Source organism: Ensifer sp. Root1252 (genome assembly GCF_001425885.1).
GTDB lineage: Bacteria > Pseudomonadota > Alphaproteobacteria > Rhizobiales > Rhizobiaceae > Ensifer > Ensifer canadensis.
The window spans coordinates 1-57,671 of the sequence record NZ_LMDT01000020.1 but is presented as its reverse complement, the minus strand read 5'-3'; the positions used below and the strand labels follow the sequence as shown (position 1 = coordinate 57,671).

The 57,671-nt window shown below is 59.0% G+C and carries 54 protein-coding genes and 4 pseudogenes (1 of these 58 running past the window's edge); 24 read left to right on the top strand and 34 right to left on the bottom strand.

The window, feature by feature from the left end; translation table 11 throughout:
• The 11 genes from ASD02_RS20040 to ASD02_RS19985 form a co-directional block, all read left to right on the top strand.
• Positions 1–595, top strand: the end of a protein-coding gene (locus ASD02_RS20040; RefSeq protein WP_057221028.1) for an aspartate aminotransferase family protein. It extends 791 nt beyond the left edge of the window; 595 of the gene's 1,386 nt are visible here — the last part of the coding sequence; the start codon falls outside the window, past its left edge; it ends in the stop codon at positions 593–595.
• Positions 595–2,070, top strand: a complete 1,476-nt coding sequence (locus ASD02_RS20035; protein WP_057221027.1) for an NAD-dependent succinate-semialdehyde dehydrogenase — start codon at positions 595–597, stop codon at positions 2,068–2,070. The genes ASD02_RS20040 and ASD02_RS20035 overlap by 1 nt, the downstream gene beginning before the upstream one ends.
• Positions 2,071–2,096: 26 nt before the next feature.
• Positions 2,097–2,483 carry a RidA family protein gene (locus ASD02_RS20030; RefSeq protein ID WP_057221026.1) on the top strand — a complete coding sequence of 129 codons (387 nt, stop codon included), beginning with the start codon at positions 2,097–2,099 and terminating at the stop codon, positions 2,481–2,483.
• Positions 2,484–2,494: 11 nt separating this feature from the next.
• A complete protein-coding gene (locus ASD02_RS20025; RefSeq protein WP_057221025.1) occupies positions 2,495–2,878 on the top strand; it encodes a RidA family protein in 384 nt (127 codons plus the stop codon).
• Between the two features lie 455 nt (positions 2,879–3,333).
• Complete coding sequence (locus tag ASD02_RS20020) at positions 3,334–4,359, top strand: helix-turn-helix domain-containing protein (protein ID WP_057221024.1); 1,026 nt, start codon at positions 3,334–3,336, stop codon at positions 4,357–4,359.
• A gap of 282 nt (positions 4,360–4,641) precedes the next feature.
• The gene (locus ASD02_RS20015; RefSeq protein WP_057221023.1) at positions 4,642–5,271 is read left to right on the top strand and encodes an outer membrane protein; all 630 of its coding nucleotides are present in this window, start codon (positions 4,642–4,644) and stop codon (positions 5,269–5,271) included.
• A gap of 215 nt (positions 5,272–5,486) precedes the next feature.
• Complete coding sequence (locus ASD02_RS20010) at positions 5,487–9,782, top strand: putative Ig domain-containing protein (RefSeq protein WP_082555576.1); 4,296 nt, start codon at positions 5,487–5,489, stop codon at positions 9,780–9,782.
• A 394-nt stretch (positions 9,783–10,176) separates the two neighbouring features.
• Complete coding sequence (locus ASD02_RS20005) at positions 10,177–10,476, top strand: hypothetical protein (RefSeq protein ID WP_156408423.1); 300 nt, start codon at positions 10,177–10,179, stop codon at positions 10,474–10,476.
• Between the two features lie 215 nt (positions 10,477–10,691).
• Complete coding sequence (locus ASD02_RS38340; protein ID WP_107028007.1) at positions 10,692–10,817, top strand: exopeptide; 126 nt, start codon at positions 10,692–10,694, stop codon at positions 10,815–10,817.
• 872 nt (positions 10,818–11,689) lie between these two features.
• Entirely contained in the window at positions 11,690–11,992 is a 303-nt protein-coding gene (locus ASD02_RS19995) for a DUF982 domain-containing protein (RefSeq protein WP_057208218.1), read from the top strand.
• A 1,277-nt stretch (positions 11,993–13,269) separates the two neighbouring features.
• Positions 13,270–14,199, top strand: a complete 930-nt coding sequence (locus tag ASD02_RS19985; protein ID WP_057208214.1) for an MBL fold metallo-hydrolase — start codon at positions 13,270–13,272, stop codon at positions 14,197–14,199.
• Positions 14,200–14,550: 351 nt separating this feature from the next.
• Here the strand turns inward: ASD02_RS19985 and ASD02_RS19980 are convergent, their stop codons facing one another.
• The 12 genes from ASD02_RS19980 to ASD02_RS19925 all read right to left on the bottom strand — a co-directional run bounded on the left by ASD02_RS19980 (position 14,551) and on the right by ASD02_RS19925 (position 26,940).
• Positions 14,551–15,198: a hypothetical protein gene (locus tag ASD02_RS19980; protein WP_057208212.1), complete on the bottom strand. Its 648-nt coding sequence runs from the start codon at positions 15,196–15,198 to the stop codon at positions 14,551–14,553.
• A gap of 144 nt (positions 15,199–15,342) precedes the next feature.
• Entirely contained in the window at positions 15,343–16,260 is a 918-nt protein-coding gene (locus tag ASD02_RS19975; RefSeq protein ID WP_225906472.1) for an MBL fold metallo-hydrolase, read from the bottom strand.
• A gap of 428 nt (positions 16,261–16,688) precedes the next feature.
• The gene (locus ASD02_RS19970; RefSeq protein WP_057208208.1) at positions 16,689–17,054 is read right to left on the bottom strand and encodes a response regulator; all 366 of its coding nucleotides are present in this window, start codon (positions 17,052–17,054) and stop codon (positions 16,689–16,691) included.
• A 29-nt stretch (positions 17,055–17,083) separates the two neighbouring features.
• The gene (locus ASD02_RS19965) at positions 17,084–19,687 is read right to left on the bottom strand and encodes a PAS domain-containing protein (protein ID WP_244494246.1); all 2,604 of its coding nucleotides are present in this window, start codon (positions 19,685–19,687) and stop codon (positions 17,084–17,086) included.
• A gap of 281 nt (positions 19,688–19,968) precedes the next feature.
• Positions 19,969–20,562 (bottom strand): glutathione S-transferase C-terminal domain-containing protein, encoded by a 594-nt coding sequence (locus ASD02_RS19960; RefSeq protein WP_244494245.1) that lies wholly within the window; start codon positions 20,560–20,562, stop codon positions 19,969–19,971.
• Positions 20,563–20,613: 51 nt separating this feature from the next.
• Positions 20,614–22,098, bottom strand: a complete 1,485-nt coding sequence (locus ASD02_RS19955) for a mechanosensitive ion channel family protein (RefSeq protein ID WP_057208204.1) — start codon at positions 22,096–22,098, stop codon at positions 20,614–20,616.
• Positions 22,099–22,122: 24 nt separating this feature from the next.
• Positions 22,123–22,341: a CBS domain-containing protein gene (locus tag ASD02_RS39830; RefSeq protein WP_244494249.1), complete on the bottom strand. Its 219-nt coding sequence runs from the start codon at positions 22,339–22,341 to the stop codon at positions 22,123–22,125.
• A 346-nt stretch (positions 22,342–22,687) separates the two neighbouring features.
• Positions 22,688–23,446 (bottom strand): SDR family oxidoreductase, encoded by a 759-nt coding sequence (locus ASD02_RS19945; protein WP_057213553.1) that lies wholly within the window; start codon positions 23,444–23,446, stop codon positions 22,688–22,690.
• A gap of 290 nt (positions 23,447–23,736) precedes the next feature.
• Positions 23,737–24,132, bottom strand: coding sequence for a hypothetical protein (locus tag ASD02_RS40605; protein WP_063963300.1), 396 nt, complete (start codon positions 24,130–24,132; stop codon positions 23,737–23,739).
• Positions 24,133–24,472: 340 nt separating this feature from the next.
• A complete protein-coding gene (locus ASD02_RS19935; RefSeq protein WP_057208200.1) occupies positions 24,473–25,123 on the bottom strand; it encodes a response regulator transcription factor in 651 nt (216 codons plus the stop codon).
• Between the two features lie 215 nt (positions 25,124–25,338).
• Positions 25,339–25,878, bottom strand: coding sequence for an Rrf2 family transcriptional regulator (locus tag ASD02_RS19930; protein WP_057208198.1), 540 nt, complete (start codon positions 25,876–25,878; stop codon positions 25,339–25,341).
• Between the two features lie 294 nt (positions 25,879–26,172).
• Positions 26,173–26,940, bottom strand: a complete 768-nt coding sequence (locus tag ASD02_RS19925) for an alpha/beta hydrolase (RefSeq protein ID WP_057213550.1) — start codon at positions 26,938–26,940, stop codon at positions 26,173–26,175.
• A gap of 151 nt (positions 26,941–27,091) precedes the next feature.
• On the opposite strand from ASD02_RS19925, the gene ASD02_RS19920 reads away from it, so the two are divergent.
• Both ASD02_RS19920 and ASD02_RS19915 read left to right on the top strand, forming a co-directional pair.
• Entirely contained in the window at positions 27,092–27,538 is a 447-nt protein-coding gene (locus ASD02_RS19920; protein ID WP_057221020.1) for a MarR family transcriptional regulator, read from the top strand.
• A 72-nt stretch (positions 27,539–27,610) separates the two neighbouring features.
• The gene (locus tag ASD02_RS19915) at positions 27,611–27,943 is read left to right on the top strand and encodes a DUF2442 domain-containing protein (protein WP_225968611.1); all 333 of its coding nucleotides are present in this window, start codon (positions 27,611–27,613) and stop codon (positions 27,941–27,943) included.
• Between the two features lie 303 nt (positions 27,944–28,246).
• Here ASD02_RS19915 and ASD02_RS19910 read toward each other — a convergent pair whose 3' ends face one another.
• The 10 genes from ASD02_RS19910 to ASD02_RS19865 all read right to left on the bottom strand — a co-directional run bounded on the left by ASD02_RS19910 (position 28,247) and on the right by ASD02_RS19865 (position 39,578).
• A complete protein-coding gene (locus tag ASD02_RS19910) occupies positions 28,247–28,990 on the bottom strand; it encodes an amino acid ABC transporter ATP-binding protein (protein WP_057208189.1) in 744 nt (247 codons plus the stop codon).
• Complete coding sequence (locus ASD02_RS19905) at positions 28,987–29,961, bottom strand: amino acid ABC transporter permease (RefSeq protein WP_057208187.1); 975 nt, start codon at positions 29,959–29,961, stop codon at positions 28,987–28,989. Before ASD02_RS19905 ends, ASD02_RS19910 begins: the two co-directional genes overlap by 4 nt.
• A gap of 61 nt (positions 29,962–30,022) precedes the next feature.
• Positions 30,023–30,856: a transporter substrate-binding domain-containing protein gene (locus ASD02_RS19900; RefSeq protein ID WP_057208185.1), complete on the bottom strand. Its 834-nt coding sequence runs from the start codon at positions 30,854–30,856 to the stop codon at positions 30,023–30,025.
• 139 nt (positions 30,857–30,995) lie between these two features.
• Positions 30,996–31,385, bottom strand: a complete 390-nt coding sequence (locus tag ASD02_RS19895; RefSeq protein WP_057208183.1) for a carboxymuconolactone decarboxylase family protein — start codon at positions 31,383–31,385, stop codon at positions 30,996–30,998.
• The gene (locus ASD02_RS19890; RefSeq protein WP_057208180.1) at positions 31,378–32,187 is read right to left on the bottom strand and encodes an alpha/beta fold hydrolase; all 810 of its coding nucleotides are present in this window, start codon (positions 32,185–32,187) and stop codon (positions 31,378–31,380) included. Before ASD02_RS19890 ends, ASD02_RS19895 begins: the two co-directional genes overlap by 8 nt.
• A gap of 2 nt (positions 32,188–32,189) precedes the next feature.
• Positions 32,190–33,266, bottom strand: a complete 1,077-nt coding sequence (locus ASD02_RS19885; protein ID WP_057213546.1) for an LLM class flavin-dependent oxidoreductase — start codon at positions 33,264–33,266, stop codon at positions 32,190–32,192.
• A 35-nt stretch (positions 33,267–33,301) separates the two neighbouring features.
• The gene (locus tag ASD02_RS19880) at positions 33,302–34,816 is read right to left on the bottom strand and encodes an aldehyde dehydrogenase (protein ID WP_057213543.1); all 1,515 of its coding nucleotides are present in this window, start codon (positions 34,814–34,816) and stop codon (positions 33,302–33,304) included.
• Position 34,817: 1 nt separating this feature from the next.
• Positions 34,818–35,804: a flavin reductase gene (locus tag ASD02_RS19875; protein ID WP_057213540.1), complete on the bottom strand. Its 987-nt coding sequence runs from the start codon at positions 35,802–35,804 to the stop codon at positions 34,818–34,820.
• 178 nt (positions 35,805–35,982) lie between these two features.
• Positions 35,983–37,788 carry a helix-turn-helix domain-containing protein gene (locus ASD02_RS19870; RefSeq protein ID WP_057213537.1) on the bottom strand — a complete coding sequence of 602 codons (1,806 nt, stop codon included), beginning with the start codon at positions 37,786–37,788 and terminating at the stop codon, positions 35,983–35,985.
• Positions 37,789–38,045: 257 nt separating this feature from the next.
• Entirely contained in the window at positions 38,046–39,578 is a 1,533-nt protein-coding gene (locus tag ASD02_RS19865) for an amidohydrolase (protein WP_162254173.1), read from the bottom strand.
• 172 nt (positions 39,579–39,750) lie between these two features.
• On the opposite strand from ASD02_RS19865, the gene ASD02_RS19860 reads away from it, so the two are divergent.
• From ASD02_RS19860 to ASD02_RS38335, 8 genes and pseudogenes are all read left to right on the top strand, one after another.
• Positions 39,751–40,353 (top strand): amino acid synthesis family protein, encoded by a 603-nt coding sequence (locus ASD02_RS19860; protein WP_057213534.1) that lies wholly within the window; start codon positions 39,751–39,753, stop codon positions 40,351–40,353.
• 38 nt (positions 40,354–40,391) lie between these two features.
• A complete protein-coding gene (locus ASD02_RS19855; RefSeq protein ID WP_057221017.1) occupies positions 40,392–40,874 on the top strand; it encodes an Lrp/AsnC family transcriptional regulator in 483 nt (160 codons plus the stop codon).
• 204 nt (positions 40,875–41,078) lie between these two features.
• Positions 41,079–41,519, top strand: coding sequence for a hypothetical protein (locus ASD02_RS19850; protein WP_057213530.1), 441 nt, complete (start codon positions 41,079–41,081; stop codon positions 41,517–41,519).
• Between the two features lie 616 nt (positions 41,520–42,135).
• Entirely contained in the window at positions 42,136–43,800 is a 1,665-nt protein-coding gene (locus ASD02_RS19845) for an N-6 DNA methylase (protein ID WP_057221016.1), read from the top strand.
• A complete protein-coding gene (locus ASD02_RS39825) occupies positions 43,790–44,149 on the top strand; it encodes a hypothetical protein (RefSeq protein ID WP_225906545.1) in 360 nt (119 codons plus the stop codon). The genes ASD02_RS19845 and ASD02_RS39825 overlap by 11 nt, the downstream gene beginning before the upstream one ends.
• 141 nt (positions 44,150–44,290) lie before the next feature.
• Positions 44,291–44,821, top strand: a complete 531-nt coding sequence (locus ASD02_RS39820; protein ID WP_234908014.1) for a hypothetical protein — start codon at positions 44,291–44,293, stop codon at positions 44,819–44,821.
• Between the two features lie 234 nt (positions 44,822–45,055).
• A pseudogene (locus ASD02_RS36550) lies at positions 45,056–45,387 on the top strand (helix-turn-helix domain-containing protein); the annotation flags it as partial.
• Between the two features lies 1 nt (position 45,388).
• Positions 45,389–45,589, top strand: a pseudogene (locus tag ASD02_RS38335) (IS30 family transposase); the annotation flags it as partial.
• Positions 45,590–45,839: 250 nt separating this feature from the next.
• On the opposite strand, the gene ASD02_RS19830 reads toward ASD02_RS38335, so the two are convergent.
• The 5 genes and pseudogenes from ASD02_RS19830 to ASD02_RS19810 all read right to left on the bottom strand — a co-directional run bounded on the left by ASD02_RS19830 (position 45,840) and on the right by ASD02_RS19810 (position 51,198).
• Complete coding sequence (locus ASD02_RS19830; RefSeq protein WP_057221041.1) at positions 45,840–46,232, bottom strand: type II toxin-antitoxin system VapC family toxin; 393 nt, start codon at positions 46,230–46,232, stop codon at positions 45,840–45,842.
• Positions 46,232–46,474 (bottom strand): type II toxin-antitoxin system prevent-host-death family antitoxin, encoded by a 243-nt coding sequence (locus tag ASD02_RS19825; RefSeq protein WP_057208155.1) that lies wholly within the window; start codon positions 46,472–46,474, stop codon positions 46,232–46,234. The genes ASD02_RS19830 and ASD02_RS19825 overlap by 1 nt, the downstream gene beginning before the upstream one ends.
• Positions 46,475–46,601: 127 nt before the next feature.
• Positions 46,602–46,850, bottom strand: a pseudogene (locus ASD02_RS19820) (transposase); the annotation flags it as partial.
• A gap of 122 nt (positions 46,851–46,972) precedes the next feature.
• Positions 46,973–50,083, bottom strand: a complete 3,111-nt coding sequence (locus ASD02_RS19815; RefSeq protein ID WP_057221015.1) for an efflux RND transporter permease subunit — start codon at positions 50,081–50,083, stop codon at positions 46,973–46,975.
• Complete coding sequence (locus tag ASD02_RS19810; protein WP_057208152.1) at positions 50,083–51,198, bottom strand: efflux RND transporter periplasmic adaptor subunit; 1,116 nt, start codon at positions 51,196–51,198, stop codon at positions 50,083–50,085. The genes ASD02_RS19815 and ASD02_RS19810 overlap by 1 nt, the downstream gene beginning before the upstream one ends.
• A gap of 99 nt (positions 51,199–51,297) precedes the next feature.
• Between ASD02_RS19810 and ASD02_RS19805 the strand changes: the two genes are divergently transcribed.
• Entirely contained in the window at positions 51,298–51,882 is a 585-nt protein-coding gene (locus ASD02_RS19805; RefSeq protein ID WP_057221014.1) for a TetR/AcrR family transcriptional regulator, read from the top strand.
• A gap of 179 nt (positions 51,883–52,061) precedes the next feature.
• Positions 52,062–53,360: a beta-ketoacyl-ACP synthase II gene (fabF, locus tag ASD02_RS19800; protein WP_057221013.1), complete on the top strand. Its 1,299-nt coding sequence runs from the start codon at positions 52,062–52,064 to the stop codon at positions 53,358–53,360.
• A 205-nt stretch (positions 53,361–53,565) separates the two neighbouring features.
• Here the strand turns inward: fabF and ASD02_RS19795 are convergent, their stop codons facing one another.
• Positions 53,566–53,973, bottom strand: coding sequence for a type II toxin-antitoxin system VapC family toxin (locus tag ASD02_RS19795; RefSeq protein WP_057221012.1), 408 nt, complete (start codon positions 53,971–53,973; stop codon positions 53,566–53,568).
• Positions 53,973–54,227 carry a type II toxin-antitoxin system Phd/YefM family antitoxin gene (locus ASD02_RS19790; protein ID WP_057221011.1) on the bottom strand — a complete coding sequence of 85 codons (255 nt, stop codon included), beginning with the start codon at positions 54,225–54,227 and terminating at the stop codon, positions 53,973–53,975. The genes ASD02_RS19795 and ASD02_RS19790 overlap by 1 nt, the downstream gene beginning before the upstream one ends.
• Before the next feature lie 543 nt (positions 54,228–54,770).
• Here ASD02_RS19790 and ASD02_RS19785 point away from each other — a divergent pair.
• Positions 54,771–55,166, top strand: a complete 396-nt coding sequence (locus tag ASD02_RS19785; protein WP_057221010.1) for a PRC-barrel domain-containing protein — start codon at positions 54,771–54,773, stop codon at positions 55,164–55,166.
• A gap of 233 nt (positions 55,167–55,399) precedes the next feature.
• Here the strand turns inward: ASD02_RS19785 and ASD02_RS37185 are convergent.
• The 5 genes and pseudogenes from ASD02_RS37185 to ASD02_RS39010 form a co-directional block, all read right to left on the bottom strand.
• Positions 55,400–55,565, bottom strand: a pseudogene (locus ASD02_RS37185) (gluconate 5-dehydrogenase); the annotation flags it as partial.
• A gap of 142 nt (positions 55,566–55,707) precedes the next feature.
• Entirely contained in the window at positions 55,708–56,028 is a 321-nt protein-coding gene (locus tag ASD02_RS19780; RefSeq protein WP_057221009.1) for a hypothetical protein, read from the bottom strand.
• A gap of 842 nt (positions 56,029–56,870) precedes the next feature.
• Entirely contained in the window at positions 56,871–56,984 is a 114-nt protein-coding gene (locus ASD02_RS40430; protein WP_277996362.1) for an ATP-binding protein, read from the bottom strand.
• 32 nt (positions 56,985–57,016) lie between these two features.
• Positions 57,017–57,262: an ATP-binding protein gene (locus ASD02_RS40425; protein ID WP_277996361.1), complete on the bottom strand. Its 246-nt coding sequence runs from the start codon at positions 57,260–57,262 to the stop codon at positions 57,017–57,019.
• A 222-nt stretch (positions 57,263–57,484) separates the two neighbouring features.
• Positions 57,485–57,671 (bottom strand): hypothetical protein (locus ASD02_RS39010; protein WP_082555574.1); only part of this gene is annotated, 187 nt, incomplete at its 5' end.

The window sequence follows — 57,671 nt, the reverse complement described above, 5'->3', positions numbered from 1 at the left end:
CGGGCGTACCGGCAACATGTTCGGGTCAGAAACCTACGGACTGAAGCCGGACATGATCAGTTGCGCAAAACAGCTTTCGGCCGCCTACATGCCGATCTCTGCGCTGATGATCAACGAGAAGATCGCGGACGTCCTCGTCGACCAGAGCCGCAAGATCGGCACCTTTTCGCACGGCTTCACCTATGGCGGTCATCCAGTCGCGGCCGCCGTCGCGCTGGAGGCACTGACGATCTACCAAGAAACCGACATCGTCTCCCACGTCCGCGCCGTCAGCTCGCGCTTCCAGGAGGGCATTCGCAAGCTTGGCGAACACCCACTGATCGGCGAGGCCCGCGGTGTTGGCCTTGTGGCCGGCCTCGAATTCGTCAAGGACAAGGGGACGAAGGAAAGCTTTCCGCCCACCTGGCAGGTCGCCAACCATGCAGGCAAGTTCGCGACCGAGCGCGGAGTCCTTACGCGCGGTCTTGGCGACATGGTGAGCCTATGCCCGGCCATGATCATTTCCGAGATGCAGATTGACGATCTCATGACCCGCATGCAGCTTGCCCTCGACGACACGCTTTCGTGGGCGCGCAGCCAAGGCTACATCGCGTGATGCCGCAGATCGCCATCTCCAACCGTCCGCCACATTGTTATGAACGGCTCGGCATGCTGATCGACGGCCGCTGGATCTATGAGACCGAGCGGCGGGACGCGGTCATCGATCCTGCCAGCGGTACGCTCATCGGCCATTTGCCCCATGCGACTGACGTCGATCTCGCGGCGGCCGTCGCCTCCGCGCAGCGTGCATTCGATAGCTGGAAAGACCGCTCGCCGCTTGACCGCGGACAGGTTCTGCGCCGCTTCGCCGAACTCGCCCGCAAGCATGCCGAAGACATCGGCCGAAGCATGGTGATGGACCAGGGAAAACCGCTTGCAGAAGCAATCGGAGAGATTCGATTCGCGGCTGACCATGCCGATTGGCACGCGGAGGAGGCGCGACGCATTTACGGTCGCCTTGTCCCTTCGCGCGATCCGCGTGTGCAACAGGTGGTCACCCGCGAGCCCGTCGGCGTCTGCATTGCCTTTACCCCCTGGAACTTCCCTTTCAGCCAGGCGCTACGCAAAGTCGTGGCGGCCCTGGCGAGCGGCTGTACGATCATTCTGAAAGGCCCGGCGGAATCGCCCTCCTCCTCGGTCGCGATCGGCCGGCTCATGCAGGAGGCGGGGCTGCCAGACGGTTGCCTCAACATTGTCTGGGGATCGTCCTCGCATATTTCCGAGACGCTGCTGGCGGCCCCTGAGGTGAAGAAGATTTCGTTTACGGGCTCTGTCGAGGTCGGCAAGCTGCTCGCTTCGCTCGCCGGCCGCCACATGAAGCGGTCGACGATGGAGCTTGGCGGCCACGCTCCCGTAATCGTCTTCGACGACGGCGATATTGAAGCTTCTGCCGACGCGCTTGCCGCCCAGAAGGTCCGCAATGCCGGGCAGGTCTGCGTCTCGCCGACCCGCTTCTACGTTCAGGCAACAGCGTATGACCGTTTCCTTGCACGCTTCGCCGACAAGGTAGCCGCAACGAAGGTTGGCAATGGCTTTGACGAAGGGGTGCAGATGGGACCGCTCTGCCACGCCCGCCGGGTGACGGCCATGGAAGGCTTCGTACAGGATGCTCGCGACCGGGGGGCCGAGATCGTGACCGGCGGCACCCGCATCGGCAATGCCGGCTTCTTCTATGCACCAACGGTCGTCGCCGGCGGCTGTGACGCTCTGCAACTGATGAAGGAGGAGCCCTTCGGTCCCGTTGCGACCGTTACACCGTTTTCTGGTTTTGAAGACGTGATCCGCCGCGCCAACAGCCTTCCTTTTGGCCTTGCTTCGTACGTGTTCACCGCTTCGAGCAGTCGAGCCCAGCACACAGCGCAAGCGCTTGCCGCCGGGATGGTCAGCATCAATCACTTCGGCCTGGCGTTACCCGAAACGCCATTCGGTGGCATCAACGACAGCGGCTATGGTAGCGAAGGCGGAGTTGAAACCTTCGACGGCTATCTCAACACGAAGTTTGTGACCCACTTCGAAGCGCGACCCGAATGAGTAGCCTTACTTCCTTGGAGAACAAAATGTTTGAAGCCATCGATACCGGATCAGACCCTTGCGACGTGCCAGTCAGCGAAGTCGTGCGTGCCGGCAACCTCGTCTGGTCGGTCCACATATCGGAGGACCCGGTGAACGGCGACCTCGTCACCGGCGACATTGAAACCCAGACGCGCCGAACACTGGGAAATCTCGACATCGCGATCCGTGCCGCAGGCGGCACACTGGCCGATGTGGTGCAGGTTCAGGTTTTCCTCACTGAAAGATCGGATGCATCCGGCATGAACAAGGTTTACGCCGAGTTCTTCAGGGAGCCCTATCCGGTACGTGCGACCGTGGTGGTGAAGGAGCTACTTACTGAAGGTCTTCGCATCGAAATCCTCGCCCACGCCGTTCTCGGCAACAATACATAAGGGAGCGGATTGTGTTTGAGAAAGTCGAAACCGGCATCGCTGCGTCAAAGGCGCCTTTGAGCGCCACGGTCAAGTCGGGCCCTATCGTGCGCTCCGCCCATATTGCGAAAAACCCGACGACGGGCGAGCTGATCACCGGCGACATCGAAACGCAGGCGCGCCAGGTGTTCCTCAATTTGCAACAGGCGCTCGAGGCGGCGGGCGGCACGCTTGCCGATGTCGTGCAGATCCAGGCCTATCTCACAGACAAGGCCGACGCAGCCGGCATGAATCGGGTCTATAGGCAGTTCTTTTCAGCGCCCTACCCGGTCCGTGCCACCGTCGTCGTCGATCTTCTTTCCGACGGAATACGTCTGGAGGTACTCGCCACCGCGGTCCTTTCGACCTCGGCCTGACGATCTTTTCCCTGTTTGCTCCAGGCCGTCCAAACGGGGCAGAAACCGCTCAGCTACGTCTGACGAGCTACTCCCAGCTGCTGCGCTGGGCGTCGACAGAGTGCTCTGCGCCCCTGCAATCGCCGCGAGATGCGTCAAGCGCCCCAGTCCACGCGCTCGGCCGGCGGCAAGACTCTTGCATGAATGACCTGAGACCCATCTTCCCTCCCGTTTCAGGAGAGGCTTGGACCCTTCATAACCAAAATGAAAACTGGCAACAGAGTCATATAACATCCGTGCCGAATGCTGACAGGGAAACTCGGCAATCAACAGGACTTGTAAGATGATCGATCTGCGACCTACAAATGGTTCTTTCCAAGACCCGTGAGACACTTGTAGGGCAATGCCGCGCAGAAACCCTAGGATGTTGATGAAGACGTGTTTTGATGCTGCTGTGGAGGGAAACTGGAAGAGCGATGACCAAAAAAGAGCACCCCACGCTTTTGTTCAAAACGGATACGCGCGCAATCCCTCTAAAGAAAGCTCTCGCATTCTGGGAAGAATCAGCCGGTTCGCTCTACGATTTCAACATTTTTCAGGCAAATGAATTTCACACCGCACATTGTACATTTCGCCTCGGAGACCTGTTGCTTACACACTGTGTAAGCGTGGCCCAAAAACTTAGTCGTTCCAACTATCGCATTGGCGCGGACGGTTACGACCATTTCGAAATACAGTTTTTCATCGATGGTCATTGGCGACGCCATGACGGTCGAGAAGAAGCTTACGCCGGGCCAGGAGACATGATCGTTCATGACGCGGCGCAGGCCCATGCGGGATCAGCAAGCGATTTCTGCAATCTTACTCTCTTCGTCCCCCGCTCACTGCTGGCCCGATTGTTGATCAACCCCGATGACCACAATATGAGAGTGCTCGCGGCTCGCGAGCCGATGGTCGGGTTGCTCCGCAACCACATCGACAGCCTTTTCCGTCTATTGCCGCAACTCGACGAGAAGCAGGCGGCGACGCTGGTAGCGCCGACGCTCGAACTTATCGCCGCCACCCTCAATGGTGTCCCGAGAGAAGATACGATGCACGGAATAGCCGGGGCGCAACTGGCAACTATCCGCCGTTATATCGACGCTCATGCACTGGATCCTGATCTGTCGCCCTTTCAGATTGCAGCACACTTCACGATTTCATTGCGCAAGCTCGCCTATCTCTTTTCAAAAGATGGCGGCGTTGCCTCCTATATTCAGGAGCGGCGCCTGGAAATGGCGCGCCGGGCACTTCGCGATCCCGCTCAGGCACACAGATCCATTGGAGAAATCGGTCTCGAACACGGTTTTACCTACGCTCACAATTTCACGCGCGCTTTTCAGCGCCTTTACGGCATCACGCCGCGCGAGGCGCGGGCGGCCGTAGCGCAAAGATACCGGATGGCAGGGATCAGCGAATCGCAAAACTGGTTCGACCGAGCGTCCCAATGGGGACGTTGGTAGTTGCCACATGCGCTCGCAGGCAACCAGCTGACTTTTGCGTAATGTGATTATTTTGAACGGTGCCATTTGCGCGCTGGGATAGATTTACGCGGCCGCTCTTTTTCATACTTACCATCAGCTCCGGAATATTGATTGTCTGGGCGCAATTGGCGCGCTGGAGGCCTTCACGCTGCCATCACCACGGGACGTCGCTGCTCGGGGACGTTAATTTACGATGGCTGCCTGCCAGTCCGGCGGACCGTCAATTCAACGATAGTTTCGCACGGAATCGGAGCCGACCACATGAGAACATTCCTTCTACCTGCCATTCTCGGGCTCACCGCATCTACGGCAATGGCTGCTGATGTCGCTCCCGAAAATAGCGCAACGTCTGTTGCTGTCGATGCGTCCACCTTTGTGTGGTCGGGAGCATATCTCGGTATTCAGGGCGGCGGTGGTTGGGCCAATGGTAAATTCTCCGGCTTCGGCATCGCCGGATCCGAAGATGCCAATGGTGGCCTCTTTGGTGGGTTCGCCGGCTATAATTATCAATTCGACAATAGGCTCATCATCGGCGTTGAAGGCGATCTCGAATACAACTGGAACGAACAGAAAATCTTCGGCGCAGATTTCGGCACCGATTGGGCAGGCTCGGTGCGGGGACGCGTTGGCTATGCCTTAGATCACGCGCTCATCTATGCCACAGCCGGTTGGGCGGCGACGCGTGGCTATGTCGATGTGCCGGGATTGGGCAAAGAGGAAGCAACGTTCAACGGCTACACGGTCGGCGCCGGTTTGGATTACGCCTTCACCAGCAACATCTTCGGCCGCGCCGAATACAGGTACAGCGACTACGGGGATAAAGACCTGCAGGGCATCAACGTCGATGTCGACCAGCAGACCGTCAAGATTGGTCTGGGCGTAAAATTCTAGTGGCGACGGAATGCTCGCTCGTTGGCTTCCAAGCATCATCAGGCTTTCAAGGCCGTCGGGTCTTGCCGGGTTGACGATCGCCGGCGTCTGAGCCGGCGGCAGGCGCCTGCCATGGTGGCGATCGTTGGTGGCGCCGGTTCGTTCCGCGGGGGGCCACTCAAGTGCATCAATGAAGGCTGCGCGTCTTCTTATTTCCCACTGAGCTTCTTGTTCGTATGATCCCCACTGAGACCTTTTTCTTTAAAAACCAAAGCCTCCATGGAGCGCGCTGGGATTCGTCACAGGCGTGGAAGACACTGAGACGCGGCTGGTCAGTATTTCTGCTTGTAACGCTCATGCTATTGTGCGGCTCGCCAGCGCAAGCCGCCCCTCCTGCTATCACGCAGCAACCCCAGGACCTGACGGTAGCGGCCGGGCAATTCGTCACGTTTTCCGTCGCGACCAGTGCTAGCGATGCGACTTATCAATGGCAGGTCAGTACCAACGGGCATGATTTCTCGACAATTCCAGGTGCCATCGAGAGTACATACACCTTCAAGCCCGTCCGCGTCAGCGAAACCGGCACACGATATCGCGTTGTAGTCAGCAAGGACGGTGAGAGCGCCTATTCAAGGCCCGCGACGTTGACGATCACAAAGGCAATTTCGATCGTCCTGGTGTACGAACTGCCGAAAGGCAGAGTTTACGGCCAGTCGGTGGAAATCAAGGCGCTCGTCATAGGGACGAGCAGCAAACCGAACGGCGAAATTGCCTTCATGGATGGAAATACAAGGATTGGCACAGTTTCGTTCGATACCAGCAATGGGGCCGCCCTCACCATCACAACCAATGAGCTTGGCTCTGGCCAGCATATCATCACCGCTGTCTATTCCGGCGACGAGAACCATGAGCCCGGCATCAGCAGTGGCGTTGTCATCGATATCGCCAAGGCCGACCAAAGCATCTATTTCGATACAGTTCCACCTAGGCAGGCGATTGTCGGTCAGACATATGATGTGACCGCTCACGCGATGCGCGTAAGCCAGAGCGTGCCTGTCGAGGTCAAGGTGGAAAGCGGCGACATATGCACTGTTTCCAACGGTGTTGTCACTTTTCTGAATGCTGGTGATTGCGTGGTGAGCGCCCAACATATGGGAGACGCCAACTTCAACGACTCGCAAAAGGCTACACAGACAGTTCCGGTGATTGCGGCGCCCGCCCAGGACCACTCGGTTTCCTGGTCATCCTACGGCCCCGGCCGTGTTATCAATGTCACCTTCAATGACGATCCCCAGACGACGATCAGTAGTCCTGTGGAAGTTTCCGAAGAGCGGATAATAGCATTCTGGAACGTCTCACCGGATGCGGGCGCGACATATCGTGAGCCCAGCGGATGCGGTATTCACGCTGTGGGCGCTGCATGGTACACCAATCCCATCACGTCGGATTGCTCGATTTCTTTCAGCTTTGAGGAAATTACCATCTCGCCTGCGGCGTTGGTCAACGCAACAATCGGCGTCGCCCTCAATCAGACGATCGCCGCGACGGGCGGCAATCTGGATTTTGTCTATACGCTGACCAGTGGCACGTTGCCCGCAGGTGTGACGCTGGCCGATACCGGCGAACTGTCGGGAACGCCGACGGAAACGGGTAGCTTCACCTTCACCGTTCAGGCGACTAACGCGCGTGCCCATTCGAAAGCGGTGACCTATACGCTTACAGTCGAAGCAGCAGCTCCGCGACCTGAGGTTATTTCGACCGGTGTGATCGGCAACCCTGCGTCCGACGCCGTCAGCGTGACGTTTGATGTCACCTTCTCCGAAGCCGTCACGGATTTTACCGGCTCCGACCTGGTGCTGACATCGACCGGCACCGCTATCGGGAGGCTGGCGTTAATCCAGACCTCGGACAACATTCATTATACCGTCCGGGTCGGCGATATATCCGGATCAGGCACCCTTCGCCTTGATGTTCTGGCAAATGCCGTCAGCAACATAGCAGGAAATAGAAATCTGGCTTTTACCCGTGGAACACCTTGGAACGTTGCTCCCTCGATGATCCTCACGCCGCCCGACGGCTCGAACCTGTCGAATGGCTTGGTCGGTGCCGCGTACAACGATGGTTCGATTTCCGCGACCGGTGGTGCCGGAACCATTACGTACAGTGCCGCCGGTCTGCCCTCCCGTCTGTCCATTGATCCTGCGACCGGTGCGATCACGGGAACGCCGACGGCCGATGGAACGTTCACCGTTGCTGTTACCGCAACCGGAGCAACCTCCGGCACGGCCAGCGTGAGTTATACCATCGTCGTCGCGGCGGCCCCACTGCCTGTATCCCTGACACCGGCCGACGGCTCTGCGTTGACCGCGGGCGTGGTCGGCACCGCGTACAACGATGGTTCGATCTCCGCGTCTGGTGGTGCCGGCACTATCACCTACGGGGCCACCGGTCTGCCATCAGGCCTGTCCATTGATCCTGAGACCGGTGAAATTACCGGAACGCCGACGGCCGCTGGGACGTTCACCCTTGCTGTTACTGCAACTGGAGCAACCTCGGGGGTCGCCGCCGCGAGCTATATCATTGTGATCGCGGCGGCCCCACTCCCTGTATCCCTGACACCGGCTGAAGGCTCTGCCTTGACCGCGGGTGTGGTCGGTGCCGCGTACAACGATGGTTCGATTTCCGCGGCCGGCGGTGCCGGCACCATCACGTTCAGCGCTACCGGGCTGCCAGCTGGCCTCATCATCGACGGGGCTTCCGGTAAGATCACTGGAACACCAACCGCAGATGGTGCCTTCCCCATTAACGTCACCGCGACCGCTGTAACCTCAGGCTCGGCTTCGGCCAGCTACACTATCGTTGTCGCTCCTGCTCCGCCACGCCTAACGGGGATTTCTCCTGCAACCGGTTCCACGAGGGGTGGAACAGCCCTCACGATCACCGGCAATCATCTCAATGGCACGACTAGCGTGATGCTCGGCCGTGTGGCAGCAACCAGCATCGCGGTTGTCAGCAATACCCAGATCACCGCCATCGCCCCGGCCAATGTCGCGGGTTCAACCGATGTTTCAGTGACGGCGCCAAGCGGTACGGCCACTTTGCCTGCCGCTTTTACCTATGTCTCACCCACCCTCACCTTCTCGCCGGCGTCAGGCTCAATTCCATCAGGGGTCGCCGGCGTCGAATACACCCGGGCTGTTTCCGTATCAGGCGGCACTGCACCCTACAGCTACTCGGCAACCGGGCTGCCGGAAGGGATGGACATCGAAGCGCGCACGGGCACGATCCACGGCTTGCCGACTACACCGGGGAACTACACCCTCGTCCTCACGGTGCGCGACCAGAACGGGCTGACCGGCACGGCGACCTACAGTCTGGCGCTTGGCGGCATTTATCGCCCCGATCCGTCGCAGGATGCGGAGGTGATCGGCCTCATCAACGCACAGGCACAGGCTGCTCAGCGTCTTGCCACCACCCAGATCAGCAATTTCAACGATCGCCTGGAGCGGCTGCATGGCGACGAGAGCCGACATGCGCAATCGCTCGATATTCGCATGGGCGTCACGCAAAACGCCGACCGGAGCGAGCGTATGAGAGCCGAGGTGGAAAGACCGGGCAACGATCCCGGCGGTCGCACCATGGGAGGGCCGCAGAAAGAACCAGGCACGGAAGCTGGGAACGCAGTGGAGCCGATAAACGCCATGTTTGGCGACACGGCCTTCTGGACTGGCGGGTTCGTCAATTTCGGGACCAGTGAAGGCGGCAACATCGATCTCGGGCACACCCTCGTCGGCGTCAGCGGCGGCGTCGATCATCGGTTTGCGCCGGACATGGTCGCCGGATTCGGTTTCGGTTACGGTCGCGACAGGACCGACATCGGTTCAAGCGCCACAACCAGCACCGGGCAGGCATTCAGCGCCGCGCTCTATGGCAGCTATCATCCCACACCGTTCTATCTCGACGGTCTGCTGGGGGTGAGCCGTCTCGACTTCGACAGCACGCGCTATGTGACCTCGACTGGCGACTTCGCCACCGGAAGCCGGGATGGTACACAATTCTTTGGATCACTGTCTGCCGGCTATGAACACAGAAACAACGGTCTGATGTTCTCACCCTACGGGAGTATCGAGGGCGCCCATACCCGCCTCGATGGCTTTACCGAGACGGGGGCAGGACCGCATAGCCTGTCCTTCGGTGATCAAACGTTCGATATGCTAGCGGGGGTTATCGGCATGCGCGCCGAACACGCAAATCCGATGGAGTGGGGTGTGCTCAACTCGCGCGGGCGGCTGGAGTACACCCACGACTTTTCTGGATCGAGCCAGGCTAGCATGGGATATTCTGATCTCGGTACCATGCCTTACGCGCTCGAGCTTGACCGTTACATACGCGATTACCTGACGGTCGGGCTTGGCATCGACGCCAAGTTCAACAACGACATGACGCTCAGTTTCGACTATCGCACTGCTTTCGGCTTCGACGGCAATGCGCAGAACCACACATTCGGCGTTCGTATCGGTGGCAACTTCTAGGGCAACGACCTGACGGGCGGCGACGGGCTACGGCGTTAATCAGTTCGGTTTACCCTTGATCCGACTGATCTTGCTGTAATCGCCGCCGCGATTGGTGAGAGCCGACGGTGCGAAAGCTCGCAAGGCATTTGAGAAGGCTCTTCCTTCGAGGCAATCCGCGACGGCGCTTCGGCATAGACGGCAGTCTCGGCGCGGACGACTCGACTACGAAGAGTGCCAAAATGTTCTTCGACTCATCGTTGGCGATGTTGAGTGCCTGACTCGCCAACTGTTCCTGGACCGGAGCGCTTTCCAGCGCGCGGAGACATCGTTCATGTCAGGATCGACCAGACGGCCGACGCCTTGATGATAGTTTTCATCATAGCCGCCACGAAATCAGTCTGCGGTTCGACCTGTGATCCAAGTTGAAGCTTCCAGTAATACTGATTTCGAGAAAATTGAAAGTTTGCACGCTCCCGATATTGTCGCTGGATCGGAAGGCCAGCGCTTAATGGAGGCACCAATGGCCGACGATGATGAGCGCCTGCTGGTGGAGCTAAACGCCCAGGCGCAAGCAGCCGACGAGCACCGAGACATTCTCCCAAACCTCCGGGCTCTCGCGCTGGCCCTTGCCGCAAAGTACCGCACCGCTCCCCCGATGAAATTGAACGTCAGGCAAACATGTGGCGCGCGCCGCCTGCACTGGAGAGAATGAGGACTGGTTGCAGGCCTGGGCACGGACCCGGTTCTTCGTGGTCATGGGCCACGCGGCTTACCGTTTGTCCTGCCTGCGGAAATTGTTAGGGGATTCATCCACCTCTCGGCGCGAGGTAAAGGTCACCACTACTATGGCGCTGGATCTGGAAGCGGACGCCCTGCTCTGATCACGCTCTGCCACGAATTGCTCGCATTCTGAGCCTGAAGTGAGCGATGGACAAATCCGGCCTCATCTTCATCGTGCTGCTCTGCATTCTCGTGGGGATCGTGCTTGGCATCATGGCGTTTGAACCGGAATTCGGATCAGAAACAGCGCCGACACCACCAATCACCCGCTAAACTAGGTGGTGCGCCTTCAAGCTAAATCTAAAACGCGAGAACGAGCAGCGAACATCCACAGGACATACCGCATGTCTAAGCTCAATTAGCTCGTCCGGAGTAGGAACAAATTGAGATCAATTCCCATGAAAAAAGGCCGGGGCGAAACCGCACCGACCTTCCTCATCATCGCTTGCCAACCAGTGCCAGTACATCCGTGGTCAAAAGTCTAAAGCGACGAGGCATTTGCGAGCGGCGAATCATTCAGCGCTCATAGCAATGCCAACGACGAGGTATATAGGAGGCCAATGTGTTGGAAACAAGTCGCTAACCACCTGGAGGCGTCGCGGATCGCGGAACGGTCGAAATACGACACCTGCCGTATGTCGCCGTCTCCGCAATAGTCCTAGGCCAAAGTCTCCCGCAATCCTTGGCGGGAGGTTCGAACCTAGGAGACTACCGATGAAGATCATGATTACAGCTGTGGCATCCCTCGCTTTTGCCTCAGGCCCGGCGAGTTTTCCCTCTAATCTACGTCCGCAATAAACTGGCTAGTATAGTTTTCCATTCGGCCGTCTCGTCGAAGCCGGCGAACGGGGCGGGCTTTCGAGGAGCGTTCGCCGCGGGCCGCTGGCAAACGGGTGGGCCGAGGCGATCATGGTCCATCTTCATGTTGATGAGGCTCGTCTTCCTTGATGTTCAAAGCGTCAGGGATGGTGATTGCGTCGGGACCGTATTTGGCGTAGGCGCCAAGGAGGGTCTGGCGGCACTGACGGCGAGATTTGGCGAAAAAACGCGCTAGACCTCTTGAACTGGCGCGGCGTCGAAAATAAATTTTCGTCGAGCGCAAAGCGCTTTCCTTGTTGAAAAACAATCAGTTCAGTGAGGTAGAAATGCAAACGAAGATGTTTGATCGACCAGTTTACCTGAGTGAAAGGAAGGACCTGGTCATCGAGATTACCAACCTGGCCGACGCGATCGACTTCCTTGAGGAGTGGTCCGAAGGAGATCAGGATGTTATCCACGATGCGACCTTGAAGACGTGCTACCTGGCTCACGACGGGCTGAAGCCCATCAGTGTCGCGCGCGATACGCTCTGTGCGTTTGCGAAGAAGAAGGGGATTCTTGTTGAAGCGCCCGCGGTTCTGCCGTGGATGCTCAAGGGAACGTCTGGGGGTGGCCGCGTATCTCCGTGACATGACCATAAAGAGGGGCTGCGATGGCGGCCTCTCTGGTCCCACCGGCACGGATGGGAAAGATTTCTCATGCTGGTTCTTCGTCAGGTTTATGGGCGCGCTTTCGCTACGCGCGAACCGCGACATCCGCGTAATCCGGGTTGAGCTCGACTAGGATACTGCGCAAGATGCTTGCCGAGCGTATGGCGGTGGACGACGCAATATGAGCCCGACGGCACCTTGGCATGGCCTCAATGCGAGCCCGACGCACATGGTGTGGCCATCGAGCATGAAGCGGGGTCGGCGCTCATGCCTCGCCTCCCTGCTTGCGGAACAAAAACGGCGCGGTATCAGTTGCCCTCCTGAGGAGGAGTCCATCGTGAGCACGAAACCTACTGAACCAATTCCGATGCCCGGCCCGGCAGGCCTGACGCCCTCGGAGCCCCAGGTTGTTACCGTCCCAGGCCCCAGAGACCCGAAAAGGCCCGAGGAAGTTCCACCAGATACTCCGCCCGATTCGCTGCCCGACCCAGATCGCCCAATTGAGGAGCCGGGACCTGATGATGTCCCGGAAGAAGCGCCCGACATTACCCCAGTACCGGGCGAGGAAATTCCGGCGAAGATGAGCGATTGAACTGATCATGCCAGTATCTCCGCGGTTTGGCAGCGCGGTCAGGGACCGATTGCAGCGGTCACGAAGACGGGTGATCACTGCGGCTGTGTAGCTTCAGCCGTTGTCCGACATGTTCATGCTAGACTTGAGACAGAAGACTTCGAGTTCGGCTATCGCTTCGCGCAGGGGTCGATGACCGTGATTTGGGTTGCCTCGCGACTCGACGAGTTGCTGGCAGTTCGCCGCGACGGTGGCTGCCGGAAACAGGGGGAATAGAGTTGCCCACGCCGAAGACCTGAACGAGAACGGGCATCCGTCGGCATTGAGCCGCCGCGTTATCTCCGGAGCAGTCCTTCCGCGCCGACGATTGATCGTCCGTATCGATCCTCAAAAAACGAATCTTCCTAGGTCCGTTTTCCTACATCGCTGGTCACCCGCGTTCTCGTATCGACATCCATCAACATGCACGAGGAGGCGAGACTACGCCGCGGTTCCGCTCCGGTTCCGGTCGGAAGATTATGAGATTTCGGACGCAAACCAGGAGACCTGGCTGTGTTCCTTGAGTCCGGGCGGGATGAGCGTGACCGCCCCATACTCATGTGTAGGTCGACTGCTAAAACGCTCCAAACTAGATTCCCTGATGTAGCCCGACCGGCACGTATGAATTGCGAAAACAGGAGCGCATATGTCGAAAGCAGAAATCAGCCCCCGAAAAATCATCCAGCAGGAAAGACCGACGCCGGACGAACTGGTTCCGTCACGCTACGCGGTTCAGGTGGGTGAGATCGAAGTGGTGGTTATCAGCGATGGGATGCTGACACCTCCAGCCGAGTCAATGGCCACCAATGCCAACCCAGCCGAACGTGGAGCGTGGCTAGACGAAAGGTTTCTATCGAAGGAAGCCTTTGACTGGGCGTTGAACGCCGTGGTGGTACGTAGCGGCGACCAGACGATTCTCATCGACAGCGGTATCGGCGAAGAGTACCCCGACTTCCCCCGAGCCGGACAGTTTGGCCATCGTCTGGAAGCCGCCGGCGTCGATCTTGAATCCGTGACCGACGTTGTATTGACGCACATGCACTTCGACCATGTTGGCGGGCTGCTCGTCGAAGGCGTGAAAGAGAGGATGCGTGCAGATCTGCGCGTCCATGTGTCCGCGGCAGAAGCCAAATTCTGGAAGTCACCCGATTTCTCGCTTACGGCCATGCCACCGGCACTTGCGGATCTGGCACGCAAGGCGTCGCTCGAGTTCATGGACATGTTCGGCAGTCATTTGCGCACCTTTGATGAGCAGTCCGAGGTGGCGCCGGGGGTGGTTGTCGCACGCACCGGCGGCCACACCCCAGGGCATAGCGTGGTCCGGATCTCGTCTCGCGGCGAACGGCTTATGTTCGGGGGCGACGCCCTATTCCCGGTTTCCTTCGACCATCCTGAGTGGCATAACGGCTTTGAACACGACCCAGAGGAAGCAACCCGCGTCCGGCTCCGTCTTATGAAAGAGCTGGCGGAAACCGGATCTTGGCTGGTGTCGACGCACATGCCGTTCCCGTCGGTCGGTCGTGTGGCAGCCGCCGGCGACCTTTATCGCTGGGTCCCGGCTTGGTGGGACTACTGATCCCTACGGCGATTAGGATCCGACCTAAGGCGTTGGGTTGACTGACCGGTGGATCCTAGGGCGGTATGGCCCTCGATCCACCGGTCAATCGAAACGAGAACATTTGGAGCCTATCCTGCGCGACCCTTCACGCTAAACGGCTGTGCACGAAGGATGAAGGTGGCCACGCCGCTTTGCCCCGTAAAGCCGACGCACTCCAAGATTTTCCTGTCGTCCGATCTGTGGTGGCGACTACTCAAACGTGCGGAGAAGCAGGAGACGAGAGGCCACATCAACTCTGGGCCTTTGAGGCGCCTGCTACGCCCCTGCCGGTTTTTAGCATCGGCATCAATGATAGCCGATATCGCTGCATCATTCAGCGAAGGGGGCTTCGGCGATGAGATCGACCGAGGAAGGGACACTGTAACCGGGAACCAGGCGCTCGCCGAAATCCCGGACAAAATTGTCGTAGGTGGTTTCGGGCTGCGTTTTGGCGATGTGGCAAAAACATGCGGTCATTTTTTTCTTCATCCCAAGCCGGGGAAACTCGGCAATGATCGCCCGCACTTCGGACGAGGGAATGAGGCTGTATTTGAGGCCCACAACATCAAAGCAGATTCCTGCCGTGCAAAGTGCGATCTCCGCTTCCTTGTAGAGCCCGATCGAGGGGGTCGAGTTGAGGGCGACGCTGTCCCAGATCAGCTGGGCACGCCGTCCATCGAGTCCGGCTTCCGTCGCGAACTTTCGAGCCAGATCGGCGGCTTCCACTTCGAAACGGCGGGGCCCTGCAAATCGCTCATTCAGGGTGATATCATGCAACAGCGTGCCGACTGCGAGCACCTCGGCGTCGTGCGTTATGTTCTGCAGCTCGGCGATCTTTGCGGCAAACAGCCAGGATCGCATGACGTGATTGAAGAGATAGGGCTCACAAGCCTCCCGCGCATAATCGATCGCTCGGCCGACGAGCGGCGTTCCCGGAACCGAAGTGCCGGCGACGATGCGTGCTTCCATGGCAATCATGTCACAACCTCTTCCTGACTGCTGCAGGGCAAAAAATTGGGGAGAGCGCGGCGCATCAGCACCGTGCCGCGAAGAACCGCACGCGATCTCCAAGGATGTCCGATCGCATGCGGTCGCTTGATTGGCGGCTAGGTCAATATTCGGTTAATAGTCCCAGAAAACCGGCACCCAACGAAAGGCGTCGCCGTCAACCGCAACGTGCCCGACCGACGGGAACGGCATATGAGTAGCTACCAGCAGTTCCCCAGTCGCCGCCAGCTCTCGCAAAAGCCGGACCCTAACACGGGCAGCTTCCTCAGGATCGTGCTCGAAGCCGTTGAACCAGTCGGGGTGCTCGAAGCCAACCGCGAACACGGCGTCGCCGGCGAACATCAGCCGGTCGTTCCCGGACGCAACGCGGACCACGCTGTGCCCGGGGGTATGGCCGCCGGTGCGAGAGACGACGACGCCCGGAGCCACCTGGTGTTCCTCATCGAACAGCCGCAGCTGGTCATGGTATTCCTTGGCGAACCGTTTGGCGGCCGCACGAAGTGCATCCGGAAAGCCGGCAGGCATGTTGACATGCGTGAAATCGGGCGCCTCCCAGAACTTAACCTCGGCGGCGGCAACGTGAATGCGCAGGTCCGGACGCAACCGATCCTTGACGCCTTCGACGAGCAGCCCGCCAACGTGGTCCATATGCATGTGGGTCAGTACGACATCGGTCACGGACCCGAGGTCGATGCCGGCACTCTCAAGTCTCTTCACCAATTGCCCGGCCCGCGGCAGGTTCAATTCCGGATCCAGCCCCAGACCGGCGTCGATAAGGATCACCTGCACGCCGCTGCGCACCACCACCGCGTTCAGCGCCCAGTCGAAAGCTTCCTGCGGCAGGAACATATTGTCCAGCCATGCGGCGCGTTCCGTCGGGTCGGCATTGTGTCCCAACATCGCGGTTGGAAGGGGTAGCACTCCATCGCTGATCACCAGCACTTCAATTTCGCCGACCTTCACCGCGTAGCGCGATGGAACCAATTCTTCGGTTGCCGATCGGCCGCCACGTAGGGTGTTATCCAAGCTCATGATTGTCTCCTCCTGCCCCATCGTACGGGGATTTGCTTCTGCCTGCGTCATGATGCGCTCCTGTTCTGCGGGGTTGGAACGTGCCGGGCACGGCCCATGCGGCTGAGTGTATTGGGGGGCATCTGAGCAGTCGATTGGGGTCAAGGGAGAGGATAGGCTACACTAGAGAATAGGGTAGGCTGGCTTGTTCGTTTACGAACGCGAGGATTCAGTGTTGCTTGAGCTGGCATTTAAAAGGGCGTCCCGAAAATAGGGCGTGATTGCGATTGATCAAAACAGACGGCCGCGTTGAGCGTGTTGCGCTCCCACGCGAAACTCTGCGACCGGCGATGTAAACAGACATTTGCGCCCCCTCCACCCGGTTGGTTGTTTGATAAGACAGTCGCGATGCCCGGGCGGACGGAGCTATGCCAAAGCGTGGATTCTGATCAGCACTGTCGATCGTCCAGGGCATCGCGAACGGCCGCAAGCAGGGTGTGCCCTGCAAAAGGCTTTCGCAAAAACCCGTCAATGCAGCGTGCGCGGTCCTGATCGGCGATTTCATGGCGCCCCGTGATCAGGAATACCGGCAGTTGCGGGTTCTGCTGCCGGGCAAGATCTCGGAGTTCGAATCCATCAGTACCGGGCATCCCGATATCGGTAATCAACACGTCAACGCCCTTAAGCCCGGAAGCGAGCAACGCCTCGCCCGAGAGGAAGCTGCGGGTTTCGTATCCCGCCGATTCCAGGAGTTCCGCCAATGAAGCAAGCACGCTCGGGTCGTCGTCGACGAGCGCTACCACAGACTTGTTCATACCGTTCCTCCCTATGGCAGGCTATTGGTTCATGGCATCTTCGCCACGTCGAGCGGCAGGGTGAACACGAAATTCGCGCCGCTCGGTTCATTCTTTTCTGCCCATAACTGACCGCCATGCGATTCTACGATCGAGCGGGAAATTGCGAGGCCCATGCCCATGCCCTGATCTTTGGTTGTAAAAAACGGCTCGAAAATCTTGTCGGGGAACTGGACGCCTCGCCCCCTGTCCTTGACCTCAACGCGCACCATATCCCCCGCCCGGAAGGCGCGGATCTGGACAACACGGTCGTTCGAAACGGAAGCCATCGCATCCATGCCGTTGCGCATGAGATTGACCAACACTTGCTGAATCTGCACCCGGTCGAATGGGACGAGCCGGAGACCGCTCTCGCCTTCGATATCCATCCTGATGCGTCGCCGACCCGCCTCCTCTGCAAGCAGGTCACGCGCCTGCCTGACGACGGCGCCAAGCTCGGAACTGTCACGCTTATCCGTCGACTGCTTGAAGAGGGCGCGAATGCGGCTGACGACATCTGCTGCGGAATTGGCGCTATGAACTATGCGATCGAGCGTTTTCTGGGCGCGTTCGATATTGGGCGGCTCGGCGGTGAGCCAGCGCTGGCAGGCGCTGGAATAGTTCATCACTGCCGAAAGCGGCTGGTTCACCTCATGCGCGATTGAGGCTGATAATTCTGCCAGGCTGGCGGCCTGACTTGAGCGGGCGAGATTTTCCTGGGCACGGCTCAACTCCTCTTGGGTCTGGACCTGATCGTCGATATCCAGGCAGATGCCGTTCCACTGAACGATTTCGCCGTCACCATTGCGCATTGCCGAAGCACGGGTCTCCACCCAACGGTACACGCCGTCAAAGCGCCTTAGGCGATGTCGTAGCAAATAGGGCTCGCCGGTCGCTAGCGAATGGGCATACCGTTCCTTCACGGCAGCTAGATCGTGCGGATGGATCACGGCGTCGAGCGTGCCTTCCAGTCGGGATTTTCCGAGACCATCCGTTTCCTCGAGATTGAAACCGAGATATTGGCGGAGCCGCTGGCTGCGATATATCGGCTTGCCATCCGGCAAGGCGCAGTAGACCAACGCGGGCAGCGTTTCGACGAGTTGCTGGAGGTGTTGCTCGCTCTCGCGTAGCGCTTCCTGGGTGGTTATGAGGTCGTGGATGTCGGAGCTCACGCCACACCATTGGACGATCGTGCCCAATTCATCCCGCAGCGGTTCGGCCCGCGTCTCGGTCCAGCGATAGTCACCGCCGGCACGGTGTTGACGGTATCTTTGAATATACGGGATGCCTGTCGCGACCGAATGTAGGAAAGCCTCTCGCGCCGCCGCCCTGTCCTCGGGGTGAACGACGCCGAGCGAAGCCGATTGATCCGGCGCGATCATATCTTCGAGCGTGGCCCCGGTGACTTCCGTGAAGGGTTTGTTGACATAGGTCGGAGCTCCGTTGGCCATCGCGCTCCAGATCAGCGCCGGCACGGTGTCGATAAGCTGCTGCAGTTGCCGTTCGCGCTCGCGGAGTGCAGCCTCGGTTCTCTTATACACGTCGATGTCCAATGCAGTTCCATACCACCCGGTAACACGTCCCTGCCTATCACGCGTCGGGCGGGCTGCAGCCCAGTGCCAGACATAAGCGCCGTTGGCACGCAGGATCCTGCATTCGAAGTTCCAATGCTCGCCTGTCCTGAGCGCGTGTCGTACTGTCTCTCCCATTCTTTCGCTATCGTCGGGATGCGTGCCGCGCTGCCAGCCCTGACGCCCGCCTTCCAGGAAGGATTTGCCATCCAGCAGAAGGTTGAGATCCTCAAGCGTCATCGCGATAGAGGTCTGCACCGCTGGAGTTGCATAGGTAAATTGTCCGGTGACGTCGATCGCCCAAGCGCCGCCATAGAGCTTTTCGATGGCAAGAGCGGCCTGGACCGCATCAGCCGTCTCACCGAACGAGCTTGCGGTCATCCAGGACTCGGCCTGGCGTGCCACAGCCGGATCGACTTCGATGCTGATCCCGTGATCCGGCTCCACACGAAACGCAACCCGCTCGTAGCTGCTATCCGCCTGAAGCTGGCGGTAGCTTCTGATCTGGGGGATGCCGTGAAAGAAGGCTCGCGCAGCCGCCTGCTCGTCGGTTAGCCTGTCGTGCGGATGTACCGTGTCCATCGACAAAAGGGGGTCCCGAGCGGGTCGACCGGCATGCGGGCTATCGGTGTCTTCGGGGAGGGCGATGTCGATTAGCGTGCCGCACCATCCGGCGATTGCGCCCTCCCCGTCACGGATCGGCTGCCCGGTGCTGCGCACCCAGCCATAGATTCCGGTCGCACGCAGCGTTCGGTGCTCGACAGTGTATTGCTCGCCCGTCTGCAAGCACCGGCGCCATGCGACAGCGGCTGCATCGTAATCTTCCGGGTGGATGACCCGACTCCAGTCGAACCTATTCTTATCCGGCTGCGAATTGAGGCTTTCCGGGCTTGCGCCGAAAAAGGCGAGCGCGGCCGGTGTCACATAGATAAGTTTGCCCGCGGCATCGGCGGCCCAGGCATTGCCGGTGATCCGCTCGACCAGCTTCGCCGCCTGTAGGGCATCGATATCGGGTGGGCCTTGCGATCCACCACTACTATCCATCCCCGACGTTCCGGCGGAGTTCGACATGCCTCAACCCGACCCCATTGCACTAGGAATTGCCATGGTGCGTCTTAGAGCGAGACAGCACTACGGCCTATTTTATGAGAAAGGTATATGGGAGCTTGCGACAAAAACACCTGTTCCGAAGGATAGGGCGAAGATTCGCAAGGCAATTTTGGCCTTAAACGCGGCTGAGGCGTACCCACTATGAGCGCCGGACAGACGTCCGCCGCTGACGCGGCGGAGCCTAAAAGGCCTGTCTGGAGAGACGCGGGCGGTTGTCAGGTGGCGAGCCCTTCACTCCTCAACGCGGCCTGGACCGAAGGCCGCGCCAGCAGGCGCCTATCGAGCGCAAGCAGCGGCGCCGGGATTTCGACGCCGAAGATCTTGGCCCAGCTCATCATCACGAACAGATAGAAATCGGCCACGCTCGGATGATCGCCGAACAGGTATTCGTCACGCATATGGTCGGCGAGATACTGAAGGCGATAGGTGATGGAGGCGCTAGTTTTGGCGTGTTCCTTCGTGTTGGCACCCAGAAATAAGGATTCGAAGCTCTTGTGGATTTCCGTGGAGAGATAGGCTAGCACCTCGATAAGCCGGGTACGGCCCAACTCGCCGCTGACGTCGAGCGCCGGCAGTTCTCCCGCTAGATAAGCCAACACCGCAACATTTTCGGTGACGACTTCGCCACTGTCGAGCATCAGCGCCGGCACATATCCCTTGGCGGTCACCGCGCGAAAATCATCCCCCGACGCGGTAATCTTCGTTTTCAAATCGACACGTTCGGCTTCGAACTGAATGTTTCCCTCGATCAGGCAGATGTGGCTCGCCAGGCTGCAGGCGCCCGGCGCGTAAAAGAGTTTCACGCCCATGGTCTCGTCCTTCTTTGGTGTTTTCGATGGTTTTCGGCCTGCGGCCGACATTCAGGTGCTGAAGATCGTCCGGATCGACTTCAAGAAAGCGGAGGCGCTCCGTTCGTGTTTTGCCGCTGCCATCGGAAGCTGGCTGTTGTCGCCGGAACATGCGGATAGCATCGCCGCGACCTCCTCGGCAATCGCCGGACGGTCGGCGATCAGGCGCGCGAAACTCTTCTGGTCGATCTCGTAGGCGGCGATCCGCGTCAGCGCTTGCAGCGTGTAAGCTTCGTGCATTCCCGCGAGGAGCCCGGTTTCACCAAAGAAGTCGCCCGCCGAAAGGCGCCGCTTTTCCTGCTGGTCATGCTGCATCGATACGACGCCGGTGCGGATAATCGTCATCGAGGGCAGCGACTGTCCTTGGGAGACGATGACATCCCCCTTGCGATATTCACGCTCTATGCCCGATTGGGCCAATTTTTCTCTTTCGGATCGCGTCAGTCCGGAGAAGATTGGATTTTCATCGATGACCTCCTGCAGCGTCACATCAGGTGGCCTGGCTGTTTCATTCGACGGGGTTCCATTGATGGTGGCCATGGGCGGCATCGCAAGCTGGATACCGGCGGATCGGCAATGTCGGTAGAAGCGGTCGATCACCTCGTTTTGCGCCTTCATCCTCAGCATCGGATTGCTCACCCGGAAAAACAGATGAATTTCCAGCGCGGTTGCATCCACGCCGCTCAGCGAAACCAAGGGCGGCGGCTCCCGCATGATGGAATTGCAGCCCGCCAGAACCGTCAGCATGGCCTCCTCGATAATCGAAGGAGCGTGCGTCGGTACCACCCGCACCGTCATCTTGAGAAGATGCGTCTCATCCGGCCGGCTGACATTAGTCAGCTTTAGCTTCGCAAGGACGCTGTTGGGCAGGACCACGATATTGTTGGCGCCCGTTAGAATCTGCGTCGAGCGCCAGGTACTTGCAATGACGCGTCCTTCCGTGCCGTCCTCAAGGAGGATCCAGTCGCCCAGCACATAGGTGTGCCCGAGATTGAGAGCGACACCGGAAAATACGTCGCCGAGTGTGTTCTGAAGAGCAAGGCCGAGCGCAATGGCTATGACGCCGGAAGTCGCAATCAGCGTTCCAACAGGGGCGCCGAAAACGAAAGCGAGGGCGGCGAGCGTGACGCACATGTAAACCGCGCCGACGACGATATCCTGCAGCAAACGGGCCTCGCGTGGCCTACCTTCCAGAACCAGATAGATCCGCACGAACCCGATGACGGCCCAAGAGAGATGGAGCCACCACAGCAACTGGGCGAAGACGATGAAAGCCGCCTGCTCGTCGCCAATACCCAGGCCTTGCGATTGACCAAGCGGAATATCTGCGAGAACGATGACGGAAGTCATGGCCGTAAAGAAGATGATCTGCACCACAAGCCGCAGATTGGAGCGCGTCGGACCGATGAATTTCCACACGGCTATTCCGGTCAGGCCAAGAATGATCAGCCATGCCAGCGGCGCAGCGGCGATTTCAATCAGATATGCTTGAAACATGACGATCGTCCCAAGATCCGGCGATTAGTAACCAATGCCAGCGATGTAGTTCGCCAACATATGTTCCTGCAGTTGTTCCTGCTCGAAGAGCAGCACTCTCAGCGCGTCGCGGATATCCAGGACACCGAGCGGTTTCGCATCGTTGCCGAGGACCGGCATGTTCTGGATGCGGTTTTCCATCATGACCTGCCATGCGGCCTGCAAATCGTCGCCCGAGCTGCAGGAAATGATGTTGCGACTCATCAGCGAATGAGATCGGATTTGCTGAGCACCCCCGCCGCCTTGCCGCCTTCCTCGCTGACGACGGCCAATTCGATCCCCGGATTGGAAAGCGTCAGGGCAGCAGCCTGCAGCGTCGCGGCGACATCGATCAACATCAGCCGACGTCATGGGATAGAGCTTTTCAATGCGCATGGATTCCTCCTGACAGCGCTCGTCGGCACAGCCGGGTATCTCGGTGTTGGTTAGAACCGCTATGGCGCCGGCCACCGGAGCCATAGCGTTGTCGATGCCAGACAAGGGCTGCGGTTAGGGTCGGTGAGCAGAGGTCTGCCGGGACGGCGAACCCAAATGGAATATGCGCGGGCGCTTACTTCTTCTGGGCGGCGGGGGACTGTAGCCAATCCTCGAAGTGGATCGCGCCGAGGCGGGCGCTGTCGTCCGGAACCAGTGTCCGGTCATTGATCTCGATCTCGAAATAACAGGCCTTAGGGTCAGCGACGAGGGTGCGCGGATCGTTGGTAGCCTTGAGGTAACGCGCGATGAACTCGTTCATAGGGGCTAGCTCCGGACCGGCGATCTCGATTACGCCGTTCACCGGCTCGGCCAGAGCGGCATCGGCCATGGCATCGGCGACATTGTCTGCTGCTATCGGCTGGAAAGCGCCCGTGGGCGCGCGAACATTCGTTCCCTCGGTCGCCGATTGAGCGATGGCCCCCACGAACTCGAAGAACTGCGTCGCGTGGACGATCGTGTAGGGAATGCCGGAATTCCGGATGTGCTCCTCCTGCCGCAGCTTGGCGCGGAAATACCCCATCGCCTGCATGCGGTCGGTACCGACGACCGACAGCGCTACGTGATGGCGAACGCCTGCAGTCTTTTCTGCAGCGAAGAGGTTGCGGCCGGCCGCTTCGAAGAATTCCATGGCGGCCTTTTCTTCGAAGCTTGGCGAGTTCGCCAGGTCGATCACGACCTGCGCACCGGCCAACGCTTCGACGAGGCCTTCTCCGGTAACTGTGTTTACACCCGAATTCGGAGAGGCAGCCAACACCTCGTGGCCACGCTTGCGAAGCCGTTCAACGGTCTTCGATCCAATGAGGCCTGTGCCTCCGATGACGACGATTTTCATGTTCAATCTCCTAGTTTAGCTTGATTCGGGTTTGCGGGTTGCGCACCGGCGTTACTTCGCGGAGGCTGCTTCCTCGATAGCGAGGCGATGGATGCGAGACCGTCAGGGCATGTGACCCGCCCTGAATGCTAAGGGTCTTCAAGGTAAGCGCACACTTCGCCATAAATCTCATTGCCGCCGGCGGGATGTTGCGATCTGCGGAACCGCAAATTGCGTGGAAGGCAGCGTCTTCCACGAGGCGACGCCCGACCGTTCGGCGACCTGTGCCACGGGACGTTGAGGAACTGCCATCAGCCGCGCCGAGTATTCGGGCACATCGGCGGCAAACTGATCGTGGAACCGGTCCGGCCGAATGTAGAGATCTTGCCGCCCTCCGGCAGCGTAGTCGTCGTTAACGCGTCGGCCAGCGTGCTGCCGGGAAATTCTCCCGAAAGGCTTACGCTGGATTCACCTGCCTCCGGAGCGACGGCGGCGAGGTCGACCGAGGCCGTCACATTCGCATTTCCGCTGGCTGTTTCGGTGTTGACCGCCAGTGCACCGATCACGTCGTTCGCGCTCGACTCCGCAAACGCGCCATGCACCAGCACGATTGTCGGCTTGTCCTGGGAATCGGCTGCTTGTGCGAACGCGGTAGCTATGGTGCCCACCGCTGCGGCGAGCGCGAGAGCTTTGATGATATCGCGCATCTTACGTCTCCAGTTAGAGCCTTTTCGGCCGGTCAGGAGAATGCATCACGGCGGCCCGCCGGCCTATCGAACCCATGCATCGGCCATCTAGTCCCAGAGTACAGGTATGATAGATCGGGTGATTAGGATGCGCCCTGACTGAGTTCACCCCATCGCAGTTCGTTAAGAGCAACGGCTTCAGCTCATGATCGGCTGCACAAAGTTTTGTAGCGAATTCGCAGTCTTCACGTATCTGGCGAAAAAGTGAAGTACGACATCGCGCGGCGCTGTGCGCCGCGACTAAACATTTTTTTAAGAAATGAGAATGGACGTAAAGCGGCGCGACGGCGCCGCCGCAAGCTCACGCTTGCGGCTTCTCGCGCAGGCTGGAAGGCAGTGAATCCCATGCACGGATGAGTTCTCCGACGGAAGTAGTTCGCATCTTGCGCATCATATTGCTGCGGTGGAGCTTCACGGTGATCTCGCTGATGCCGAGTTCGAAAGCGATCTGCTTGTTGAGGCGCCCGCGCGCCACTTCTCGAAGAACTTGCCGCTCGCGTGGGGTAAGGGTCGCAAATCGGGTGGAATGCTGGTGGATGTTTTCTGCCTGTGCCCTTTGCTCCACGTCCCGCCGAATACCGGCAATCACGGCGTCGAGCAGCGTCTGGTCGCGCACGGGTTTCGTCAGGAAATCGACGGCCCCGGCTTTCATGGCCTGCACGGTCATCGGTATGTCCCCGTATCCCGTGAGGAAGATGATGGGTTTCGTTACCCCACGCGTCGAGAGTTGGTGCTGCAGATCGAGGCCACTCGCGCCCGGCATGCGGACGTCGAGCACCAGACACCCGGGCCGGTCGGGAAGGCCGGCGCTCATCAGTTCGCGGGGCGAAGGGAAACAGGCGACGTCGAGGCCGACCGATTCGATGAGTTCCTGCAGGGAGTTGCGAACATTTTCGTCATCATCGACTACAAGAACCAGCGGACTATCCGCAACGACAGCTGGGGTGCCCATCTCATCAACTCCGGCAGATTGTAGGCGCTACCATGCGCAGCGCGCTAACCTTGCCGCACTGCGACCGAATACGCGCCGACGAGTGAAGGGTGCCGTTGCCGGCCAAGATGAATATATCCTTCATCACTCTAAATCCTCATCTTCCCGAGCCGGCCGCATCTCTGCCAGCCCGGCCGCAATTGCCAGCCGCAACCCATGTCCGCTTTTCCAGCCCGTCAGGACAATGCTCCGTCTTCTATTGCACCGCTTCGGGTCCGGCCCTTCGTCCTGTCGGCAAGCCATTTACGGACTTCGTCAGAAAATTCCGGCGGCGCCTTGCGGCTTAAGTCGCCGGCAATGTCGGCCAACGTCTCGCTTCCAAGGGAATCCCGCATGGCCTTTTCCGCGCGCAACATCACCGCGTGGATTGCGCATACGCCTTTCGTTGCCCATGACGGCGGCCGCTCCCGATATACGGCGCAGCGACCACGGATCTCCTGACAGTCGAATAAGGGCTTCCTACCTTCGATCGCATCAACAACCTCCAGAACCGTGATATTTCCAGGCTGCTTTGCGAGCAGATATCCCCCTTTGATACCCTCGGAAGCTGATACGATCCCCGCTTTTTCCAGCTTCGGAAATATCTTCGCCAGAAAACTAGGGGAAATTCCCTGAAAATCCGCCAGGTCGCGGTTGCTCAGCGGCGTTCCGGGCGAACTTGCCAACCACAGGAGACAATGCAGCCCGTATTCCACACCTGCCGTCATATGCGCCATAACGCGGACTATAATTATCCGCGTTTTGGCTGGCAAGCACTAATTTGAACCGCCGGCGAAGCGGTACTGTCGCGGTACAAAATCAGCGACCGCCGGAGACAGGAACGTCTCTCAATTCCGCTAAAGCCATCATCGGAGTTCGGCAATTGGCAGATTTGGGTGAGTTGCGATTGGGCATGCCGCACATCCTGACACCGATGGATTTTCGCGAACGTGACTGGTTGAGCCGTGCTCTTACGGCAAAGCCGCCACCCTTCCGGATGGCGGCCTTTGATCACCAGCAATTTGCAAAGATTACTGTGCAGCCTCTTCGATTAGGTCCGCGACTGCCTTGGGCTGCGACACCATCACCACATGGGATGCACCATTGATCACGACAGTGTGCTTTGAGCCTGCCCGTTCGGCCATGAAGCCGAGTGCCTTCGCAGGGATGTTCTTGTCGCCGTCCCCATAGATGAAGTAGGAGGGCAGCGTCTTCCAGGCTGGCGAACCGGACTTTTCCGTCAAGGCGGCTTCAGTGATCGGGCGCTGGCCGGCGGCCATCAATGCCGCATCCTCAATCGAAACGTCGTGGGCGAACTGGTCATGAAACTTCGCCTGGTCGATGGAAAGATCGACGCCGCGATCTGCCAGCTTGACCGGAGCGGCGAGCGCTTGGCCAAGCGTTCCGCCCGGGAACTTACCGGCGAGATCGGCAGCTGCTTCCCCTGCTTCCGGAGCAAACGCTGCCACATAGACCAGCGACTTGACATTGTCCTTGCCATTGGCAGCGGTCGAGATCACCTGGCCTCCGTAGGAATGCCCGACCAAGACGACAGATCCTGTGATGCTCGAGATGATGTCGGAAACATAGGCCGCATCGCCGGCGACACTGCGCAGGGGATTGGCCGCGGCAACGACTGTGTAACCGTCCTTCTGAAGGATCTTCGTCACACCATTCCAGCTCGAGGAGTCGGCGAAAGCGCCGTGGACGAGAACGACAGTGGGCTTTGCAGGCTGGGCGAGTGCACTGCCGGACAGGAGGGCGGCGGCAAAGGCAACGGTGGCGGCGAGTTTGAACATGACGACTTCCTTCGTGGTTCGGATCTCGGTTTAGGTCTTATTTATTTGTGTGCAATTCATTTGTGTCCAATCTATTATGCTGCCGAAACGTGGTTGTCAACCGCTTGCAAATAAATCGTGCACGATTTATCTGTTTGGAAAGGAGATCGCCATGACGAAGCCAGACGACCATCCCGGGGTCGCCGGAATGCTCTGCTTTTCCCTCTATTCCGCAAGCCACGCATTCACCCAGCTTTACCGGCCGTTGCTGGACAAGCTGAGCCTGACGTACCCGCAGTACCTGGTCATGGTGTCGCTCTGGAAACGCGACGGGCAGAACGTCAAGGAGCTGGGTAACAATCTCTTCCTTGATTCCAGCACGCTTACGCCGTTGCTCAAGCGCCTGAACATTGCCGGGTTCATCACGAGAACGCGCAACCCCCGGGACGAACGCGAGGTGCTTCTGCACCTGACGGAGAAAGGCCGCGCCCTGCAGGGGCAGGCCGATCATGTCATGCATTGCATCGGCGATGCGGTTGCGCTGGACGCGAAGGCCCTAGATACCCTCCGCGAAACGATCGACGATCTACGCAACAGGCTTCAGGCAGGGGCGGGATAGTTCGAAAACCTGCTCACAGCGACAGGCCGAGAAGCTACCTCGAAGGGGGACGCAGAGCGTGCACGCGCCCCGATCCCATCGTCGGTCCGTTTCGATGAACCTTCCAGCCGCATTGTCGTGGATTTCACAAACGGCGCAGCTTTCATGGTGCCTGCCCGATCGATACAAGGCCTGGAGAATGCAACGCCTGCCCAGTTGGCGGAAGTCGAGCTTTTGGGCGAAACTGGCTTGCATTGGGAAACCTTAGACGTGGATTTCACCATCCTCGGTTTAATGAAGGGCATATTCGGAACTGCGAAGTTCATGGAGGCTCAGCGCCGAGGCGGGCAATCTCGGTCCGCCGCGAAGATCGAGGCAAGCCGAGCCAACGGCGCGAAGGGCGGGCGTCCCCGGAAGATCAGCTAGCCGGCCAATCGCCGCGCTCTTTCAGCCGATACATTCCGAAGCAAAAAATGAAAACATCGGATGTACAAGGGGTCGCCTTCGGCGGAAGCAGGGTATTTCAGTCGCGTACTGACTTCATTGTCTTTCTTAGCACACCTGAACTCAGGCAGAGCGAGAAAAACGATCCTGGCCACTTGGTGTGATGCCCACACACAGCGTGCCGTCATCACGTAGCTGCTGAAAACCCTCTGGCGCATGTAAGTGCGATGTAAAACAGGCATCTTTCTGTCGAGTAGAGTTGAATCGATCGATGCTATTTCACGCTCAATGCTTGAGGATCTGGCTAAGAAACAGCTTCGTACGTTCATGCTGAGGGTTAGTGAAGAACTCTTTCGGCCTCCCCTGTTCGACGATCTGACCGGAATTCATAAAGATCACCCGGTCAGCAACAGCTCGGGCAAACCCCATTTCATGGGTAACGCAGACCATCGTCATGCCGTCCCGGGCAAGACTTGTCATCGTGTCGAGAACCTCCGAAACCATTTCAGGGTCGAGTGCGGAGGTCGGCTCGTCGAACAGCATCACCGCCGGTTGCATGCAAAGCGAGCGTGCGATTGCCACGCGCTGCTGCTGGCCGCCGGAAAGCTGCACCGGGTACTTGTTGGCCTGTTCGGGGATACGCACCCGCTCCAGGAACGTCAACGCCCGCGCCCGCGCCTCTGCTGCCGGAACACCGTTGATCCACATCGGCCCAACCATGCAGTTCATCAGCACAGTCATGTGGGGGAAGAGATTGAAGTGCTGGAACACCATGCCGACGTTGCGCCGCACTTCGGAGACATTGCGCATCTTGCTGTGCAGGCTGATACCGTTGACGACAATCTCACCCTCCTGGTGTGCCTCCAGGCGGTTGAAACAGCGGATGAGGGTCGACTTGCCGGAGCCGGAAGGGCCGCAGACGACGATGCGCTCGCCCTTGCGGACCGTCAGGTTGATATCCGTCAGGACCTGAAAGGCACCGTACCATTTGGAAACGTTCCTGACGTCGATGATAGTCTCAGCACTCATCGGACCTTGCTCCTGGCGTAATGACGTTCGATGCGGGACTGGATGAGTTCGAGGCAGATGGACATGATCCAGTAAAGCATGGCGGCGGATATGAGCATTTCCATGTGCTGGAAGCTCTTTTGCCCAAGCGTGCGGGCGAGGAACATAAGTTCCCAGACACCGATGACGGAGACGAGCGAACTGTCCTTCAACATAGAGATGAACTGGTTGCCGGTCGGCGGAATGATGACGGGCAGCGCCTGCGGCAGGATGATCTTGCGCATGGTAAGCCCGAAGCCAAAGCCAATGGAACGCGACGCTTCCCACTGGCCGCGGTCGATGCTTTGAATGCCCGATCGAAAGATTTCGGTCATGTAAGCGCCGTAACAGAGCGAAAGCGCCAGGATGCCGGCTGGAACCGCATCGATGATGATGCCAAGTTGGGGTAGACCCAGATAGATCAGATAGACTTGCATCAGAAGCGGGAGCCCGCGGAAGAATGATGTGTAGAAGCTTGCGATCGCATAGGCGAAACCGTTGGTCGAAAGTTTCGCAACCGCGCCAAGGATTGCGATGAGCGAGGCAATCAAGATCGAAACGGCTGAGACATAGACGGTCGTCACAAGGCCTTGCGCGATCAGGAAAGGCAGCTTCTCCTCGATAAAGGGCAGGCTTAGGTGGAAGGTCTGGAAGAAGGCGAGAAACAGCACCAGAAGCTCCATCCAGACGATGGCGATCTGCAGCCTGAGACTGGCGAAGCCGATGAGCACGATGTTCAGGCAGAAGAGCGCCGCCACGACAAGAGCAATGGCGAAACGTCCGTAGAAGCCGCTCTCCAGCGGCTCGCCTATCACCGGGCGCATCAGTTCGCCCATCGTTGTCCCGGTCAGATTGAAAGCCATGAAGACGACCAGGACGGCTGCGAAAACCGACGCCACGAACGGAGGCTTGTGGACGAGAATTTCGGAGTCAACGGTATCCGGATAGAGCATGTTAGTCCCTCTGGACAAAAAGGCGATCCGGACCAACCCGGACCGCCAGACGTAGACAAGCCTACTTCACGACCGTGTAGTCGACGCCGTACCACTTTTCCGAGAGCTTGCTCAGCGTGCCATCGGTCTGCATCGACTTGATCGCTTCGGCGATCTTGTCGTTCAGCTCCTTGTCACCGTGCTCGATGGCAACGGCCAATGGCTCATAGAAGACCGGATCGCCGACCTGCTTGATCGGATATCCGGCCTTGATGGCATCGCGAATACTCGGCAGCGACGACACCACCGCATCGACGCGAACGCCGTCGCCGAGGCGCAGGTCGTCAAAGGCCGTTGTCGAGTTGGCGTAGGACTTCACTTCCTTCGGCTTGAACGCGTATTCGAAGGCGGGAGCCCCCGCGGCATCGAGCGTCAGTTCCTGCTTCGCGTAAGCTTCGAAGGTCGACGTTGCCGTCGTTCCGACGACCTTGCCGTCCAGGTCGATCAACGTGACGGCGAGACTATCGTTGTGCACAGCGACCGCCGCCGGCGTGTAGTAGTAGACGGCCGGGAAGTCGAATATCTTGGCCCGTTCCTTGGTCGGCGTCATCGAGCCCACATGCATGTCCCAGCGGCCCTGCCAGTTGCCGGCGGTGATGATATCCCAGCCTGGGGTGACGAACTCGACGCCGACACCGAGGCGCTTGCCAATTTCCTTGGCAACATCGATGTCGAAACCGTCCATCTCGTTTTTGTCGTTCATGAAGGACTGCGGCGCCCAGCTGGCGTCGGTTGCAACCTTCAAGGTCTTTGCGTCGAGCACGCGCTCGAGCACGGCTCCGGCATTGGCCGGAAGCGCCGTGAATGATATGGCCATCGATGCGGCCGCCGCTGTCAATCTGGCGAAAGTGTTCATTCGGTCGTTCCCTCTTGTCGTTCTGGTTTGGGCAGGGTCCTCTTCCTGCCATAGGGGTGATCTTGAGTTCTCAAGCGCCCTTCTGTCTTCCGGCGATACGAGGCAGCGCGGAGCCGCCCTTTCCTAATAACCGTGGAAGTCAGCGCTCTTCTTTCTTGTCCATCTCGTCACGCACAGTCCGCGCGATCCCGAAGGTTTCGACGCCCGCGGGAATGCCGCAATAAATCGCGATCTGGACGAGTGCCGCACGAAGTTCCTCGTCGGTCAGGCCATTGCGGATCGCGCCGCGGAAATGGATGGCGAATTCATGCATGCGGTTGAGAGCCGCCAGCATACCGAGGTTGAGCAGGCTGCGCTGCTTGAGATCGAGCCCCTCGTCCGTCCAGGCTGTCCCCCAGCAATACTCATTCAAAAGATCCTGGAAGGGACGCGAGAAGGCGTCGCTGTTGCCGATTGCCCGATCGACATAGTCGTCGCCGAGCACCCTACGCCTCACGGCCTCGCCCTTCGCCTGCAGCGCCTCATCCATCGACTTTTTCCCCCTGTCTCAGAAAATCGGCCATCAACGTCGCTACGAGCTCCGGCGCTTCGACAAGAATGGAATGGCGCAGGCCCGGCAGTATCCGGAGTGCGGACCCGGGGATGCGCTCGTGCATGTACCGGGCCATCCGAGGATTGGAGCCTGCATCGTCCTCACCGGTTGCGATCAGCGTCGGGCAACGGATCTGGTCAAGGAAGCCGCCGAAATCCGTCTCGGCGAGCACCCGGTAAGCAGCGACATAACAATCCGGATCGTTTTCGGCATCGCGTGATCGTAGCCTCGCGATGATCTCGGGATTGCGCTCCTGGAAGTCTTCGGTCAGCCAGCGCGACAGCGACGCGTTGTGGTGATCAGCGGGCGTGCCCGCCCTGAGTGCCGCCAGGCGTTCAAGCACGCGCTCCCGTTCGGCCAACGTTCGTCCGGCAACCGTCGAAAGCAGCGTAAGCCGGCGCAGTCGGCCGAGATGGGTCAAGGCAAGACGCTGGGCGATGAGCCCGCCGAGTGAGAAGCCCGCGAGATTGAAGGTGGAGAAGCCCGCCTGATCGGCCAGAGCCAACGTCTCGTTGACGAAGTCGTCGATCTCGTATCGCCCCTTGACCCGGCTTGACTGGCCGTGGCCACGCAAATCGAAAGTCAGGATCGTAAAGCGATCCTTCAGCCGTTCGACTACCCCCGACCACGCCTCCAGATAAGATCCGACGCCGTGAATGCAGATGAGCGGCTCGCCCTCACCGTCGATACGGTAATTGAGCGTAACCTCTCCGATGGTATGGCGTTGGGTCCCCGCCATCGTCAGCGCCCCACCGCGACGCGCTTCTGCTCGTTCTCGCGCGCCGCAAAGAAGGGCATGATTTCCGAGATGAACAACTCCAGCGTCCGCTTCTGCAATTCGAACGGCAGGTTGAAGGTCAGGCCAAGACAATATTGGTCGACGCCAGCCGCTTCATAGGCCAGCAGCTTCTCAATCGCTTCGTCCGGTGTCCCAAACATCAGGTTTTTGCGGATGTTTTCCGGATTGTAGTTATCCTTGCCCTTGACCGCTTCATAAGGCACGGCTTCCGGGAAGCCGTCGCGCACCGCGCCGATATTCTGCATGAGGTTTTCGAAGGCGCGGCCGTAGTCCATGCTGTGCTTGACGGCGAGTTCCCCACCATCCGGCCTGTCGTAGACGCAGGTGCGGCGCTGCATCATGAAGCGCGGTCGCGGAACTTCCGGGTGATCAGCGACCGCTTTGTGAAACTTGTCAGAAAGCACCTGGATTTCAGCAGCCGGCGCAGAGAGCGGCGTCGACAGAATGCTGGCACCGTTCGCAATCGCCCAGTCGAATGTCCCGGGATCGCGCGCCGCAACCCAGATCGGCGGATGCGGCTGCTGTAGCGGCTTGGGCACGGCCGCCGTCCGAGGGAATTTCCAGTAGCGCCCTTCATGCGTGTAGTCGCCGGACCACAACTTCTTCACGGCCGGGACGATCTCCTTCATGTAGGCGACGCCTTCTTGCTGCGGCATACCGCCGGCCAGGCGATCGAACTCATACTGGTAGGAGCCGCGCGCAATACCGAATTCCAGGCGGCCATTAGTCAGATGGTCGCAAAGCGCCGACTCGCCCGCCAGCCGGATCGGGTTCCAATAGGGTGCAACCAGCGTTGATGTGCCTAGCCGAATCCGATCGGTGTGCTGTGCGAGCCAGACGAGCGTCTGGAACGGGTTCGGAGAAATCGTGCATTCAAGCGTATGATGCTCGGCGGTCCACAGCGCCTCGAAACCGCCTTCATCGGCAATTCGCGCGAGCTGAAGCAGGTTGCTCTTCACCCGCTCCATCGGTACGTCCGGAGAGAAGCGTTCCATCGTGAGGGAAACTGCGAACTTCATGGTTTTCTGCCTTTCCTGTGCCGGTGCGTTTGTCGTTACTTCAAGCGAATGACGAAGGGGTCCTGCATCGCGCCGGAGTAATCGACGATGACGTTCTTCAGCCGCGAGAACTCGTGCATGACCTCGAAGCCGCCACGCCGGCCGTAGCCGCTTTCCTTGAAGCCGCCATTGGCGGACATGAAGGAGGCGGATCGATAAGTGTTGATCCACACCGTGCCGGCGTCGATCCGATTGGCGAAGCGCAGCGCCCGATCGATGTCCTTGGTCCAGATGCCAGAGGCGAGGCCATAGCGCGTGTCGTTGGCGAGTTGGATCATCTCCTCCTCGTCGCGGAACGGCATGACCCCGACCACAGGGCCGAAGAGTTCGTCGCGCATGAAGGTCATGTCGTTCTGCGCGTCGATCATGACGGTCGGCTCGAAGTACCAGCCTCCTTCAGCAAGTCCTTCTCGCTGGGGTCGGCGGCCGCCTGTGGCGATCTTCGCGCCTTCCCTGACGCCGGATGCGACGTAGCCCTCCACTTTCGTAAGTTGGTCGGCGAGCGCGAGCGGGCCGATATCCGTGTCGTCGGCCGTCGGCAGGCCGACGCAAATCTGCTCGGTCCTGGCGACGAGCGCGTCGATGAACCTGGCGTAGGCACCCGCCTCGACAAAGCAGCGTGAGCCTGCCACGCAGGTCTGGCCGGCAGCCGCGAAGACGCCGGAGACGACCCCATTTACGGCATGTTCGATATCGACATCCCCGAAGACCACATGGGGCGACTTACCACCAAGCTCCATTGAGCAGGGAATGAGGTTCTCAGCTGCATTGCCTGCGATCCGTCGACCGGTGACCGTACTGCCCGTAAAGACATATTTCGCGACACCGGGGTGGCGCGTCAGCGCCTCCCCGGCGCTTTTTCCCGTACCCGTTACCACATTGACGACGCCAGCTGGAAAACCCGCCTCGTGGATCAGCTCGGCAAGCGCCAGCGTGGAAGCAGTTGCATGTTCCGAAGGCTTGATGACGACCGTGTTGCCGATCGCCAGGCATGGCGCCAGCGTGCCGGTCAGCAACATCAGCGGCGAATTCCACGGCGTGATCATTCCGATGACGCCCAAGGGTTCGCGAAGATTAAAGTTCAAGGTGTCGAGCCGGTTGATCGGGATCGTCTCGCCCTGCAGCTTGTCGGCCATGCCGGCGAAGTAGTGGTAGCTGTCGGGCATGGCGCGCATCTGCGCCGTGGTTTCCTTGAGCAGCTTGCCGTTGTCGCGGGTCTCGATTGCTGCAAGCGCATCGGCATTCTGACGCACGAGCTCGGCGAGACGGCGCATCAACCCGCCGCGGTCGGTCTGTGTCATGCGCCGCCACGCCGGGTTGCGAAAGGCGGTGCTGGCCGCGGCAACGGCGGCGTCGACATCGTCCGCATCGCCATCGGCAAATTCGTACCAGGGCTTGCCCGTCGTCGGGTCATAGCTTTGGATATACGTGCCGTTTCTGGGCTTCACGAACTGCCCATCGATGAACACGAGCTGGCGCGATCCTTCGATGGAGGTAACTGTCGTCTTCATATCACTGTCCTTGGTCTTGGGAGGCTTGAAGCCAGGCACGGGCTTCGCCGTCGATCATCGCGACGCGACCGCCGTCATCAGAATCCATGTAGATGCCGAAGCGCCCCGCCTGCCGCTCGCGCACATAGCGCCGCAGCATGGAACGCAGTTCATGGGTGGCGATCGCGTCATAGGGCAAATCGTCGATCGAGAAAAAGCGAAGATCACCAGGTAGGCTGCTCCCCTCGCCGGCAAGGCGGGCGCGGTAAACAAGATAACCCGGATCGCTGTCGGCAACGTCGAATACGGAATAGAGAAACGTTTCTTCCGGTACGAGGCGAAGCGCATCGCCGCCGTCGACGACGAGCTGGCTATCCGCCTTTCGACGCCGTGCCGATGGCAGCACCCAGTTGCCCTTGCCGTCCGAGCGCAGCAGCAGACCATCGCCAGCTTCGATGAGATAGCCGATGATCATGCCATGAGAAGCAAGCCAGCCATTCGGCAGCGGATCCTTCACGCTGGCGTAGCGCCCCCTGCAGAAGCCAAGCGGCGCAGTCGGGCTTGTGCCGAAGGCGCGAACCTCACCGATCAAGATCGCATGGTCGCCGGCGTCAACCGTGTTTGAGGTGGTGCAGTCGAACCAGGTCAAACTGTCTGTCAGCACCGGCGCACCCGTGTGGATGTGGTCATGCGTCACCGATTGGAACTTGTCCTGCGACTTCGAGGCGAAGATCCCGGAAACATCGACCTGTCCCTCATGCAGAACGTTGACGGCAAAGCATCCGGCTCTGGTGAAGGCGTGGTAGCTCGATGCCGACTTCGCCACGCACACGAGCAGCAAAGGCGGGTCCAACGAAACGGAGGTAAAGGAGTTTGCGGTCATGCCGCGCGGCGTGCCGTCCTCGTCACGCGTCGTGATCACGGTAACACCGGTCACGAACGTGCCGAAGGCGCGACGCAGCGCTATGGGATCGATAGGCGCGTCGGTCGATGCGGCTGTCTCGGTCATTCCTCAATGCCTCCTCTCCATCAGGTTGAGTAGAGGCTATCCCCGAGTTACCGACCATTCTTCCACGCCTTCGTAGGAGCAAAGGGAAAACGTCTCCGCCGATCCATAGGAGCATGAAGCAGGCCGAGAACGAGCGCTGCGATCGCCGCGCAACAGGTGGTCAGACCAGGAGGAAAAATCAGCCGCGGGCGGCGGAGCGATTGTCGATGACGCCGTTGAGGCGGATCGCGAGCTCGACGGCGAAACGCTTCTCCGGCGTTTCGACATCTATGCCGAAAAGCTCCTGAATGCGCGACAGCCGGTAACGCAGTGTTGTCACATGCAGGCCCATCGCATCGGCGCAGGCCTGACTGCGACAGCCCTCCTGCAAATAGATCGACAAGGTTTCCAGGTAGGGCGTTCCGTTCTGGCGGTCGTGGTCGGCAATGGCGCCTATGCTTTCTTCCACGAAGCCTCGGACATCGCCGGCCTCGCAAGCAGCGACCAGCATCGGAAGCGGACCGAAGTCCTGGGCTGCGAGCGATCCGGTCAAGCCGAAAGAGCGGCCGATCCGGATCATGCGGGCGCAGCGCTCCCAAGCGGCCGGATAGTCGGCGAGCGCCGCGCAGCGATTGCCGGCCACCACGATCGGCTCCTCATCAAAATATCGGCCCAACTCCTCCGCAATGCGGCGTGTGAGCTTTACCAGGCGCTCCTGTCGCTTGCTGGCGTCGTAAGGGACCAGGCAGACGGCACCACCAGCGATGGCGACCAGACCCGCCGGCAATGACGCCTGCTGCATGATGCGCGAAAGCGTGTGCTCGACATCGACGGACGCGCCGCCGAAAGCCTTGGTCTTGTCGGGAAAATCGATGACGATCATCTGCTGAGGCACGGAGAAACTAAGCCCAAGGCGCTGAGCACGCTGGGAGATATCATTCGCGTCGCGCCAGCGGCCCTCCACCACCTCGAAGAAAAGCTCAGTCTGGGTTCGCGTCTCAAAGCGGAAGCGAATGAAGCTGCGCATCATCTGTACACTCAGCGCAAATTTGGCGCTATCCAGCATCATCAGATCCAGGTCGCTGAATTCCTGCGGCGAAGGGAAAATGATCAGTGCGCCGACCAATTGCATGTCGACCATGAGCGCTTCGACGCGCGCGGAAATCTTGAAACGGTGATTACCGAGATCGAGAAACAGACTTGTCTCTTCGCTCGCGCCCCTTTCGGCCGCATCACGCGCCGCCTTCATCAGCGCACGGGCGAGCAAAGTCGAGGCCGCATCCTGCCAGCCATTGTCATCGATCAGCGTCGGCTTCGGCGACCTGCCGGCCATGACGTGGTTTGCGGTGAAATCGACGACAACCGTTGGATTGGGTATCATTGCGCCAACCATCGCTGAAAGCGATGACACCGATCCGTCGCTCAACACATGCTCCAGAAGCGAGGTGTGCGCCTTGAGCGTCCGCTCCAGACGCTGCGCAGACACTTTCTGTGCCTCCAGCTGATGTTCGCGCTCGACCGCAATGGCACCAAGGTGGATGATCGACCCGAGAAAGGCGAGATCATCCTCTGAGACCTCCGTCACCTGCCGCGCAATGACACTGAGCACCATAGGGCGGCCCTCCGCGTCCCTGCAATTCATCGGCATCACGAGAACGGTGCGATAGTCGCGCTCGAAGGCTTCTTTTCGATAGCCTGGAAAGTCGACCGTTTCCCGCGCGTCACGAATATAGACGGGCTCGTTGCGCTGGAGCGCGATCAGTGACGGGCTCGTCGCCAGTTCCCATTTGTCCGGCAGTTGCCGATCAATCAGCGTGGGATCGTGGCGCACGATCACATGGGCGTAGCCGTGTGCCGCATCGATGCCCATGATCGATCCCAAGGCCCAGTTGGCATGGCGGCAGGCGGCGGCGATGAGCTGCTGCAGTACGGTCCGCAAGTCGCCGCCGCTGTTGATTTGGCTGGCGACGTCGCGGAGCGACAATATCCGGGACTTCTGATCCAAATCGGCTCGCCTCTTGACTTCCGTCAACTACCATGCGCGCACAGACCGTATAAATCCACTATCTTTCATAGGAAAATTTGGACGGTTGATCCGACGAAACATAGGAACCAAAACCTGGCTTCCGCAGGTGCAGACAATCAATCTCCGGCGTACTTATCCGAGCCCGCATCCAGCACGTGTCATGCGAGTGTATTCAGACCTCGTGGCCACCGGGCTCCCTATGACCACGAAAGCTGGAGTTGTTGCCGAACTATGTCTTAGTCCACGGCCGCCTTCTGGAGCACAGAGATCGCAAGGATCTTTGCACCGGTCTTGATGGACGTCTCCGGAGCCGGCGCAAAGAAGGGCGAATGGTTGGAAGCAACAGGTCTGTTTTCATGCAGGGCTTCTTCGATCTGTTCGGGAGAACTCCCGCCGATCCAATAAAAGATCGAGGGCACGCCCGCCTCGATGAACTCGGGATAGGTTTCCACTCCAAGCGTTGGCTGCACGGCGGCTGGTACATACACGATATCTGCGAAAGACCTATCCAATGCCGGCTTGATGTCACCGATCAGCTGCGACGAATTTGTGCCGGCCACAGCGCCGCCGCCGATGCGCAGCAATTCCGGCTCCGGGGCCTTGGCCGATTGTGCCGTCGTGCCGGCCACCCTATGCATTGCTTCAAGCAGCAGCTTGCGGGTCTCTGGCGTGGTCGAACGCATCGTCAGCTTGAGCTTGGCCTGATCAGGGATGATGTTGCCGGCTGTCCCCGCCTGAAAGCTGCCGATTGTGATCACACCGGGCTCGCGTGGGTCTTTCTCGCGACTGACGACGGCCTGGATATCGGTGACGAAGCGGGCGCCCAATACGATCGGGTCGATCGAAAGGTGTGGTGCGCTACCGTGCGCCCCTCGGCCTTTGAAGGTCAGGTCAAACGTATCGGAGTTTCCGCTGAAGGCCCCGTCCTTCACGGTAATCTTGCCGGCAGGCTCGCCGTTCACATGCACCGCGAAACCGAAATCCGGCTTTGGGAACTTCTCGAACAGTCCCGCCTTGAGCATCGCCGTCGCGCCGCCGCCGATTTCTTCGGCTGGCTCGCCGACCAAAAGGAGCGTGCCGCGCCAATGATCCTTCATGTCGACCAACAATTGCGCAGCCCCGAGCCATGACGCCATGTGGATATCGTGGCCGCAGCTGTGGGCGACAAAAACCTTTGCGGCGTCGGTGTTCCCGGGCCACTGGGTTGCCGGCACCTGTACCCGGCTAGCATAGTCAAGTCCGGTCTTTTCCTCCATCGGAAGGGCATCGAGTTCGGTGCGAAGCATAATCGTCGGTCCGTCACCATTCCTGAAGACGCCGACGAGAGCGGATTCGACACCGAGGCCTGCAGTTACCTCGAAGCCGAGCTTGTGAAGTTCAGTTGCCAGCAGCTTTGCCGTCCGAGTTTCGTGAAATCCGAGTTCGGGATTGGAATGGATATCCCGGTAAACCCTTTCAAGTTCAGAATATTTTTGTTCGATGAGTGCGTCTAGTTTTACGGTGTCCGCAAGAGCCGGACTTGCAGAAACCTGCAGCGCGAGAAGCAGAGCGCTCGAATTGGCCAGTATCGTCTTCATTTGGGTCCCCTTCAGTCTCATTACGTTTCTTGACGGGACCATGATGAGGAGCACCGGCAGCGGGGGCATTCTCCTATACAGAGGAAAAGCAGCGGCAATTTTTCTCGCCACTGATCTAAAGTCTGCAATCTGGGCGCCAAAAGGCAGGCATTTCAGAGATCGATTACTTGAGGGCCGCAGCGATCCAGTCATCAGGAGAGATGGAACCTGCCGGCCCCCATCAGCCTTGGACGCTGCCGGCCAGCACATTGGTCTGCTTTCTTTCGCAGGATCGTTCGAAGCATCTCTTCATCCGAACATAGGAAGAATTCACCGGGCATCGCGGTAGGTTGTCGCAAGTTTCCACTATCAGCGGCTTCAGAAAATGACCCTCGGCATCAGAAAAATTTGCACTTTCCTGGAAGAGACCTTCGTAGAAGGCGGCAAGGCGGCCTCCCGTCCCGTCAATATCGTTGTCGTGGCAGCGGTAATCCGTAACCCTTGGGCCGGGCGAGGCTTTGTCGACGATCTCCGGCCGGAGATCATCCGCATCGCCGGCGAACTGAGCCATGAAATGACCGACCGGCTATTGCGCCAGCTGGCGCCGGAAAGGATCGAGGCTTGCGGCAAGGCAGCCGCGGTCGGGATCAACGGAGAGATCGAACATGCCTCGGCGATGATCCATACTTTGCGGTTCGGCAATCCCTTCCGCGAAGCGATCGGCGGCACCAACTATCTGGAATTTGCCAATACCCGCAATGCGCCAGGTGCTCTTCTGTGCCTGCCGATGATGCACAAGAGTGAGAACGGCAAGCGATCGCATTTCCTCACAGCCAATTTCCAGATCGCCGATGCGCCAGGCCCGGATGAGATCATCGTTGCCATCGGCGCTTCCGATAGCGGTCGTGCCCATGCACGCATCGCCGACCGCTTCCAGGACATCGCCGAAATGGAAGCCGAAAAAATGGCCTCGCTCAGCAGGGCCTGACCAAGGCAAGCACGCGGATACCGGCGCAGGAGTTTGCCATGAGACTTGACGCGATTGACCTGCGCATCCTTGACGCCATCCAGCGGGATGGCCGCATCACCAAACTCGCGCTCGCCGAAAAGGCGGGCCTCTCTCCAACGCCGTGCTGGATGCGACTGCGCAAGCTGGAGAGGGCCGGCATCATCAGCGGCTATCATGCACGCCTGTCGCTGCGACGCGTCGCCCCGGTAGCCAGCCTGGTGGTCGAGATCACCCTGGCCAACCATCGCCAGGCCGACTTCGACCGGTTCGAAAGGGTCGTCCGCGACATTCGCGAGATCGTCTGCTGCTGGTCGGTCGGCGGCGGCGTCGACTATATCCTGAAGGTGGTTGCAGCCGATATCGATGCCTACCAGCGCCTGATCGACGCGCTTCTCGACCGCGAACTCGGCATCGCCCGCTACTTTACCTACATCGTTACCAAGACCGTGAAGGAAGATCCAGTCGTGCCCGTTTCTGTGCTCGTGGCCGATGGAGCCTAAGCAGCCGAGCGTTGGCTGCCACCGACCCTGCCACCGAGACTATGTGTGCCATCCACCTCGTTTCGTGGCGGCCTTGTTCCAGACGGATTGAGGCCGCGTGCCTGGAACTAATGACGGGCGAGACGGTTTGAGCTGTGACTCTTTGGCATGACGCTGACGTGCCCTCCTGGCTGGGTAAGCCTCGATTTTGAGGAGATTTGCATAATGAAGATTTCGTCCAGATTTCGTTCAGTCGCGGCTGCGGTTATCGCTGTAGCAGGAATCAGCTTTGCCGGCTCCGCGCATGCCGACAGCGGTACGATCAGCTTCTCAGTCTACAAGGCTGCCTTCTTTGTGGGTGGCTCTGGGGGCGAGGGCACGCTGACCTTCCATGGTCGCCGCTATCCCATCTCTGTCGGGGGCCTCTCGGGCGGCCTCGCCTTCGGGGCTTCGAAGACCTATTTCCAGGGTACGGTTAGCCACATTCGCCGCGCCCGGGATGTGACGGGGGTCTACGGTGCGGTGGGCGGTGGCGGCGCGCTCGGCAAAGGGGCCCAAGTAATCGTCATGACCAATGACAAGGGCGCCCGACTCGAACTCTCAGGCAAGCAGGTAGGCCTGCAAGTCAACGCCGATCTCAGCGGCATTGCCATCACGGTGAAGTAAGGGCCGTCGCTCCGTTCGTCGTCCCTGCAGTCGGTCCACTACGCTGAATACAAAGGCCGGCGCTGCCATCTAGGAAGCGGCCGTTCCACTTCGGCCCCGAACGCAACGTTAGAGGATTCGATTTGGTACTCCCGGCGCTCCTTGTTCGTTCCCGATGGCTAGTCGAACCGCAAAGTTCCACCGACTGAGACGATCGGAAGCTGGCAATATGCACCAGTCGGCATGTTCGATGTTGAGAGGATTGATGCCGTGTTCTTTGACCTTATAATCCATGGCAACCGATAGTGTCGGGTGCCTCCGCAGCGCGTGTCGTCAACCAGAGGAGCGTGGAAGCCGGTATCCCGCGCATCGGCCGCAACGATCAGCGACGATCGCCTTGAAGGATCCGAACGGTCGACCCCAGAGCGCTAAGCGCCTGATTTTGAGGGGCTGCACCCACCCATAGGCGCACTACAGTTCTGGATGGAAGTGGGCATTGCTGCGCAATGTTTTGCCGCAATTTTTCCGCTGGATCGGCAGATTGGAAATAGAACAAAGAGTAGACAGAAATTCATCTGTATAGGATAGGTAACCGGCAAGACAGCGAACCCATGCGTGCACGATTCGGGAGCTAGCCGTGACTTTCGTTACCCATCGCGACCCTATCGACACTCCCGTTCTCCGCAAGGAAAGAGGCGCATTCTTCACGCCTCCGGCGATTACCCGTTTCATTTCGAAATGGGCCATTCGCGCGCCTGACGATCGCGTGTTGGAGCCTGCCGCTGGCGACGCTGCATTCTTGGTTTCCGCGGTCGATCGCCTTCGTGAACTCGCTCCCGGCCGGCGCTCGTGCCCGATGGTTCATGGCGTGGAGATACACGCCCACAGCGCGGACGTTGCCCGCAAGCGGGTCGCTGACGCCGGGGGCGAGGCCAATATCCAACTGTCCGACTTCTTTGCCGTCACGCCTGATCAAGCGTTCGACGCCGTCATCGGAAATCCTCCCTATATCCGATACCAGGACTTTACCGGGGAAGCCCGCGCCCGTGCCCGGGAGGCGGCTATCAGGGCCGGCATTTCCCTGACCGGGCTCGCGTCGAGTTGGGCAGCATTCACCGTGCACTCGGCATTGTTCCTGAAGAAAGGTGGCCGCCTGGCCTTCGTGTTGCCCGCCGAACTGCTCTCAGTGAACTATGCCGCTCCCGTCCGCAAGTTCCTGTTCAATCGATTCCGCGACGTGCAACTCGTATTGTTCGACGAGCAAGTGTTCCCCGAAGCGGAAGCGGATGTCGTACTTCTCCTTGCGGACGGCTATCTCGGCGGACCGGCGGATTATGCAACCATCAGTCAAACAAAGAACGCCGCAACGCTCGATACTCTAGGTCCTGGACAGAGCTGGACACCGGCCGACCCAGCGGCCAAGTGGACCAGCAGTCTCGTCGATGCCGACGCGATGCATCTTTTGCAGACGCTCTCCGCAACTGGCCTCTACACGAACTTGGAAACCTGGGGCGATACGACGCTCGGGATGGTAACGGGAAACAACAAATACTTCACCCTTTCCCCCCAGCGTGTAGCTGAGATTGGACTGCTCCCGGACGAGTTGCTCAGCCTTTCACCGCCCGGAAGCTCTCATTTGCGGGGCCTCTCTCTTTCGAATGCCCAGCTAAAGAAACTCGGTGAAGAGGGGAACGCAATCCACCTCTTCTATCCGAGCGATCCGCCTTCCGCGGCCGCGGCAGCATACATTGCAGATGGCCATAGGACAGGCGTGGACACCGCCTACAAATGCCGGGTCCGCAAGACTTGGTATCGTGTGCCACTGGTTTCCCCCGCCGACCTGTTGCTAACATGCATGAACGCGGACACGCCTCGGATCACGGAGAACGCAGCACAAGCCCGTCACCTTAATTCCGTGCATGGGGTCTATCTCAACGATGCACACGGGGTCCTGGGCCGCGAGCTCCTCCCTGTCGCCAGCTTGAACTCCATTACGTTGCTGCATGCCGAAATGGTCGGTCGCGCCTACGGAGGCGGAATCCTGAAAATCGAGCCGAAGGAGGCCGACGTCTGGGCCATGCCCTCGCCTACCTTGGTTACCTGTCGCGCCGACGGGCTTCGCGAGGTCAAAAGGAGCGTGGCAAAACTTCTGGACAAGGGAAGGCTGCTGGATGCCGTCAAGATCGTCGACCAGGTACTGCTAAGCGAGGGCGAGGTTTCGCCCGCACAAATGGCAGTCGTCCGGCATGCGCGCGCGGAGTTCGTAAAGCGTCGCAACTTGAGGGCGGCAAGTGGCCGCTAAACCCAGTTCCAAAGCAGAAGCCTGGGAAATTTTTGACCACATCGTTGCGGTTGCCGCACCTGACGGGGAACACACCAATCCTTGGATTCTTGGATCGGACGGCCAGCCGTACTTCCGTCCAGACTACGAGACCCTGGCGCTGCTGCTTGGGGTTCCGCTCCACCTGAAAGCGGGAACCCAAACCGGAGTTCCTGCCCTCGCTCTCGATGTCTGGCTCAGCTATGAACTTCGCAGGGCTGGTTTCGGCATGGACCAAGTCTGGCCAAGGCCATCAAACCCACGCGTTCTTCCCGCGCCTGTCGCCGCATTCGTGAAGTCACTTCCGACGGCGATTCGAGCCAAGGCTTAATCCCATCTGATATCGAACACGTCCATTCCCAGCGTCACCTCCTCCTCGGCTTCGATTCTCGGCAAAAACTACCTGAAACAGGTTGACGTCATCATCACCGATTGGGTGACCGGCCCGGAATTGTTGATTTCGACGAAGCGAATGGATTCTTCCTATGGAAAGAATGCGCCGAACCGCATCGAGGAATCATACGGCGACGCCAAGAATCTTCGCTTGCGCCACCCGCTCGCGGCTCTCGGGTTCTTGTTCGGTCTGAGGTCTGACATCCTGGACAAGGAGCCCAAGACGGCCGAGTGGTTGTTCGACCTCTTGGCCAAGCTTGGGCGGGAGGACGACGCGTATCACTCCACCTGCCTGGTCTTGATGGATTATTCAAGCGATACAGCACGGCTGGCAACCGTCGAGGAGGAACCCAGCGAGGGCATACTGGAGCCGGGTCCGCAGCCGATAACCGATCCAGCCGACGATGCGATCGCGCACCTTGCCGTCAGTACGGTCCAGAGCATCGTCAACGCGCTGCCCAAGGTATCGATCCTCGAAAACCACACCCCGGATGACGTTTCCCCGGCCCGTTTTCTTACGTCGCTGGTCACCCGCGTTCTCGCCGCGACACCCGTCAACATGCACGAGGAGGCGAGGCGACGCCGCGGTTCGGTATTGGCAAAAAAATAGAATTCCGGGGTCAGTTCGCTGTGTGCAGCGCCGTTCCGGTCGATACATTATGCAACTTTTGTATGTAGCCGGGTACATTCTAGTTCGAAGCGCGACATGCCAATGATTTCAATGTTTCCCCTTGGAGATTTTGGGATGTCACGAAGCTATTCGCAGCTGAATCTGGCGGATCGCCGCCGCCTCTATCACTTTGTCGAACGCAAGGTGCCGANGTTTCCCCTTGGAGATTTTGGGATGTCACGAAGCTATTCGCAGCTGAATCTGGCGGATCGCCGCCGCCTCTATCACTTTGTCGAACGCAAGGTGCCGATCAATGAAATGGCGCGCCAACTCGGTCGTCACCGTTCCACCATCTATCGCGAGATCAGGCGCAATACATTCCACGATCGCGAACTGCCCGAATACAGCGGCTACTTCCCMACGGTTGCCGACGACATCCGCAAAGAGCGRCGGCGGCGTTTGAGGAAGCTGATGCGGCACCCGCAATTGCGCGCACTGGTCATCGAGCAGCTGGAGGCGCTGTGGTCACCGGAACAGATCGCCGGTCGCCTGTTCGCCGATGGCGTNCGGCGGCGTTTGAGGAAGCTGATGCGGCACCCGCAATTGCGCGCACTGGTCATCGAGCAGCTGGAGGCGCTGTGGTCACCGGAACAGATCGCCGGTCGCCTGTTCGCCGATGGCGTSAGCGCCGTGCSTGTCTGCACCGAGACGATCTATCGCTTCATCTACGGCAAGGAAGATTATGCGCTGGAGCTCTATCGGCATTTGACAAGCGCCTCCAAGCCTCCTCGATCGCACGCAATTCAACCTTAAGTCTGCGGGAACATCATTACCAAACAAGTAGAACGTCTGGGTACTGAACGCCGGGGGCGCAAATCGTGCGTCCGGCTCGGTGCAATCGCAAAGATAAATGAACGTCCTTGAAGCGCCTACGCCTCGGCGCGACTGAGGGAAACATGAACACGCGGGAATTCGTCCACACCGGCGCGCTCCGAATGAGCGAGCAGGGGATTTCGCGCTATTTTTGCATACAGCGAATGGGAGCTGGATACTGCCCGACCAGTTCATCGACAGTCAACAAGGTGACACCCTCCACGATCGATTGAGCGACTAAAATCCGATCAAAGGGGTCCTCATGGATCGCTGGCAGTCCATCCACCGCTACTGCGTGTGCGCTGGTGATTGGGAGCTCTTGGTAGCCGTTATCGATGAGACCGCGGCGAAGTAGTCGTGGATCTACGGTAAAATCGGCCCGGCCAAGTCCGCGCTTGATGGCCACCTCCCAAAGACTCGCCGCGCTAAATAGCAAGACATTTTCGGTATTCTCGATTTCAGCCAGAGCGGCGGGCGGCAGCTTCCCAGGCTCTCCCGCAGCCCAAAGCAGAAGATGCGTATCCAGCAGGAGTTTCATCATTCGCCGCCAAACAGTTTCTCGATATCTTCGCCACCCATACGATCGAAGTCTTCCGGTACGGAAAACTGCCCCGCCATGAATCCGACGCGACGAGTTTCGTCGGCGGTAGGAGTCTCGACCGCGACGACCTTCACCAAAGGCTTACCCGATTTGGCAATGATAAAGGACTCGCCTTTCGCTGCTTTCTCAATGAGCCGGGACAAATGAGTTTTCGCCTCGTGAATATTTACAGTGTGCATGGCCCTACCTCGAACTTAGTCTCATAAACTTAGTTCGACTTCGGCCTGATAGCAAGCGTAGCCCCGCGAAGAATCGACTTTGACGCCAAGCGGCCCAGAGAAGGACTAGGCTGTAGTGGCGAATTAATCATTTGAGCCAGAGCATGATGCTTGCGAGATTTATGAAGCCGAGGAAATTGGGCGGCGAGCTTGTCATAGCGTGTTGCGATGCGTCGCCATTGTTTGAGTTTGGCAAATCGATGCCCCATCGCTGTTTGTAAGCGATACGATCATAGACATGTTGATGCTTGCGATGCCGGCGCGGCGGAACGACTGGTTCGCCGCCTTGATCAAGGATGAGGTCATGCCGGCTGTCTGCATCATAAGCGCGATCGGCTGTCTTCCGGTAACCGATGCGGCGAAAGTGTCCTTCCGTCACATCGAGTATACGCTCGCGCCACATCTCGACTTCGGTGCCCGTGCGCCCCTGTGGGATCGTGATACGTGGCATGGACGCCCCTATTCTGCCGCCAGCGCCATCGGCTGTGCCAGATGTTCGACCGTTTCCTCTTTCCCATCTGCTTTGGGTGGCTTGATACGGAACCACACGGCATACAGGGCCGGAAGGAAGAGCAGGATCATCACTGTGCCTACCGCTGTGCCACCGATCAGAGTATAAGCCATCGATCCCCAGAACACGGAATGGGTCAAAGGTATGAAGGCCAGGATTGCCGCGAGAGCAGTCAGGATGACAGGGCGCGTGCGCTGCACAGTGGCTTCGATGACAGCATGGTAGCCATCGAGACCAGCCGCCTGGTTCTCCTTGATCTGCTCAGTGAGGATCAACGTGTTTCGCATCAGGATGCCTGCGAGCCCGATCAATCCGAGAATAGCGTTGAAGCCGAATGGCTGATTGAACAAGAACAAGGTCGGAACCACCCCGGCAAGACCAAGCGGTGCGGTCAGCATCACCATTGTCATTGTCGATAGACTGCGAACCTGCAGGATGATGACGATCAACATAGCTGCGATCATCAGTGGGAAAACCTGCACAAGGGCAACGTTGGCCTTCAGGGACTCCTCGATGTTGCCGCCCATTTCGATGCGGTATCCAACTGGAAGCGATGCGATCAGCGGCTGAAGGGCCTTCATGACCTGTTGCGAGACCTCCGGAGGCTGTGTCGCCTCGTTGATGTCCGACCTGATGGTGATGACCGGGGTCCGGTCGCGGCGTTTCAGGATCGGTTCTTCGAAGCGGATCTCGGAATGCCCCATCTGATCCAGGGGAACCTGGCGGCCATTCCGGCTCATCAGCGAAAAGTCGGCAAGCCTTGATGGATCGAGGCGATTTTCGCCAGCGCTGCGTGCGACAACAGGCACGTTGCGGATATTGTCGCGAACCTGTGTGACAGGAACACCGCTGAGCAGCAACTGCATCTGCTGAGCCGCTTCCGACGGTGAAAGACCGATCAGATTAAGCCTCTCCTGATCCGAAATAAAGCGTAACACCGGCGTACGGTTGCCCCAATCCCGGTTGGCCTGACGGACATCGGGCACAGTTTTCATAATTGCCAGAGCTTGCTCGGAAATCTTGTAGAGTTCATCCTGATCAGGCCCCATGATCCGGAACTCGACTGGGAACGGCGTATACGGTCCAAATACGAGCTGGGTCACGCGCACGGAGGCCTCGGGAACAAGACCCTCCGATATTGCGGCACGAAGGCGGTGCTTCAGTTCTTCGCGTGCATGGGCATCCGGCGTCAGCACGACGACCTTGGCGAAGGCGGGATCTGGCAATTCCGGAGCCATGGCAAAGAAGAACCGGGGTGCGCCCTGCCCCACATAGCTAGTGACGATCTTTGTCTCTGGCTGAGCCTGTAGCCAATCTTCGACTTTCTTCACCGCCGATGATGTGGCCTCGATGCCCGTGCCTTCGGGCATGCGCACTTCAACCAGCACCTCGGGACGGTCCGATGTCGGGAAGAACTGCTGCTTCACACCGCCCATCCCGACGACCGAGGCGGCCATGGCGATGCCAACCACGGCGCATACCATAAATTTATGCCGGACGGCGAACTCGATGACGGAACGCAGGCGACGGTAGTTCGGCGTATCGTAGATGGCGTGATGACCGCCCTCGACTGGCTTGATTTTTGGCAGCATCTTTACGCCAAGGTAGGGCGTAAACGTCACCGCGACGATCCAGGATACGATCAGCGCGAAACCGACGACCCAGAAGATATTGCCAGCGTACTCGCCAGCGGTTGATTTTGCAAAACCCACGGGCATCAGTCCGATGATCGTGACCAGCGTGCCCGATAGCATCGGCGCCGCGGTATGGCTCCACGCATAGGCGGCCGCCTTGATGCGGTCCATGCCCTCTTCCATCTTCACGACCATGACTTCTATCGCGATGATGGCATCGTCAACCAGAAGCCCCAGTGCAAGGATCAAAGCGCCGAGCGTGATGCGATCGAAAAACCGCCCTGTTTCCAGCATGATGAGGAAGACAACCGCAAGTGTGAGCGGCACGGCAAGGGCCACGACGATACCGACACGCCAGCCCAGTGCAACCAGGCTTACGAACAGAACGACACCAAGCGCCATTGCGAACTTGAGCATGAACTCACCGACCGCCTCATCGATGTTCACGGCCTGATCGCTGACCTTAGTGAGAGTCATGCCCAGCGGCAGTGTCTGCGCGATCGCGGCGGACCGAGCCTCAAGCGCCTTGCCGAGATCCAGTCCGTTCCAGCCCGCTTGCATCACCGCGCCGAGCATGATCGCGGGTTCGCCCTCATGGCGGATGACATAGGTTGCGGGGTCCTGATAACCGCGTCGCACATCGGCCAGATCGGAGAGCTTAAGTGTTCGTCCAGCAGCAACAATGGGCGTGTCGGCAATCGCCTGCACGCTGTTGTAGGCCCCGTCGAACCGGATAAAGACCTGTGGCCCTCTGGTGTCGATTGAGCCCGCGGGCGTGACTGTGTTCTGTCTCTGTAAAGCAGCAGCGATATCCTGCGCCGATATTCCAAGTGTTGCCAGCTTGGCATAGGAAAATTCGACGAAGATCTGTTCTGGGCGCTCTCCGAGAATGTTGATTTTCTTAACTCCGGGGACATGCAGGAGATCCTGGCGGATGACCTCGGCCTGCCGGACGAGGTCGCGCATCGGCATCCCGTTCGCCTTCAATGCGTAAAGGCCGAAGCTGACATCGGAATACTCGTCGTTGACAAACGGGCCAATAACGCCCGGGGGCAAATTTGGGGCTTCGTCACCGAGCTTCTTGCGCGCCTGATAGAACTCCTCGTCGACGGCAGATGCTGGCGTATTGTCTTTGAGCGTGACCGTCAGGAAGGCGTAACCCGGTCGCGTTGTCATCTCGACGCGGTCGTACCAGGTGAGTTCCTGGATACGCTTCTCTAGGGGCTCCGCCACAAGATCCTGCATTTCGCGCGCTGTGGCACCCGGCCAAACTGATGTGACCGTCAGTGTCTTGATGGTGAAGGAGGGATCCTCGGCGCGTCCCAGCTTGACGAAGGCGTAGGCGCCCGCAGCTGCCAGCAGAACGATGAAGAACAAGGTAGCGGCGCGTTCGCGAACGGCGATGGCGGAAAGGTTGAAGTTCATTACTTTGTCACCTCTTGCTGAGAGGCAACCCTGACGGTGGCGCCATTTTCAAGCAGATGCGCGCCGAGAGCGACAACCTGTTGGCCAACCCCCACTCCGATAACAAACGCCGTCTCTTCGCCGATCCGCTTCACTTCGATCGGAGTAAACTTCACGGATGAAGATGTGTTATCGACCACCCACACACCTGTCCGACTACCATCGTCCAGGATAGCGCCCACTGGTACGGCAACCTCCGATTGGCGGTCAGCATCTAGAATTCTGATTGTCACAGTCGAGCCAATCGGGGCTGAGGCCGCGTTGCCTTCGAGAATATAACGCGCCTCGTAAGTCCGAGTTTGGGGATCGGCAGAATCGGAAATCTGTCGCAGCCTTGCCTTCCCGCTTAGACCCTCGCCTCCATAGACACTGGCCTGCGCTTCGGAACCGATCTTCGGCCGCAGGGTCTCTGGTAGCCAGACAACAGCTTCACGCGGCCCCGCCTGGGCAAGTTGAATGACGGTCTGACCCGCTGCAACGACCTGCCCGGGATCTCCGAGAGTATCGACGACAATTCCATCCGAATCTGCTAGAAGAACGGTATAGCTGGCCGCGTTTTCCGCGACCTCGGCTTCCGCTTCAGCTGCTGCAAGTTGTGCCATGGCAGTGTCGAGCGCCGCCTTAGCTTGTTCATAGCGCTGTGGAGTGGCCGCCAATCCATTTTTTACCAGCGCCGCATAGCGCTTTTCGTCTGCTTGCACCTGGATCAGAACGGCGCGTGCTGCGGCAGCGGTATTGCGCTTCGCTGTGAGCGCAAGCTGGAGATCGGTCTCGTCAATGCGCATCAGAGCCTGACCTTGCCTGACCTGCTGTCCCACATCCACCATCCGCTCAAGGATCTTGCCCGGAACTCGAAATCCGAGATTGCTCTGTACCCGGGAAGCGACCGCGCCGGTAAACGAGCGTTCCGCTGTTCCAGTCCTCGCCGCCTCAGCCACTCTTACCAGTGGTGAAGCCGTCCTTGGGTCAGCAGCCTCGGCCTCCCGTCTGGCGGGTTCGAAAACCAGGAAAAAGGCACCGGCTGCCGCTGCCGCTGCCACGAGACCTACGAAAGTCAGGACATGTTTGCGTTTCATTTTCAGTTTCTCTTCTTGACCGGCGACGCGGATAATTTAGATTGCGATCTAACTCTATTTGCATTATAGATGTCAACTTAAATCTAAACGGAGGTCGATATGAGAGTGAGCCGAGCACAGGCCGAGGAGAACCGTGAGACGGTGATCAACGTCGCAAGTCGTCTTTTTCGAGAACATGGCTTCGATGGCATCGGGCTCAAGGATCTGATGAAGGGTGCTGGCCTTACCCAAGGTGGTTTCTACAAGCAGTTCGCGTCGAAGGACGACCTTGCTGCGCTGGCCTCGAGGCGCGCAATGGAAAGTGCTACCCGAAGATGGTCAGCGGCGGCGGCGAACAGTCCGGATCCGCTTGAAGCCGTCATGGAGTTCTATCTCTCCTCGGACCACAGAGGCGAAAAAGCAGAGGGTTGCCCTCTGGTGGCGTTGGGATCGGACGCGGCTCGCCAGAGCGAAGAGGTAAGGCGCCCGTTTGAAGTCGGGATCCGGGCTCACTTTGAGGTTCTGGATGAACTGATCGGCGAAAAGGCCTCTAATCCCAGCAGTAGGGCGATGGCCATACTGTCACTCATGGTGGGGGCCGTTACGCTGTCACGGATCATGGAAGACCAGAATTTGTCGCAAGGGATCCTCGACGCGGCGGCCAGCGAAGTCAGACGCATTGCGCGCGGTGACGATGTCGTGTGAAGGCTGAGCTGGTTCGATAACTCGGCGCGAATAAGGACCAGCTTTAGATACCGCCCGGTTCGGGTGAGAGCGTCTTCGAGGCCGTACGTAACTGCATGTTTTAACAACAGACCCTGACCGCATCGTCGGCCGGGAGGCTAGAGGCATGCCTATTTTAAACTGAATACAGGTGAGAACACATGCGTCGTATCGTTGTAACAGGAATGGGAGCTGTAAGTCCCCTTGGTGCGAATGTCGGTATCTCCTGGTCGCGCCTGCTTGCGGGTGAAAGTGGTATTCGGCGACTGGGTGACGACGTCGTTGGGGACCTGCCTTCGAAAATTGGAGGTGTGGTCTCCTCGTTCACTGAGGATCAAGAAGGCGGTTTCGATCCCGACACGATCATGGCTCCGAAGGACCAGCGCAAGGTCGACCGGTTCATTATCTTCGCACTGGCGGCCGCTGAAGAGGCCCTCGCGCAGGCGAACTGGAACCCGACCTCGAATGAAGACCGGCTACGTACCGCGACGATCATCGCGTCGGGCATCGGCGGCTTCCCCGCAATCACCGAAGCGGTGCGCACCGTCGATCAACGTGGTGTGCGTCGTCTTTCACCCTTCACTATACCGTCGTTTCTCGTCAATCTCGCAGCGGGGCAAGTCTCGATCCGCCATGGCTTCAAAGGCCCCCTCGGCGCGCCCGTAACGGCATGTGCTGCTGGCGTTCAGGCAATCGGCGATGCCGCCAGGCTCATCCGCGCCGATGAAGCCGATATTGCGATTTGCGGTGGGACAGAAGCCTGCATGAATATCGTCAGTCTTGGTGGTTTCGCAGCTGCCAGATCGCTGTCGACCAGCTTTAACGGAGCACCAAGCCGGGCATCGCGTCCCTTCGATATGTCACGCGATGGCTTCGTCATGGGCGAAGGAGCCGGCATGCTCGTCATCGAATCCCTAAGCCACGCGTTTGCTCGCGGCGCCACGCCACTTGCTGAACTGGTCGGATACGGCACGACTGCTGACGCCCATCACATAACGTCCGGACCCGAAGACGGGAACGGCGCGCGCAGAGCCATGGAGATCGCTATTTCACAAGCTAGAATTTCTCCGCTTGAGATCGGTCATCTGAACGCGCACGCCACCTCGACCCAGGTCGGGGATCTCGGTGAAATCAGGGCGATCAAGAACGTTTTTGGTTCCAAAATGACCGTGGCTGTCAGCGGGACGAAATCGGCCACGGGGCACCTGCTCGGCGCGGCCGGAGGACTGGAGGCCATATTCACGATTCTGGCGCTCAGCAACCAGGTCGCACCACCGACCTTGAACCTGAATGCTCCGGATCCGGAAGCCAATGGTATCGATTTCGTCGCGAACGAAGCGCGACACCTGGACACTGAATACGCCATATCGAATGGCTTCGGCTTTGGCGGGGTCAATGCCAGTGCACTCTTCCGGCGCTGGACAGAAGGGGGCGCCGGCCGCGCTCCGTCAATCGGCTGACGCTAAGCTCGCTCCCAGAACAACGTGAAACTGTGTCTTTGCCGCGGGTGACATTCTATGAAGGGTCGGGAAGACAACATCGCCGCACCGCTGCATCACAGTCGATAACATTTTGCAACTTCAGAGGTCTAAAACAGGAAACCGGCACGCCATCGAATGGACACAGTGAATGCCGGCATACAACGGGTGATCGACGCCGAGCGGCTCACGCCGAGCTCTCCCAAGGGTTGATCACGGAGGCGTCTGTGTCTTCGAAATCCTTGACGTTGCGTGTGACAAGGATGAGATCGTGGACGATCGCAGTCGCGGCAATCAACCCGTCGATATCGCCGCGGGGGCGGATTGCCGCGATGCGGCCCCATTCGACCGCGATTTGGTTGGTTATCGGCAAAATGCGGTCACCATGGTCGTGGCGCAGCTTGCGCAACCATTCGGTGAAGTGCGCGGCAGTCTTTGGATCCGACCTGTGTTTCAGGGCAATGCCGCGCATGATTTCGCCGAGGGTAAGCGCACTCAGGTGGATGCTGAGCGGATCGACAGAGCGCAGCCAAGACACCGCCTGCGGCGTGCCGCGTCGCGCCTCTGAGACGATGTTGGTGTCAACCAGATACATCAGAAGGCCACATCGCGGCTTGGCGTCTTGGCGCGTACATTCACCACATCAGCGAACTGATCGTCCCAAGCGGGACCGCCCAACAGATCGTCGACCAGCGTTGGCCGGCCGGCGCGCAGAGCGTCGTAGTCATGAGCGGACAGCACGACGGCTGTGCGCTCACCGCGCAGCGTGACAATCTGCGGCCCTTCATGGCGCGCCTTCTGCACCACCTTCGAGAATTGGTTCTTGGCGTCCTGCAGTTGCCATTCCATAGTTTCGCTCCAAATTGGCTAGACTGTCTAGCTATATAGTCCTATTTGTCTCCCGTTGAAAGTGCCAATGTACCACGCGGCCGACCGACGGCCTGCGCGCAACGCCGCACGATCAGCGATCTCGATAACCGAGCTGCGCGGCAGATCACGCACGCGGCACGGGCCGAAAAACAAACTCTGAGCAGAAAAAAGCACGGAAACCGCGGCCAGTTCTTGCGGCCAACGCGTTCGAAACAGATCTCGATCCGTCTGGGCGACGGCTCGAACCACCCAGGAGGAAACGCGCATGGACTGGGATCGGCCGAAGGTAATTGGAGGCAACTCAAACAGGACTGCCCTGGCATGAACGAAACCCCCCGTCGGCGAGGTTTCCTATTCGAGACGGCGAGGCTCTTCCATTGTTCAGTTTTGCCTGAATCCCCGCAGCCCCCATATTGGCTCGAATAGCGGTGCACGAAACCGGCGTAATTCACTGAGGTCGTTGGAACTTTTGCTCACATCAGGGCGTTTCCGGGTTCTGAACATGCTCAAAGGAGTGGGACCATGCGACGTATTCTGACTGCTCTTGCTGCGACTGCGATGATCGTAGGAACGGCTGCCGCACAGACGGCCGAAACCACGACCACCGAAACCTTCGTCACCGCCAAGCCGACCGATGTGCTGAGCTACAATCTCGTCAATCTCAACGTCACCAACAATGCCAACGAGGCGATCGGGGAGATCAAGGATTTGATCCTGTCGGACGACCAGCTGACGGGGTACATCGTGTCGGTTGGCGGGTTTCTGGGGATGGGAGATCGCTATGTAATTGTGAGCCCGAAGGCCGTCAAAATCACATACGTCGAAAACGACAAGAAGTGGACGGCGGTGATGGACGCGACCAAGGATCAGCTCAAGACGGCCCCGGAGTTCAAATACGAAGGCCGCTGGGAACGCTAGTCCGAGTAGCGGTCAAATATGAGGTTCCAGGACGGAACCTTGCCCCTCGCAAGGGGCGAAGTCTCAATCGGAAGGAGCGGTTCAAACAGCGGTCCACCTTTTTTAAGGACGCGTTGATTGGCCAAGATTTCAAAGCCCGCCGCTCCGGCTATTGCCGTCGGCCTTACCCCGGCGGCTGGCGGGTGTTCGCTTCCAACCAGGCGGAAAAGGCGAGATCGGGACAATGGCAGCATTAGCGGCCTGTCGAAATTGCCTGGTGCAATTGCACTGCAGCCCGTACCCTTTGCCCACTCGGTAGCCATGCCGTAGGGCGCGATGCCAGGGCGGGCAAAGCGCCGTCTGCACGCTGGCGCTCTTGATGAGCTTACCAGCACCGCGCTCGATCATGTGGCGGGCAACCCTTAGCCATGATGGCTCCTGTGGTTATGCTCCAGGCTACGGGCCTGGTCGTCTGACTGCCCGTGAAGGGCGGCCAGGTTAGAGGTTTAGAGGGTTAGCGGACGGCGCGATCGTACCACCGGATAGTTACAGTCGAGCGCCGCTACTTCGAGAACGTTCTATCCTGATCTTCGCCCGGGGCTTTCATTCTGCCGACCATGCCGGCCAGCTCGGAGAAGCATGGAAGATCCGCCTCGGGCTGGCAGCGATTAGCGAGTTGCAGTAGCAGTATCGGGAAACTGATCGCACTACGATGCACCGGCGACAGTCCCTCCCAGGCTCCGCTACCTGTCTGGATCGCCTCAGCCTTTCGCAACGCGATCTCGATGTCTTCGGCCGACAACAGGCCGCGCCGAACCAACACGTGATTGATGGAGGCAATCGCCATCAATAGCCCTTCGATCTGCAGGTTCGCGAGGTTCATGACTGCCTCCACCTAATAGGTGCACTCCGCGTAAAAAGGCTCGAAACGGAACGCTGAAAGCACTTCTTCCCGGCCTTTCCTCCCTTCCAAGCGGCGCGGAGGGTTGATAAATAAACACTTCCGATGCCGTATTGTTCCCCTCCTTCTATTTGCGGACGGCGGCAAGTTTGGAACAAATTTCCTTGTGTCGCAGTCGATTGTGCGACCTTGGGAACATGACAACCGAGGTCAAAGACAAGGAAGCAGGTGCAACAGCCATTTTAAGCGACCAGCCAGCGGAGTTGCTGGCGGGCAGCGCGGGCGGTGTTGTACGAGGCGATGCTTCGCCTTTGGGATGATGAGGCTTTGTCGCTGGCCGGAAATAGAGCATTTAGAGCGGTTCTGGCGATTTTCCCCTTCCTTGTATTCGTCAGTTCGCTAACCGCCTTCCTCGGCGATCGTGGTATCTCGGATCACCTCATTGCGATCCTGATCGCGATCATATTTCCTTGGGCGACACATTGGTTGCAGAGGTTCGCGCGGTGACGACAGTAAGGCGCGGCGAGGTCGCAGGCGCCGGTGTCCTGCTGACCATCTGGGCCTGTTGTTTTACGCCACGTCATAGAGTTTGCAGATGCCTATCGTCATCGGAGTGATCGGCGAGCAACGCTCGTAGCTCCCGCGGGAATGGCATTGGCGCCTGGGCTGGTTTAGCGGCTCAGCCGTGCAGATTTCGGTAAATCGGGATAATCATTTCAGCGGTTGCGTACAAGCGTTTCGCTGAGTCGCGGACAAGGGGTGCGATCGCATTCCGGTTGCCTGGTTACTGTTACGGGCGTTGATTTCGGTTATCTCGCCACCGGTCAAGAGCGTCGGGTTTTTCGTTTCCGCACGCTGTCGCCTTCGAGCGTTATGCGGTGAGCGTTGTGAACAATACGGTCTAAAATCGCATCAGCCAAAGTGGCCTCTCCGATCATTTCGTGCCAGGCCACGGGAAGCTGAGCCGTGATCAGGTCGATTTCCGCCGATATCGTTCCTCGAATAGTTCTAGCAGATCGAGGCGCTGTCGATCGTTCAAGGTATGTGTTCGCCAGTCATCCAGCACCAGCAAGTGCACGCGCGCAAGCTTATCGACGAGGCGCGGAAAGCGTCCATCCAGCCTGGCAAGTGCCAGGTCCTCAAACAGCCTCGGCATACGAACGTAGAGGACTGAGTCGTCGAGGTGTGCCCCCTGTTGTGCGAAGGCACAAGCAATCCACGTCTTTCCGGTGCCTGTTTGGCCGGTCAGGATTAGGTTCTCGTTTGCCTTCAGCCATCACCTTGCGCCAGAGATAGGACGTTCCGGCCATCAAGACCGAGGTGAGATCCAAAATCGATGTCTTCGTTCGAGGCATTGGCAAACTCGGTCGAGCATCAACCCTTGAGCCTGGACCGCCCGGTGGATGGAGCCACCAGCCGCGCCATAGAGTCCCAGAAACTAAAAGTTGACTTTCGGATCAGTTTTCTCTATCAGTGATTTATCGATATTTGCTTGCTGAACTTTGGTTACCGCGCATTTAGCAACCGCGCCCTGACGAACCTTCCTTTCAAAAATCGCTATCTTCATCCGCAGCGCTTGTGCGCGGCGGTCATTCAATATGCTATGAAAGGGTTCATCATGACCA

Coding starts and splice junctions, on each gene's coding strand:
- ASD02_RS19900 (WP_057208185.1), bottom strand. CDS start 30,856: ATGAACACTTTCGCCAGATTGACAGCGGCGGCCGCATCGATGGCCATA.
- ASD02_RS19935 (WP_057208200.1), bottom strand. CDS start 25,123: ATGGGCACCCCAGCTGTCGTTGCGGATAGTCCGCTGGTTCTTGTAGTC.
- ASD02_RS19945 (WP_057213553.1), bottom strand. CDS start 23,446: ATGAAAATCGTCGTCATCGGAGGCACAGGCCTCATTGGATCGAAGACC.
- ASD02_RS19795 (WP_057221012.1), bottom strand. CDS start 53,973: ATGTATCTGGTTGACACCAACATCGTCTCAGAGGCGCGACGCGGCACG.
- ASD02_RS19855 (WP_057221017.1), top strand. CDS start 40,392: ATGAGACTTGACGCGATTGACCTGCGCATCCTTGACGCCATCCAGCGG.
- ASD02_RS20020 (WP_057221024.1), top strand. CDS start 3,334: ATGACCAAAAAAGAGCACCCCACGCTTTTGTTCAAAACGGATACGCGC.
- ASD02_RS20030 (WP_057221026.1), top strand. CDS start 2,097: ATGTTTGAAGCCATCGATACCGGATCAGACCCTTGCGACGTGCCAGTC.
- ASD02_RS19865 (WP_162254173.1), bottom strand. CDS start 39,578: ATGACTGGATCGCTGCGGCCCTCAAGTAATCGATCTCTGAAATGCCTG.
- ASD02_RS19880 (WP_057213543.1), bottom strand. CDS start 34,816: ATGAAGACGACAGTTACCTCCATCGAAGGATCGCGCCAGCTCGTGTTC.
- ASD02_RS19860 (WP_057213534.1), top strand. CDS start 39,751: ATGACCCTCGGCATCAGAAAAATTTGCACTTTCCTGGAAGAGACCTTC.
- ASD02_RS38340 (WP_107028007.1), top strand. CDS start 10,692: ATGGACAAATCCGGCCTCATCTTCATCGTGCTGCTCTGCATTCTCGTG.
- ASD02_RS19850 (WP_057213530.1), top strand. CDS start 41,079: ATGAAGATTTCGTCCAGATTTCGTTCAGTCGCGGCTGCGGTTATCGCT.
- ASD02_RS19825 (WP_057208155.1), bottom strand. CDS start 46,474: ATGCACACTGTAAATATTCACGAGGCGAAAACTCATTTGTCCCGGCTC.
- fabF (WP_057221013.1), top strand. CDS start 52,062: ATGCGTCGTATCGTTGTAACAGGAATGGGAGCTGTAAGTCCCCTTGGT.
- ASD02_RS19890 (WP_057208180.1), bottom strand. CDS start 32,187: ATGGCGGGGACCCAACGCCATACCATCGGAGAGGTTACGCTCAATTAC.
- ASD02_RS19965 (WP_244494246.1), bottom strand. CDS start 19,687: ATGGATAGTAGTGGTGGATCGCAAGGCCCACCCGATATCGATGCCCTA.
- ASD02_RS20035 (WP_057221027.1), top strand. CDS start 595: ATGCCGCAGATCGCCATCTCCAACCGTCCGCCACATTGTTATGAACGG.
- ASD02_RS19785 (WP_057221010.1), top strand. CDS start 54,771: ATGCGACGTATTCTGACTGCTCTTGCTGCGACTGCGATGATCGTAGGA.
- ASD02_RS19925 (WP_057213550.1), bottom strand. CDS start 26,940: ATGTTCAAACTCGCCGCCACCGTTGCCTTTGCCGCCGCCCTCCTGTCC.
- ASD02_RS19960 (WP_244494245.1), bottom strand. CDS start 20,562: ATGGGCGTGAAACTCTTTTACGCGCCGGGCGCCTGCAGCCTGGCGAGC.
- ASD02_RS19875 (WP_057213540.1), bottom strand. CDS start 35,804: ATGACCGAGACAGCCGCATCGACCGACGCGCCTATCGATCCCATAGCG.
- ASD02_RS19930 (WP_057208198.1), bottom strand. CDS start 25,878: ATGGCGCATATGACGGCAGGTGTGGAATACGGGCTGCATTGTCTCCTG.
- ASD02_RS19815 (WP_057221015.1), bottom strand. CDS start 50,083: ATGAACTTCAACCTTTCCGCCATCGCCGTTCGCGAACGCGCCGCTACC.
- ASD02_RS20015 (WP_057221023.1), top strand. CDS start 4,642: ATGAGAACATTCCTTCTACCTGCCATTCTCGGGCTCACCGCATCTACG.
- ASD02_RS39820 (WP_234908014.1), top strand. CDS start 44,291: ATGGATTCTTCCTATGGAAAGAATGCGCCGAACCGCATCGAGGAATCA.
- ASD02_RS39830 (WP_244494249.1), bottom strand. CDS start 22,341: ATGAGTCGCAACATCATTTCCTGCAGCTCGGGCGACGATTTGCAGGCC.
- ASD02_RS19995 (WP_057208218.1), top strand. CDS start 11,690: ATGCAAACGAAGATGTTTGATCGACCAGTTTACCTGAGTGAAAGGAAG.
- ASD02_RS19895 (WP_057208183.1), bottom strand. CDS start 31,385: ATGGATGAGGCGCTGCAGGCGAAGGGCGAGGCCGTGAGGCGTAGGGTG.
- ASD02_RS19980 (WP_057208212.1), bottom strand. CDS start 15,198: ATGATTGCCATGGAAGCACGCATCGTCGCCGGCACTTCGGTTCCGGGA.
- ASD02_RS19780 (WP_057221009.1), bottom strand. CDS start 56,028: ATGAACCTCGCGAACCTGCAGATCGAAGGGCTATTGATGGCGATTGCC.
- ASD02_RS19910 (WP_057208189.1), bottom strand. CDS start 28,990: ATGAGTGCTGAGACTATCATCGACGTCAGGAACGTTTCCAAATGGTAC.
- ASD02_RS19955 (WP_057208204.1), bottom strand. CDS start 22,098: ATGTTTCAAGCATATCTGATTGAAATCGCCGCTGCGCCGCTGGCATGG.
- ASD02_RS19830 (WP_057221041.1), bottom strand. CDS start 46,232: ATGAAACTCCTGCTGGATACGCATCTTCTGCTTTGGGCTGCGGGAGAG.
- ASD02_RS19985 (WP_057208214.1), top strand. CDS start 13,270: ATGTCGAAAGCAGAAATCAGCCCCCGAAAAATCATCCAGCAGGAAAGA.
- ASD02_RS19970 (WP_057208208.1), bottom strand. CDS start 17,054: ATGAACAAGTCTGTGGTAGCGCTCGTCGACGACGACCCGAGCGTGCTT.
- ASD02_RS19805 (WP_057221014.1), top strand. CDS start 51,298: ATGAGAGTGAGCCGAGCACAGGCCGAGGAGAACCGTGAGACGGTGATC.
- ASD02_RS19975 (WP_225906472.1), bottom strand. CDS start 16,260: ATGAGCTTGGATAACACCCTACGTGGCGGCCGATCGGCAACCGAAGAA.
- ASD02_RS40605 (WP_063963300.1), bottom strand. CDS start 24,132: ATGCGCGATATCATCAAAGCTCTCGCGCTCGCCGCAGCGGTGGGCACC.
- ASD02_RS20010 (WP_082555576.1), top strand. CDS start 5,487: ATGATCCCCACTGAGACCTTTTTCTTTAAAAACCAAAGCCTCCATGGA.
- ASD02_RS19885 (WP_057213546.1), bottom strand. CDS start 33,266: ATGAAGTTCGCAGTTTCCCTCACGATGGAACGCTTCTCTCCGGACGTA.
- ASD02_RS19920 (WP_057221020.1), top strand. CDS start 27,092: ATGACGAAGCCAGACGACCATCCCGGGGTCGCCGGAATGCTCTGCTTT.
- ASD02_RS19810 (WP_057208152.1), bottom strand. CDS start 51,198: ATGAAACGCAAACATGTCCTGACTTTCGTAGGTCTCGTGGCAGCGGCA.
- ASD02_RS40430 (WP_277996362.1), bottom strand. CDS start 56,984: ATGATCGGAGAGGCCACTTTGGCTGATGCGATTTTAGACCGTATTGTT.
- ASD02_RS19905 (WP_057208187.1), bottom strand. CDS start 29,961: ATGCTCTATCCGGATACCGTTGACTCCGAAATTCTCGTCCACAAGCCT.
- ASD02_RS19790 (WP_057221011.1), bottom strand. CDS start 54,227: ATGGAATGGCAACTGCAGGACGCCAAGAACCAATTCTCGAAGGTGGTG.